Source organism: Thermogemmatispora tikiterensis, from assembly GCF_003268475.1.
GTDB classification, from domain to species: Bacteria; Chloroflexota; Ktedonobacteria; order Ktedonobacterales; family Ktedonobacteraceae; genus Thermogemmatispora; species Thermogemmatispora tikiterensis.
In genome coordinates this window covers 2,835,053-2,892,723 of the sequence record NZ_MCIF01000002.1, presented here as the reverse complement: position 1 = coordinate 2,892,723, position 57,671 = coordinate 2,835,053, and the positions used below count along the sequence as shown (strand labels likewise).

Here is a 57,671-nt window from a genome sequence, read left to right as displayed (position 1 = left end):
TGCAGGCTGACGACGCCGCCGTAGAGGCTCACATCCCCATTCACTGTACCCTCGATAATAACGTTACCGCCGAACGCCACTACATTGCCATTCACTGTGCCATTAATGGCGACCGTGCCACCAAAAGAGATAAGATCACTGCAGAGCACCTGATTGCTGGCAACCACGAGATTACCACCGATGAACGGCCCATGTCTGGTGCACTGATCACCCCCTCCTGGGAACTCTTGCTGGGGAGTCGCAGGGGAGGCGGCGAACGTCTCCTTCGGGAAGAGCGCTCCTGTGGGAAGGAGCAATAGAAGGCAGAACATCACCAACCCCATGCAGCTAGCTCCCGCGAGCAAGAGCCACAGCTGTCGTTTCCGCGTAGGCTTAAGCATCGGCTCCCGATCCCCTCGCTCTCGATATGGGCAACCGGCCAGGCTCAGGGGCTGGCTGTATCCCGCTCATGCTCCAGCCACCCGGTGAACCAGCCAGGCCTGCGGCAGCAAGTCTGGCCAGGGCTGTCCGCTTTGCCCCAGGGCCTTTTCTATCCTTTCTTCCTTCTGTCACTGGTCGTTGGTCAGGCCTCTTGCGGAGCGCGCATGAGACGCAGCCATACCGCAGCGAGCAGCAGAAGGAGGAAGGCCAGAGCGGCCAATAGCAGATTGTCTTGCGAGACAAAGCTCAGACCAAGGCGCAGATAGGTGAGCGCCACCAGGAAGGCGTCAACAGCATCGCTCAGCAGCAGCAGCGTTCTGACCAGTAGCTCAGGCTGATTGAAAAAGAGCAGGAATAACAATACAGGAATACTAGCGGTCAGAATAAACAGCGAGACCATAAACAAAGAGCTTAAGGTCTGGAGTCGTGCCAGGCGAGTGCGTTGCTGTTGATGTAGCTCCTCAAGCTGGCGAGTTGTACGCTGGCGCAGGTAGACCGCCTGCATGATCTGTTCGGTGGAGATGCGACAAGAGACGGACGAGAAATTCCCGTACAGAAGCCGTTTCAGACGCTGCTGCTGCTGCTCATAGTGCCGACAGGCAGGGCAATGAGCCAGATGAGCAAGCACCTCGGAGCGCTGGCGGGCTGTCTCGGCTTCGTTGTCGCTGTGCTCCTCAGCCAGCCATGCTCTAGCGTCGCGGCAGCGCATCGACCTCTCCCTCCTTTGCATCTTCCTGCTGCATATAGCGTGCGAGCAGCTCACGTGCTCGGTGCAGGCGCGCTTTCACCAGGGCGGGTGTCAGCTTGAGCGCGCTGGCAATCTCCTCATAAGACAGATCGTACCAGTAGCGCAGGACAATCACCGCGCGGTACTTAGCGGGGAGACGCTGCAGGTAGCGCTGAATTTCGTCGTGCTGCTCGCCCTCAAGAGCAGACTGCTCGGGGCTGCTGCCGTGGTCGATGATCCATTCAAGAAAAGGCACTTCCTCCAGCGACCTGGCCAGGAAGCGCCGCCGCCTGAACTGGTCGATGGCCAGATGCGAGGCGATCGAGAGGAGCCAGGTGCTGAATTTATGGGCAGGCTTGTAGCTGGCCAGTTGCATATAGGCGCGGACAAAGGCTTCCTGCGTGACATCCTCTGCCTCGGTTACATTGCCCAACATGCGATAGGCCAGGTTGTAGACTGCATCTTTGTAGCGCTCGACGAGCACGCTGTAGGCATCTTGCTCGCCTGCCAGCACAAGCTCGACCAGAGCTGTATCGCTGATCGCCTCCACAGCTGCCCCTTGCACCTGCCCGCGCAGGAGCTGCTCTCCCATGATAGTCCCTTGTCCACTCTGGCTACGACTCCGGCTGGAAATAGCCTCTGCGCTTTCCTCGAACCGGCTACCTCGCTTGCGACGTATATGACGCGCTGGTTGGGCCACTGGTCCCAGACCAAGCGTTCCTGATGCGCGTAGTGTCGAATCCATCTTTGACTATCCGCTCGTTTCCGTTTCGACCGCTTTATCTATATATAGAAATGGATTGGAAGACCCTTCTATAGCGAGATACGAGCGGTGACTAAAAAAGTTGTAATCTTTTGGCAAGTGTAGCACGAGGGGGGAAGCTCTGGCAAGAGGCGGCTCTGCTCTGGGAGATTTGGCTTGCAGGACAAGCTTCGAGGGAGCTACAAGGGCTGCGCCGGCGCTGGAAAAACCATCTGGAGGCCGAGAGAAAGTCCGTCAAAAAGTGATCAAGGGCGGCTGTATGCTCTTCAAGAGGAGGGTAAGACGGACGTCCTGTAGAAAGGACGAGGAGGCTACAGGACGTCCGTGACTTTCCCTTGATATGTGCCACCTGGGCAGGTGAAGCAAAGGGAAGGGGTGAGTGAGAGCGCTAGATGGTGATATCCCAGATGGTTTGGCCGCTCTCCAGGAGGTCGCTGACGAAGGCCAGGGTGTAGTGATGCTCTGAGAGGGGTACCTCGTAGGCCAACGTGCCGCGGATCTGTCCCCCGGCCTCAACCTTGCCATCGGGTGTCTTGGGGGCCGAGGTGACGATGGTGAAATCCATCTCCTGGCCGCTGCTGTCTCTCAGGGTAAAGTTCGCGGCGGAAGAGACGATCTGTTCGCTGCTGCTGAGGTTCTTGAGCGAGACGTCGATGAGCAGGTAGGTATTGCCGGTTTTAGGATGGCTGAACTCATCGCCGTCGCTGGTTTTGACCCCGAGTACGGTCACCTGCCAGATGTCCCCTACCTTGACGGTCTGGCCGACTTTGAAATGCTGTGTCGCGGGGCTGCTTGTGGCTCCGCTCGCCTTGTTGGTAGTGCTCGAAGAGGACGGGGTAACCGCTGTCCCCGTGTTGCTGCTCGTGCTCCCATCGCAGGCCAGCAGGGCCATGATGAGGAGACCCACTCCTATCACCAGACTCAACGCACGCTTCATCTTTCGATCAACCTCCATTCTTTCAGATGGGCTAGTAGATCCTGGGAACCGTCTTCCCAATCGCTCAACGTTCGTCGCTGTGATTTTTATCGCTCAGATTTCCTGAACAAAATGGCTCAGTGTGCGGTTGGAAGCCTTCTTTAACATGAAAATGCGCATCTATTAGGAAAGAAAAAGCGAATTTTTCTACTTAATTCGCTGGCTTTTTTAAGCAAAGGTGCCGGGCCTGGAGAGACAAAGCAGCGAAGGAGCAACCGCCGCTCGCGACTGGTCTGGCATGAGGCAGGACTGGACCTTCCCTGCCTTGCTCAGGCTCGGAGGGGGCATGAGAGATATTCTCCTGTGGAGCAGATACGGAAGTTTTTGCCCTCGCTTCGTCGGGAGAGAGGGAGAGGTGGGAAGGTAAAGGAGTGACGAGATTGTTAGCTGGCCCAGGGGAGTGGTGCAGCTGATGTGGAAAAAGGTGTTAGCTGGCCCAGGGGATTGTGTTAGCTTTGGGTTGTGGGAGGGCCGTGTAGCCCAGGGGATCAGGGGCAAAAAGGCCCGAAAAAGGGGGTGAAGCGCCCTGGGGCGAGCTGGTGGGGAAAGAGGCTGAGGGGGCCTGTGGAGCCTCAAGAGGGAACAGGTGGGGCGAGTGGGACTCGAACCCACACGGGGGTTTCACCCCAGGGGATTTTAAGTCCCCTGCGTCTACCATTTCGCCATCGCCCCGTCGTCTGCTGGTTTACCAGGTTGCACCTGTTGCACCTGTTGCACCTGTGCTCCTGGGGATGCTCTTCGCTTCGGCCTGCCGTCGTGTCCTACCAGCGGACCTGACCGTTCCTCCCCCTCGTCAGAGTTAACTCTGCAATAATACAGATCCCAGTGCAATTCTAGCAGATCTGAGAGAGGAGGACAAGTCAACTCCTACCCACTTAGGTAGACATGCGGTTCCCCTGCCCCCCAGCTGCTGCGCCTGAGCCTGGGGCTGGTGGCCCTAACCGTCCACATCGCCCGCATGTCGCCTGTCTGGCCTTTCTTCAGCGCCTCTCCTCTCCTCGGCTCGGGTCGGGTCAGGCCAGCCCAGCCCTCAATCATGGTGCTGGTACGCTCCAGTCAATGGGCAAGGAGGGGGTATGTTTCCCTGGACCAGTCCTCTAGAGTGTGGAGGCTGTGCTGATGCGCTTCTAGCGAGCAGCTTGAGGAGCAATTTGTCAAAGGCGGCGGTGGCTGTATTGACGTGCCTTTTTATCTGCGGCATAATACCAGAGTGATCGTTATACATGTACATGACATGTAAGTAGGCGGAACGCAACAAATGACAAACGAAGCAGGCACTCACAGTCTTTCTGGCGAAGGGCAGCGGCGAGGCACCTATGAGGTGATCGTGGTCGGGGCAGGCCATGCTGGCTGCGAGGCCGCTCTGGCCAGCGCGCGCATGGGCCGTAAGACGCTCCTACTGACCATGAACCTGGATAGTATAGCGCTCATGCCCTGCAATCCCTCGATGGGTGGACCAGCGAAAGGGCACCTGATCAAGGAAATCGATGCCCTGGGCGGCGAAGTCGGGCGCAATACTGATCGCACCTTCATTCAAATCCGTTTGCTCAACACCGGCAAGGGGCCAGCGGTCCAGGCCCTGCGTGCTCAGTGTGACAAGCAGGCCTATCGCCTGGCGATGAAATTTGCCCTGGAAGCTCAGCCTCATCTTGATCTGAAGCAGGCGACGATCACGCACTTTCTCTACGAGCAGGGCCAGGATGGATGTCCGGCTATTCGTGGTGTCGTGACCAGTACTGGCTGGCAGTATGAGGCGAAGGCGGTGGTACTCACAACGGGCACCTTCCTCAACGGGCGCCTCGTGGTAGGCGAGAAGACGCAGCCAGGCGGGCGCGCTGGTGAAGGCCCCTCGCTGGGCGTCGCCGACTCGCTACGCGCCTTTGGCCTGGAGGTGCGCCGCTTCAAAACCGGAACCCCGCCACGCATCGATGCGCGCACCATCGATTTCAGTAAGACAGAGCCGCAGCCAGGCAGCCGTGTGCCCCTCTATTTCTCCTGGGACGAAACGGCGCGGGCCGATGTGCAGCTGCCAGGTGGGCGTCCCAACCCGGTCTACCCGGTTACCGATGAGGACCTGCACGGCTGGCGCCCGCAGTTGCCCTGCTACCTGGTGCGTACCAATGAGCGCACCCATGAGGTGATTCGCTCTAATCTCCATCGCTCTCCCCTCTTCAATGGTCTCATCGAAGGCATCGGTCCCCGCTATTGCCCTTCGATCGAGGATAAGGTGGTGCGTTTCGCTGAAAAGGCCTCCCATCAAGTCTTTTTGGAGCCGGAGGGCTGGCGCACAGGCGAGGTCTATGTACAAGGAATGAACACCAGTCTCCCCGAAGATGTGCAGCTGGCAATGCTGCGCTCTATTCCAGCTCTGGAGCATGTGGAGATTGTCCGCTTTGGGTATGCTGTCGAATATGATTATGTCCCCCCCTATCAACTCATGCCGACCCTACAAACACGGGCCGTAGCCGGCCTCTTTCTGGCCGGTCAGATTAACGGCACCTCCGGCTATGAGGAGGCGGCAGCTCAAGGGATAATGGCCGGCATCAATGCTGCCCTCTACGCCCGCGGTGAGCCGGGCTTTGTGCTGGGTCGGCACGAAGCCTATATCGGCGTACTGATCGACGACCTGGTTACTCGCCCCCTCAGCGAGCCTTATCGCCTGCATACTTCTCAGGCCGAGTATCGCCTCCTCCTGCGCGCCGATAGCGCCGATTTGCGTCTAAGCGACTACGCCTATCGCTTCGGCCTCATCGATGAGCAGCGCTATGCACGGGTGCTACGCAAGCGCGAACAGGTTGAGCAAACCCTGGGGCGCCTGAGCAAGCTGATCTTTACTTCCTCTCGCAGTGTGGAATCTGCCGCGCGCGAGGTTGGGATAGCTCCGCTGGGACAAATGACCTCAGCTCGCGATTTGTTGCGTCGTCCCGAGACGCACTATATGCAGATTGCAGAGCTGGCCCGCCGCGTCTACCAGAACGAGGAAGGTGCGGACGCTGAGCCGCCATTACCCGCACTCTCCCCCGAGGTCGCGCAGGAGGTTGAATTACAGGTCAAATATGAATATTATGTTCAAAAACAGCAACAATTAGTTCGGCAGGCCCAGCGTCTTGAGGGACTACTGATTCCCGAGGGCCTTGATTATCAGAGCATTCCCCATTTACGGACGGAAGCGCGGCAGAAGCTGGCCCGCTTGCGCCCACGTACGGTTGGACAGGCCTCACGCATTGAGGGAGTCACGCCGGCGGATATCGCTATTCTGATGGTCTATGTGGAGAAGCTACGCGCGGCGGCGAAGGCCGTCTCGTAGTATTTTGCCCCCGGTCAGCCAAGCAAGGGGCAGAGGCAAAGCACAGAGGGAGGAGAACGGTGATCAACCTCTGGCGCGTTGTTGATGGGCCGTGGTAAGTAGAGACGACCGTCGGTTGTCCTGGCCTGGAGAGGGATGCAAGGAGGCATGGCATGCGGCTACCGCTTAGGCTACTACGCTCCTTTGCTTCTATAGCGATGTGTCCGAACAGCATGCTCATCCTGCCGGGCCGAGAGGCAGAACGCAGCCCCAAGCTGGATGGACTGCGGACCTTCCCCATTCCCGGCGGCTGAGCACTACGTGCTGAAGAGGGGAAGAACTGTGTATATCCTTGTGGTTGATGATAGCCAGTTTACAACTGCGCTGGTGCAGTTTGCCTTGAAACAGGAAGGCTACGAAGTTGAAGTCACGGACAACCCTCGCGGGGCCATGCAGATGATCCAGAAGCGCGAGCCTGACCTGTTGATTCTCGACATTGCCATGCCCTATCAAAGCGGTTTCGAGTTTACAGCCAGGTTGCGGGCTGAGGGCTACGATATCCCTCTGATCTTCATGACCGCCCAGGATAGCATGGAGTCTAAGCTCAAAGGCTTTCATATTGGGGCTGACGACTATATTTGTAAGCCTTTCGATCATCAGGAGCTGGTCGCGCGCGTCCAGGCTGTGCTCCGCCGTATCAAGCGTAGCAAGCGCAGTGAGAGTCAAAGTATCCGCGTTGGCTCGATCGAGCTATTCCCGGCTGAGCTGCAGGTCGTCATCAATGGGTGCGTTAAGGTACCCTTGACCCGTACCGAGATGCAGGTCCTGCGCATCCTGATGAGTTGCCCCGATCAAGTGGTCAGCCGCGATCAGCTTCTCTCTTCAGTCTGGAACGATAATGAGAATAATAGTAATATTGTTGATGTTTACATTGGCCGTTTGCGCAAAAAATTAGAGCCGGATGCTGCTCATCCACGGCATATTATTTCTGTGCGTCGTATCGGATATAAGTTCGTCAGTAAGTAAAAGGGGGGAACGTGGTGAAATCGGTCTCTCGCCGCTCTCGGGTGAAGGAGCGTGCTCCTGTCGTGGCTGAGGCTCAGCCGCTGAACAGTACCGACGGCATTGATCAGTCGTCATCTGGGGATCGAGCGCGCACGCGGGGAGAAGCAGAAGGTAGGAAGAAGGTAGTGCGTGAGCGGCATCCACCGGAGCGGGATGTCCGGGCAAATATGGAGCTGCTAGCGGACTGTGCCGGGAAGGCACTGGCTGCCACTACTGATGTGGCCTTCCTGCTAGACAGCTGCTTTCGCCTCCGGGCCTTTAATCCCGCAGCGGCGGCTATCTTAAAGTGGGAGGCGGCTACGACCATTGGTCAGGGCTGTGCCCAGGTACTCAGGTGTCGCAACCTGGACCATATGCAGCTCTGTGGGACCTCCAGCTGTCCACTGGTGCGCGTTTTACAAGGAGGGCAGGCGCTGGCCAACGAGGAGATCATACTCGGTCCCGAGGCTATCCAGGGTTGGGAAGCCTCGGTCAGTGTCACCCCTGTCGATACTGCCGAAGAACCCTATGTCTTCTTCCTTGCGCGTGATGTCTCTGCTCTCAAAATGGCCAATCGCATGCGAGAGCACTTTGTATCGATGGTCTCGCATGAGTTACGCACGCCGCTCAACTCTGTGCATGGCTTTATTGAGCTACTCTTGCGCGGTCAAATGGGGCCTTTGAACGATACCCAGCGCGAGTACCTGGGCTATGCCAGCGAGGCTTTGCAGCAACTGCTCTCGCTAGCTGAGGATGTCCTCTTCATGGCACGCTCCGATGCTGGACACTTTGAGATCCGGCTCCAGCAGGTTAACGTGGAAGTCCTGGCGCAGCAGGTTCTGGAGAGCTTGTTACCGCTGGCACGCAAGGCCGAGATCGTCATGAGCAAGGAAATTGAACTGCCCGCTCCGCTGCTGCGCGCTGATCCGCAGCGGATTAAGCAGGTGCTTGCTAACCTCTTGGGGAACGCCATTAAGTTTACCCCGCCGGGTGGGACCGTAATCTTACGGGCCTGTCCCGATCCTGATGATCCTCAGATGGCGTTGCTCTCCGTGAAGGACACCGGCTTTGGTATTGCGCCCGAGGATCAGCCTCATGTTTTTGAGCGCTTCTATCAAGCCACCCATAGTATGCAGTCCCGCATGGGTGGCTATGGCCTGGGGCTGACCATTGCTCGTCTCATCATTGAACAGCATGGAGGTCGCATCTGGTTTGAGACAGTCCCTAATCGGGGCACAACCTTCTATTTCACTCTTCCTCTCTATCGCGAACCGGTGCTAGGAGAAGAGAGAGGCGAAGGCGGCTAACCGGGCCAGGAGGCCCACCGCCCTGCTCGCTTCTCTAGATGAGACGGGGAGTGGTGCAGGTGGCAGACCAGAGTGCACTTACTGCCAGAGCGAATCCTGGACGGCTTCGTTGGGTGTATCCTGTCCCTCCTTGGGTCTGCTGACTGGCTCTCGGTAGGCGTTATTCTTTGAGAGCCGGTCGGCCAGGCGCGTCGGCTCGGGTAGGCGATAACCGCGACAGCAGGAGAGAACGTAGCGGATGCTTGTCTCCAGGCTGATCCGATGGCCGATAGAGATGATCATTGGCTTGACGTGCTCGCGCGTACGCACGGCGGCACCGATGATCTCTCCGTGATCGAGCAGAGGGAGCCAGGAACCGACTGTTTCGCCTAGCTCCTGCTCGTTGTAGTGGCCACGCAGGACCGATTTGGCGCATCCAATTGTAGGGAGATCCAGCCAGAGGCCCAGGTGCGAAGCGATGCCCAGCCGACGCGGGTGAGCGATCCCCTGACCGTCGACCATGATCAGGTCCGGCTCCTGCCGCAGCAGATTGAGTGCCCCCAGCACGCAAGGCAGCTCGCGAAATGAGAGCAGGCCCGGGATATACTCCATGCGTACTGGCTCTTCGTAGACATGTTGCTCCTCCAGCTGCAGGGAGGGATAAGAAAGGAGAACGGCGGCGGCGCGTGCCAGGCCATTATTTTCATTAATCGCCAGATCGACGCCAGCAATGTGCTGAACCTGGGGCGGCAGGCGATCCTCGCGAATCACTCGGCTGGCTAGCTCTTTCTGCAGAGCGACAGCCTGCTCGGGCGGCAGATTCCACTCATGCAGGGGGCGTACTGCTCTCATAGGCTTATCGTGCCTCCGCAATGAAGATCATGCGCGGGCTTTGCAGCTCGTAGGGGGCCATCTCATAATTGCCGTAGACATCCTTGACGACAAAACCCGCCTGCTCTAGCATCAATTCCAGCTCACTGCGCTCAAAGAGATAAAAAGTGGTGCGCGTCACCGTGCGGCGCACCGTTTCCCCCTGACAGTACTGATCATAGAAATGGACTAGCTCCAGCATGTGGCGGGTGTTGGAGGCGGCAGGAGAAACGAAATGGGTCAAAAGACTGCCATCCTCGCATGTCCAGGTCCCCTGATGCAGAAGCTGCCCGCTCAGATTTTCCATCGCGCGAGCATCGGCGTTGCTGAGATCGAGGATGAGCGTGGCGCCGGTCACCAGGTGAGCGCGTAACAGGGCCAGCGCTTGCTGCTGGTCTTTACGCGTGGTCAAGTGGGCGAAGGAGCCGAGCGCGATAAATGCCAGCCGAAAGCGCTGCTCCAGATGTAAAGCCCGCATATCCTGCTGTACCAGCGTCACTCGTGACAGCAGGCCCTCCTGAGCCAGCCGCTGGCGTGCGCGTTCCAGCATATGCGCCGAGATATCGACCCCGGTCAGCTCATAGCCTTCGCGGGCCAGTGGTAGCAGAAGACGACCACTGCCACAGGCCACCTCCAGCAAAGGACCGTAAGGGCCGCATAGCTCGGCGAAGTCCCGATAGAGGTCCAGGTCTTCCAGGAAATGTGCGTGTTCGATGTCGTAAAAGGCTGCTATGGTATCGTAATCGTTTACTCTCTCTCGTTGCATAGAAAGATCCGCTCCGCGTGGCTCGGCGATGGGCGCTTTCTTATGGAATACTCTCCCGATGATAGCACGGTGGCAAAAGAGCCGCAAGAGGGGAAAAAGAGGAGGGGAAACAAGCTCTGGCCGGGGCGAGGTGACCACAAGCACAAGGAAGGAGCCGTCATGACCTCTCTGCTGGCCTGCCGGCAGCAGGCCAGTAAACCATCCTGATGAGGTCCTCTACAACGAGCGGCTCCGGAACGGGGAAAGGTTAAATCCCATCCACCGAGGTGATGCGATCGAGGGTGGGCAGGGCCTGAGTGGCAAAAGTCAGATGAACCTCATAGATTGCCAGGTCGCGCCAGACCGTGACAGTGAAATGGTAGGGGTCCAGCTCATTCACTGAGAATTCAGAGACCTTGCCGAAGCGCTGATCTTGCGCGCGCGCGAGCTGAAGATAGCCATTCAGATCCAGATGCTGCCCTTTCACTGTGGCGTCGCTTGCCAGCTCGATATAGGCTGATTGATACTGCTGCTGCTGGATAGCCGTGTAATAATCCTGCACGACCGTCTGGTGGGCCGTTTCAAGGGCGGCTGGCGAGACGCTCTGGCTGAGGCTCTGGCTGGCCTGCTGGAAAGCCAGGAAGGCAGTAAGGCCGCAACTGGCCAGACTGGCTACTATGAAGAAGGTGATGGCCAGCGGCAGCCACCAGGGTTGCTGAAGTGTCGGGGGCGGAGCGGGAGCAGCTGTTAGAGGCGCAGGACCGCTGTAGGGTGGAAACGGCCCCATACCCATGCCAGAAGGAAAAGCCGTTGATGGTGGCGAAGGAAACCATGTTGGAGGTACCATGTTCGGTGCAGCGGGCCAAGGCTGCGGGCCTGATGCTGCAGGAGACCACGATGAAACCAGTGGCGGCTGCTCAGGTTGATTCTGTTGCTGAGGATCTGATTGCATCAAGCCTTATCCTTCTGCTCCAGATGAGCCAGCGAGCTGATAGCAAAACTTCGATCAAACTCCTCCTTGCAGAGCAAGATAAGTATAATAAACCAGAGCACGTTTGGCAAGGCTGTAACAGCCCATGTGTGAGCCGCGAGAGTTGGCCCTGGCCTACAAGAGCACCTGCTTCGCCTTGGAGGAAAGGTAAACTTTCCCAGCAGCCAGCGCCGCTCTGGCAGACCAAGCAATGCGGGCAAATCCCCTTACCCTGTTACGGGGAGGATTTGCCCGCAGCCTGAAGCTTCGCGCGCTCAAAAGCAGCCCGCGGGCCAGCGTCACAGTGCTAATTGACTGACCCGCGTCTGCTGTATTTACTTATCCTTCTCGGACTTGCTCAAAGCGGCCTGGGCGGCGGCCAGGCGAGCCACTGGTACGCGGAAAGGCGAGCAGCTCACGTAATCGAGACCAACCTCATGGAAGAACTCGATGCTGCTCGGATCGCCTCCGTGCTCGCCGCAGATCCCCAGCTCAATCTGTGGATTCGCAGCGCGTCCCTTCTCAGCCGCCATGCGTACCAGCTGACCCACGCCGTCGCGGTCGATCGTCTGGAAGGGGTTCACTGGCAGGATCTTCACCTTTTCGGGCAAGCCCGGGGCATCCAGACCGTCGACGTACTTCATCAGGAACTTGCCTTCGGCATCGTCACGGCTGAAGCCAAAGGTTGTCTGCGTCAGATCGTTGGTGCCGAAACTGAAGAAGTCGGCCACTGTTGCAATCTGATCGGCGGTCAGTGCGGCGCGCGGCAGCTCGATCATCGTGCCAAACTTATACTCGACTGCAGAGCCGGCCTCTGCCGTGACCTCCTTGGCCACAGCCTCAAGCTGGCGGCGCACCTCGCGCAGCTCGTTCACGTGCCCGACCAGCGGGATCATGATCTTCACCTGTGGCTTCTTCCCTGTCTTTTGCGCCACCTCCAGAGCAGCCTCCAGGATCGCGCGTGTCTGCATAATGGTGATCTCCGGGAAGAGCAAGCCCAGGCGGCAGCCGCGCAGGCCAAGCATCGGGTTCATCTCGCGCATCGCGGCCACGGCATCGAGCAGGGCCTTCTTCTCCTTGAGAGCCTCTGGATCGGCGCCGGTGGCCTCCAGGCGTGTCACCTCGACCAGCAGCTCCTCGTAGTTCGGCAAGAACTCATGGAGTGGCGGATCGATCAAGCGGATCACCACCGGGTAACACTCCCCGGTGCGCGGATTGACCATTGTCTCAAAGATCCCGATGAAGTCGCTGCGCTGGAACGGCAACAGCTGGTCGAGAGCGGCCTGGCGCTCCTCGGGGGTCTTCGCCAGGATCATCTTCTGCACGATGGGCAGGCGCTCCTGCTCCATGAACATATGCTCGGTGCGGCAGAGGCCGATGCCCTCGGCGCCGAACGTGACTGCGCGCTGAGCATCGCGCGGGTAGTCTGCGTTGGCCCATACACCTAGCTTGCGGATGCGATCCGCCCAGCTCAGCAGCTTCTGCAGCTCTGTCTCCTTCTCGAAGTTTGGTTCCACCGTTGGGATCACGCCCGCAAAGACCTCGCCGGTGTCACCATCGATGGAGATCTCATCGCCTTCGCGGATCACCACGTCGCTACCGACCACGCGGAAAAGCTTCTCCTCTTCGTAGACGCGGATGCCCTCGCAGCCGGCTACGCACGGGAGGCCCAGACCGCGGGCCACCACCGCGGCATGGCTGGTAGCGCCGCCGCGGGCCGTCAAGATACCCTTAGAAACGAGCATTCCGTGGACATCATCGGGGCTGGTTTCTGGGCGGACCAGGACCACGGGCACGCCGGCCTTCCCCAGCTCCTCAGCGCGGTCGGCATCGAAGACCGCCTTACCTGCGGCGGCACCGGGCGAAGCATTCAAGCCGCGAGCCAGGAAACGCCCCTCCTTATGAGCGCGCGCCTTCGCCTCCTCATCAAAGCGTGGCAGCAGCAGCTGATAGATCTGCGTTGGATCGGAACGGCGGATCGCCTCCTCCTCGCTGATCAGTCCCTCCTCAACCATGTCGACAGCGACCTTCACGGCTGCCCTGGCCGAGCGCTTGCCCGAGCGCGTCTGCAGCATATAGAGCCGGCCACGCTCCACCGTAAACTCCATATCCTGCATATCGCGATAGTGTCGCTCCAGACGGCGGGCGATCTCCTGGAGCTGCTCGTAGACCTGGGGCAGCTCCTCCTTCAGGCGGCTAATCTTCGAAGGAGTGCGGATGCCAGCCACCACATCCTCACCCTGGGCGTTGAGCAGGTACTCACCGTACAGCTCCTTCTCGCCGGTGCTGGGGTTGCGTGTAAAGGCTACGCCAGTCCCGCTGTCATTGCCCATATTGCCAAAGACCATGCTCTGCACGTTGACAGCGGTACCCAGATTGTGGGGGATCTTATTAAAGTTGCGGTAGTCGATGGCGCGCTTGTTATTCCAGGAGGCGAAGACCGCCTCGATAGCACGTTTGAGCTGCTCGTAGACATCGGTGGGGAAAGGCTGGCCGGACTGGCGCTCAGCGATCTGCTTAAACTCGGCTACCAGCTCCTTGAGAGCTGAAGCCGGCAGCTCTGCGTCGCTGCTGGCTCCGGTACGCTCCTTGTACTCATCAAGCTTCTGCTCAAACTCGCGGGGATCGGCGTCGAGCACAATCTTACTGAACATCTGGATGAAGCGCCGATAGGCATCGTAGGCGAAGCGCTCATCGCCGGTCTGCTCTACCAGCCCCTGGACCGTCTCATCGTTGAGGCCCAGGTTCAGCACCGTATCCATCATGCCCGGCATGGAGAACTTCGCCCCCGAGCGCACAGAGACGAGCAAGGGATTGTGGCGATCGCCAAAAGTCTTCCCGGTCTGCTGCTCGACGATGCGCAGAGCGGCCAGGGCCTGCTCCCACATACCCGGCGGGAACTGCTTGCCTGCCTCGTAGTAGGCATTACAGGCTTCAGTCGTGATGGTGAAGCCTGGAGGAACCGGCAAGCCAGCCTTCGTCATCTCGGCGACGCCTGCCCCCTTGCCGCCGAGCAAATCGCGCATGCTGGCACTGCCTTCAGTGAACAAATAGACCCACTTGCGCGGCGATTGCTTGACCACCTCTTCAAAGGGCGTTCCCTGGGGCTGCCCTCCTGTGATTGCTTGCGTCACGAAATACTCCTCCCAGTTGATAGAATACTCAGGATCTATAGAAGCCGATTCACGACGCCAGGGGAATCCTCCTCATAGAGGATGGGTAGGACGTAGCGCTGCAAGCAACCGGGTCGGCGCTGACCCGCGCCGCTGGATTGCGCTGGAGAAGGCGCGTGCTCAGTCGGTCAATCAATCAGGCGCTGGTAAAGATCCTTCCCCTGGCCCAGCGCAAGACACGGCGGGCACGCTGCACATGGTCGTTGGCCTCGGAGGCACTAATGACCTCATCGGCCTCCTCGGGGGGCGTATCAGCGTAAAAGGTTTCGGGATGGAAAGGAGTGAGAGCCTCCATATCGTGCAGGATCTCAGCCGGTGCGCCGACACGCTCGCCCAAGGCTCGCAGATCATGATTATAGGGGGAACGACGTCCGAAAAGGAGCAGGCTCACCGCCTGGGCGGCCTTCTCGGCCACCTGGTTACAGTAATCGACGCAGGCGAAATGCCGACCGAGGTTCAGCTCCAAGCCTGCCGTGGCCATGTCCTGGGCGGCCTCGGCGAACAAGGCCAGCGCCCCCTGCAAGTCGCCTTCTCCAGGCTGAGTGGTCTCTGTCTCCTCCTCGTCCTCTGCCTCCGCTCCATCTCTTTCGCTCGTACGCCCCGTTTCTCCGCCAGCTGACGTTGAGCTGCCCTCTTCCCTGGGGTAGGAGGGAGGAGCCTGCTCCGGCTGCTGCGAGCTGACGCCTTCCAGCAGCAGCCGCTCCAGATCCTCCTCGTGCTCATGTGGTTGAGGGGCGTCACCCGCTGTGTGGCGCTCTGACATCTGAGTAAGCTCTCCCCAGTGCCCGCCCAGGGGCCAGCTACAGCCAGCTGGCTAGTGCCCTGGGCGGCTATTCTCTTGGCTCAAACGACCTGTCCCCTGCCCGTAACGTACCAGGCTTTCCGCTTATTGATACCTCTGTGTGTTTCTCCTCTATATTAGTCCTGTCAGCGCGTGGTGTCAATGCAGGTTCTCCGATCATTGATCGGAGAACGGCGAGGGTGGCCTCTGCAGGGCCACTGCCGCTGGATGGATGGGTAGGCCTGAGGAAACTGCCTGAAAAAGCTGGCCTGTTGGCTCGTGAGAGGGAGAGGGAGGGAGCAAGGCAGTGGCCTCCTGGTGAGCGCTGAGGCAAGGTTATTGGCCTTGTAAGCGGAGAGCATCTCCTCAGTACCCACTGGCATGTTCTATTCACCGGGCGTTCCTGCTATACTAGGTATGCATATGCATGCTTTTAGCAAGGTCGGTGAAGATGGCGAGGGTGCAGGTAACTGCTGGCTGGTAACGCCAGTAACGCTGGTGCCGCCGCTGTCGCAGAGGCCCGGAGAGAAAGAGTACATGTCAGCATGACAGAGAAAACGCCTGCGCATTCGCAGAGAGCCGGCTCTGAATCTTTTGCTGATTCCGAGAGTGCCCTGGCCTTAAGCAGGCTCTATGAGCGGTTCAGTCGGCCAATTCACTCCTATATTTATCATCTGCTGGGGAACCGTGAGGACGCCGATGATATGACGCAGGAGGTCTTTATCCGTGCCTGCCTGGCCTGGGATCATCTGCGTGACCGAGAGAATCTCGGCGCCTGGCTCTATCGTATTGCAACCAATCTCTGCGTAGATCTCTTGCGCAGGCGGAAGCGTATTGCCTGGTGGCCTCTCTCCCTGGGTAGTCATCAGGGCGAACACGATGAAGGCTCGATCTCCGAGGAGTTTGCTCTGTTACTGGCTGATAGCGGAGGCATTCCCGAAATCGTGGAGCGTGAACATATCCGTGCCGCGCTGGCGGCAATGCCCCTGGATTACGCTATCGTGCTCCTGTTGAGCGCCGTTCAGGGCCTGCCCTATCAGGAGATTGCTACCATCATCGGAATCTCCCCCAACGCTGCCGCAACACGCATATCTCGGGCGAAGAAGATGTTTATCGAACGCTATATACGCATCGAGCGAGAGCATCTGAAGGGGGAGGAGCGCCGGCGATGAGTGAGGCGATGCATGAGCCTGGTTTGCCGCCACTGCCATCAGCTCGTGAGCGCGGGCTGCAGGTCTGCGAGACCATCCAGCTCTACCTGGCTATTCTCGATGACTTGAGCTTTGAGCAGGCGCAGGCGGTGCTGGAGCATGTCTACGATTGTCCTGCCTGTCTGCAGACCTATCGTCTCTTGAGCCAGGTTACTCAGCTGCTGCGTAAGCTAGAGCAAACAGGTCCCTCGTCACGTGTGGACCGGGCTGTCTATCAGGCGATCGCGGCCCGCTGGGGACCACCGGTCACTACCACCCGGGAGATGAAGGAGGGAGGGTTCCGCGAGCAAGCCGACGTGTCTCGCGCCCAGCCGCGCTTGATGGCTCCACCTCCTCCAGTCCGCCGCTCTACCGTTCGCCGTCGCCTCTTTCTCTTGCCAGCGGTGGCAGCTCTGGTTCTGCTTGTCCTCGGGGCCTCCATAGGGCTGAGCACTGTCTGGCATCCCTCGCAGGCGTTCGCCTTGCCGACTGGACTCTCCTGGAGTGGCTATGTACTCTACCATCGTCAGACCAGGATGAGTGATGAGGGGCTGCCTTATCGCGTCGAAACCTATCACAACCTGGGAACCGGCGAGCTGCATGTGGAGGCCACTATGCCAGGTCAGCTGGATGTGGTGCTGATCAGCGATGGAAAAACCGTACTTGGACTGGACATGATGCATCACGTGATGCAGTGGAATCCTGCCCAGTGGAATGTCCAGGACACAGCCTTTGATCTTGGGCTGTTGCGTCGCGATCTTCAGCAGGGTAGTGCCCACTATCTTGGGCGAGGCCGCTTTCAAGGGCAAACAGTCTACCGGATCTGGTTGCCCAGCAACTACATTTTGCTACTGGATCAGCGTTACCGTCCGGTTAACCTCCTGTATGCTGAAGGTGCTCAGCAGGGTCAGCCGGTGTACGATAGTCTGCGTCTGCTGGCGGAAGACCAGGTCTCTGAGCGTCTCTGGGACATGCGCCCACCCGCGGACTTTCTGCCGGGCCGGCTTCCCGCCGCGCCGTAGCAGCGCGCTGATTCTCGCTTGCTTGCATTGGTTAGGAACTGGAGGCTACAATGGGAGGACGAAGGAGCAGCAGGGCCTGGCGAAGGGCAGCTGTTCCGGCGATGAAGCAATCTGAGAGGCTGCACTGGCAGCAGGAGCACCCATCATGACAACAGAACCAGTGCCTGTGATTGTTGGCGCGGCGCGCACCCCGACGGGGAAATTCTTAGGGACGCTTGCGAGCTTTACGGCCCCGCAGCTGGGGGCTATTGCGATCAAGGAGGCGGTGCGCCGTTCGGGCATTGCTGTCGAAACCATCGATGAAGTGATTATGGGTAATGTAGTCTCGGCGGGCCTGGGGCAGGCTCCAGCACGTCAGGCGGCGATCGGGGCTGGCTTGCCCGTCGAGATTCCGGCTTTCACCGTTAACAAAGTTTGTGGGTCGGGCCTCAAGGCCGTGATGCTAGCAGCTCAGGCCATTCGGGCGGGCGACGGGCACGCCTTTGTCGCCGGCGGCATGGAGAGCATGTCGAATGCCCCTTATCTCTTACCGAAGGCGCGCACTGGCTACCGCATGGGCCACGCTGAGCTGGTGGACGGGGTGATTCATGATGGCCTCTGGTGTGCCTTCGAGCATGTGCATATGGGGAACGAGGCAGAAATTATTGCCGAGGCCTTTGGAATCTCCCGCGAGGAGCAGGATCGGTTCGCTCTCGCCAGCCATCAGAAGGCTGCAGCGGCGACAGCCGCTGGCCGCTTTAAGGAAGAGATCGTCCCGATCGAGGTCAAGCAGAAGGGGGCCAGTGTCTTCGTTGAAAGTGATGAACCGATTCGCTCTGATACTTCACTGGAGGCCCTGGCCAAGCTCAAGCCAGCTTTCCAGGAACAGGGAACGGTCACGGCGGGTAATGCTCCTGGACTCAGCGATGGGGCCTCGGCGACGGTGGTCGTGGAGCAAACACTTGCTCGTGAGCAGGGGTTGCCGGTGCTCGCCCGTATTATCGGCTATGCTTCGGCTGCCATTACACCCCGCTATATCTTCGCGGCCCCAACACGTGCTGTCAAGCGGCTGCTGGAGCTGACTGGTTTGCAGCTGAGCGACTTCGATTTGATCGAGGTGAACGAGGCTTTTGCCACTCAGACGCTGGCTAACGGGAAAGAGCTGGGTTGGGACTGGAGCCGGGTCAATGTGAACGGAGGCGCGATTGCCCTCGGCCATCCTATTGGCTCCAGCGGTTCGCGTATCTTGATTACCCTCATCTATGAGCTACGACGCCGCGGCGGCGGGCGAGGTTTGGCGACGCTCTGTTTGGGCGGCGGCGGTGCCGTGGCCCTGGCCGTTGAGGTCTCGTGAACAGCACTAGCCTGTCTGCATTGACTTGCTCTCCCCTCCTCGTCTGGCCTGTCCGCTGCTGAGACCAGGACCGGCGAGGAGCGGGAGCAGCCGGCATCCTTAATCCTGCTTCCGCTCCTCGCCGGAAGCGGCGGTCTCTGCCAGTCTGAGAGGACCCCCCCTTTTTGCTCTCCCCTTTTCGTCACCATAATGCTTAATTTCTTATTACGCTATTCCCTTTCCTTTAGGATTTCATTTTCCGATAATTGTGTTGGCTATTCATTTAAAATGATCAATTTAAATAAATCTCAGAGAAGGAGTTACCTCCGTCAAAATGAATCGTTGAAACATATGCACGGGGAAATCAAGAAAGCTGGAAGGTTGTATGATATAAACATGGTTAAACAAGCTACCTCTTTATCAGTGGTTATTCCTGTGTACAATGAGCTAGGGAATCTGTCGCTTTTACATCAAAGAGTGAGCGATGTCATGTCTAGTATGAATATTGAGTATGAGATCGTTTATGTCGATGATGGTAGTACTGACGGTAGTTTCCCCTTGTTAGAGCAATTGGCGGCGACGGATCTCCATGTGAAGGTGGTGGGGTTAAGCCGCAATTTTGGGCAGACGGCTGCTCTGGCAGCTGGAGTGGCTCACAGCAGTGGCGAGATACTGATCCTGCTCGATGCCGATCTGCAGAACGATCCGGCGGATATCCCGCGGCTGCTGGCCAGGCTAGAGGAGGGGTATGATCTGGTCAGTGGCTGGCGGCGAAGGCGGAGGGGAGACGGCTGGCTACGTTGTCTGCTCTCGCGTCTGGCTAATCTCCTCGTCTCCAGAATCGCTGGTATTGCCATCCATGATCTCGGTTGCACGCTGAAGGTCTATCGACGCGCGGTTTTTGCCCATGTCCCCCTTTATGGAGAAATGCATCGCTTGCTAGCAGCCTATGCAGCTCTGGCTGGTGCACGGATTGCTGAGGTTGAGGTGACTCACCATCCACGTTATGCCGGGCGCTCGCACTATGGCCTGAGTCGGACACTGAAAGTACTTCTCGATCTCTTGATCTTGAAGTTCTATAGGAGCTTTGCTACTCGTCCTCAGCAGCTATTGGGCCTGCCTGGGCTGCTGGCGCTCGCTCTTGGCATGGCCTTTCTGCCGCTTGCTCTGGTTCTTCCCTTGCTGGCTCGCAGGCCGCGAGTAGGTTCCTGGTCTGGGCCTGTGCTCTTGGGTGGGGCTGGCTGTTGCTGCTTCAGTCTCCTCTCGCTCCAGCTCAGCGTGTTGGCGGAGATGCTGATGCGCACCTACCACGAGTCTCAAAACAAACGACCTTATGTTGTGCGCTGCCTCGTCTCGGGCGCCGAACGCTGTGAGTGTTGGTAGAATCTGGAATGTCTTGATCGCTGAGAATCTCCTCCACCTAATGCTTGTGGAAACGTTGTTTGAGGGAAGAAGTAGGTAGCATGAGATGAAAATATTGGTAATGGCTCCTCAACCCTTTTTTGCCCCCCGTGGAGTGCCGTTCAGTATTTATGCCCAGCTACGCGCTCTGAGCGAGCTGGGCTATCAAGCGGACCTGGTGACCTATCCCCTTGGAGAGCCAGTAGCGTTGGCCGGGGTGCGCATCTGGCGCATTCCTGGCCTGCCCCTCATCCGTGAGGTGCCTGTTGGCCCCTCTCCCGCCAAACTACTCTTTGATCTGCTGCTCTTTCTTTGGACCTGCTGGCGGCTGTGTTGTCAGCGCTATGACTGCCTCTGCACGCATGAAGAGGCCGGGGCCTTTGGCGTCCTGCTCGCGGCCCTCTTCCGCTGTCGGCATGTCTATTATATGCATTCTCATCTTGCTCAGCAGGCGGCTTGTCTGGGCTATGAGCATCAGCGCTGGCTGCTCTGGGGGCTGCATCGCCTGCAAGCCTGGATACTTCGCCATGCCAATGCAGTGGTGGCGATTTGCCCGGCTCTGGAGCGGGAGGCCTGGCAGATGGGTGCTCGCAAGACCTATGTCATAGAGAACGTAGCCTTGCCAGAGGGGCTGCTGCCAGCCGCCGAAGATGGCGGCAAAGGAGCTGAGCAGCAGCCGGTTGCTGCCGCTGCAACAGCGACTGAGTCGAGTGATCCTCCGGCTGCTCTCACCCTGGTGCAGAGGAAGGCCGGGATGGCCGTAGATCGACCGGGCTTTGGGTCTGCCTCCCAGGGGATGGGACCCTTGCTACTCTACACTGGCACCCTGGAGCGCTACCAGGGGATCGAGCTGCTGCTGGAGAGCGCTGTCATGGTACGACAACGCTGCCCTGCCGTCCGTTACCAGATCATTGGTGGACGACAGGATCAGGTCGCCGCTTTGCGGGCGCTCTGTTGTCGCCTGGGGATCGAGGAGTGTGTGGAGATCCTTGGTCAGCGTCCACCCTCTGAGGTGGCTGCATATATGAAGCAAGCTACCATCCTGGTTAGCCCACGTTGTGCAGGGACAAATATGCCGCTGAAGCTGGCGAGCTACTTGCACTCTGGCAAGCCCGTGCTGGCAACCTCGATAGCTGCTCACACTCAAGTCCTTAATCCCGAGGTGGCCCTGTTGGTACCGCCAACGTCACAGGGCCTGGCCGCCGGTACGCTCCTCCTCCTGGAGAATGCGACATACGCACGTGCTCTGGCCTGTGCTGCTAAGCGTTTCGCGGCCCGACGCTGGAGCTGGTCCGCCTTTGTAAGGCAGCAACAGCGCCTCTATGCTGACGTAGTGGCTGCAGAGATGAGGAGGTTCCCCAGATGAAGCGCTATTTGCGCGATCTTTTCGCGGAGGCGGCGAAGGAGGAGTTGCGGCTACCTCGTTGGTTGTTGCATCTCTACCTGATTCTACTGGAGCCGCCGTTGGGGAAGACGATCCGCCTCGATCTGCTGCGCTCGGTGCTGCGTGGCTATAGCGTGTGCGGAGAGCGCTGGCTGGATATCGGCTGTGGCATCGGCGATCTGACGCTGCGCCTGGCTGCCTGCGGCGCCAAGGTGGTGGGGATCGAGCGTGATGTAAGGCGCGTAGAACGCGCTGCAGCCGTAGCGACTCGTGCTGGTTTGCATCAGGCGCGCTTTCTGGCGGCTGATGCCTGCCAGCTGACGGAGCTAGAGCTTGGCTCATTCGACGGAGTCTGTTGCCTGGCGGTGCTGGAGCATATTGTCGATGACCTCGCTTTGCTCCGGCAGATCGCCGCTGTGCTGCGCCCTGGGGGCCTCCTGGTGCTCCAGGTCCCTTCTGCACGTCGCAAGGTACTTCCAGCTGCTGAACGAGAGGATGGTCATGTCCGGCCTGGCTATGCTCTCTCTGAAATCTATGCGCTCCTCGAAGCCAGTGGCTTCCGTGTAGTGAGGAACGACTCGCGCGATCCCCTCGATCTGATGTACTGCTGGTCTCTCTGCGCCTGGCTGCTAGCAGGGTTATGCGCCGGCTGTCGGTTGCGCGGCCCCTGCTTCGCTTTGTTAGGCCCGCTCTTTCTTCCCCTGATTCGTCTCTCTTCTCGTTGCGTTCGGCGGGTTGGAAGCGAGTTGGCTTTCCTGGCGGTGAGGTGCTGATGGCAAGGCAATAACTGTTAAACGATTAATAAATGTCCGAGTGTGATTAAAAGTGATTTCGTCAACCAGATTAAATGTTGTTTTGTCGATTGCTTGCTGCTCATTCTCTAGAGCAAAGCTATGTGGTGGAGGTGAACCGATGCGCTGCCTTATTACAGGTGCAGCTGGCTTTATTGGGTCCCATCTAGCTGAACGCCTGCTGGCTGAAGGACATGAGGTCTGTGGTATCGATGCTTTTACCGATTGCTATCCGCGTCAAATCAAGGAGCGGAATATCGAAGGGATCTCTGCATCCAATCGTTTTGACTTTATCGAGGGCGACCTGCTCCGGCTGCCCCTGGTCGCGCTCCTTGATGGTGTGGACTGGGTGTTTCATCTCGCTGCTCAGGCTGGTGTGCGCCAGGGCTGGGGGAATGAGTTTGTACGCTATATTGACGCCAATGTGCTGGCTACCCAGCGCTTGCTGGAGGCTGCCGTCCGCGCAGGGAATGTGCGACGTTTCATCTGTGCTTCTTCTTCATCGGTCTACGGCGAGGCGGCCTGCTTGCCAGTGAACGAAGCGGCTCCGTTGCGACCTGTCTCGCCCTATGGAGTGACCAAGGTTGCCACCGAGCAGTTGTGTATGCTCTATCACCGTAACTGTGGCCTGCCTGTGGTCATTCTCCGCTACTTTACTGTCTATGGTCCTCGCCAGCGACCCGACATGGCCTTCTACCGCTTCTGCTCTGCGCTGATCAACCAGCAGCCAGCTCTTGTTTACGGCGACGGTCTACAGACACGAGATGTGACCTATGTGGATGATGTGGTAGAGGCAAATTTGCTGGCGGCAACTGTCCCGGCGGCGGTGGGTCGGGCCTTTAATATTGCGGGGGGCGCTCAGGTCAGCATTCGTGACGTCCTCGGCCTGCTGGAGGAGATGAGCGGGACGCCTCTGCCTGTGAAGTTCCTCGATGAGCAGCGGGGCGAGGCCCGTAATACCTTCGCTGACATTTCACAAGCCAACTATGTCTTGGGCTTCTCTCCACGAGTAGGGCTACGCGAGGGATTGCAGCGTGAGCTAGACTATGTGATCTCTTACGCTCGCAGCTTAACTTCTCGCCCTTACCTTGGTTGGCCTTATGGCTCGATAAGCCAGCTGCTGGGGGAGAGAGGCGATGATAGATAAACCATCTCCTGTTCTAGCCTCTCGTAAAGAGGTGGGGACAGTGGCGCCTATGCCGCCACTGCCCTCACCTGTGAGGAGGTTGGTACGTATCAGGCTATGCCCCCTGGAGAAGGGGTCTCTCCTGTCTTCTCCTGCTGAGCATGCTGGCGCTGCAGATTGTTCCTCAGCCGCTACTCCGCCTGCAGGCCAGCTCTCCCAGGGTGAGGTGGCTGGAAAGAGCGCTTGCTTTGCGGGTGCTGCCATATGGAGGGGATCTGTTTGGCGGATATTGGGAGTGCAGGTTTTGGGCGCCATCTCTCTAGCTTCTGCCTGTTTGCTCGCTTGGAGAACTCTCGCAGCCCCTGTGAGGTGGATGGGCCTGGCACGCGGCCAGGTAAGCTGTGCCTGTCTACTTCTGGGAGGGTCGAGCGGGCTGCTCTGCGTGGTCATCAGCGCCTACCAGTGGCGGGCCTTATTACTTGCTCAGGGCAGGCGCCTCGATTTGGCGGAGCTGATCCGGCTCTATCTGATAGGTCTCGCTTTCAGTCACTGCCTCCCGCTGGGGATAGGGAGCGATGCTGTCAAGACGCTCTACTCAGGTCGAGTGCTTGGCTCCTATCCGCTGGCAGCAGCCACTCTGGCCCTGGCCCGTTTGCTGGGTTTGCTGGCCCTGAGTCTGCTGCTGGGGGGTGTGCTCTGTATCTGGAGGCAGCTCCTACCTGCCCCTTTGGGGGCTGTGGCTGCTACCGCCAGCCTGATGGTCACACTCGCTCTGGCTTGCCTGTTAGGAATCACCAGGCTGACCAGCAAGCGGCAATGGCCTGCCTGGCTCGCTAAAGCGGGCGGTTGGTCTTGCTCTCTCTATGGTAAGGGAGTGGCTGCTGTGCAGGCTGCTCTGACTACACTGGTGGCCAGACCGTCCTCTTTCTTGGCTGCGCTGGGCTTCAGCCTCTGTTTCTGGGTCATGGCCGCACTGAACTACTATAGCTACGGTCTGGCTCTCGATATCCATCTGCCGTTGCCTTGTTATCTTGTTGCCATTCCGCTGGTGGCGCTTGCTGCAGCCCTTCCACTGTCTTTGTGCAATGGTCTTGGAATACGTGAAGGAACTCTGGTTGCTATCCTGGCTCTTTATCACGTACCCGTGAGCAAAGCTCTGTTCCTGGCGGCCTGCGTGGATGCTCAAGGGGTGCTTCTGGCATTGGGTGGCTGGCTAGCCTATGTCTGGCAAAGAAGGGAGGGAAAGTGAGCAATGGCTCAGCAGCCTGCCAAGCGGCGCCAGTTTAAGCCCGGCGTCGGAGTGCCTTCGTCTCAGGTGCGTTTTTACTTCGACGATGAGGATGCCACTCTTGTTCTGCCTCTCCCTCCGAGATCAGCAGCAGAGGCAGCAACTGACGAGCACGCTAGAGCTGAGGGGAACGCTGCCCTGGCCCCACGGAGGGCTTTCGTTCCGCAATCTTTGCCGACGTTGGATGCTAGTGAGTCGTCGAAGACACCGCTCTGGCTGGTCCCGACCCTGCGTTTGCGGGTCCTTCCAGGCACCTGGCGGCATCGAGCTGGTCCCCGCTTACGATTGGTTCTCATGAGCGGCGGCCTGCTCGTCTTACTCTTGCTTGGCCTGTTGTTCTCTCTACGCTCGTCTGTACCAGCAGTGGTGCTTTATCAGGCTCAGAGTCAGGATTACGATCAGAGCCTGGGAGGTGAAGGACTGGTCTATCCCCAAAGGCAGCTTGTGCTCTCTCTGCCCTTTGCGGGCAAAGTTGATACCGTACTGGTCAAAGTGGGCGACTCTGTCCGCACTGGTCAGGCTGTATTGCGCCTTGATCCGCTTGAGTTGTCTCTACAGCTGAAGTTGGCCTGGGACGAGCTGACAGCAGCGGAGAGTTACTTGCAAGCAGTGATGACCAGCGGCAATTCGGCTGCTGTGGCTCAAGCGCGTCAGCGCTATGCGCTGGCCAGAAGCAGATATGAAACCCTGCAGGCTCGTTCCTCTTCCTTCCTCTCAGGGAATTGTCTTTTGGCTCCGCTAAGTGGCGTTGTGACAGCGGTCAATATCGTGGCAGGCCAGTCCTTCTCGGCCAATGCCTCCTTGCTCACGATCAGTGATCAATCCAGAGTGGTAGTTCACGCCAAACTGCCATTGAAGGCTCTTGGACTGATCCATGCCGGGCAGCCCGCGGAGGTCTTTGCCCTGGCAGGGCCAGCCCCGACCCTCAGAGGTGTGGTGCTAACCATTGTGCCGCGTGCTGATCCGCAGACAGATACCTTCGAGGTGTGGGTAGTGCTGGATAACCAGAGTGGGGTTCTTTTGCCCGGCATGAGTGTCTTTGTGCGCATTGCTGTAAAGGGGAGCATGCTGGGATTGCCACGCCTGGCGGTGCTCGATCTGGATCTGGTTCCAGCCGTCTTTGTTGTGCAGCGGCAGCGAGCTTATCTGCGCTCAGTGCATGTGATTGCTCGCTCATCTGCCAGGGTCTTTATTGACGTTGGCCTGCACAGCGGAGATCTGGTCGTTCTGGTGGGTCTCGCTGATCTCCGCAATGGACAAGAGGTACGCGTAGTGAGAATTGAGAAATATTGATGGTTTAACTGATATATAAGTATTATAAGTAATAAATACGGCAAAATGATGCAGAAGATCGCGGCTTTGCTGAGGGAGTTGAGGCAATGGCCCTGGCGGGAGTGGGAGGATACTCGTGGTAGATTGTTGCTGGCCTGTGTTTTGATGCTAGGAGCGAGTGGCTTGCCGTGGCTAGCGGACCCTTTGCGAGGTGGCTGCTCTCCCTGGCAAACGCCGCTGGTGCCAGCCTGGTCGTTGACGGCCCCCGGCACGGTTGGGGCTGCGCTGACAAGTGTTGGGGCAGGCTCTTGCATGGCGGCTTTGCTCTGCCTCGGCTGCACCTTGAGACCCTTCGTCGATCGCTGTCTATGGCGCTATCGTCTGGCTGGTGCCAGCTGTTTAGTGCCACTCTGCCTATTCTTGCTGCACTTTACTGCGGTCGATACTCAGCAGGGCGATCTGCTGGCTTATCATAAGCTGGAAGCCCAGCTTATCCTGCGTCACTTGGGCTACAATCTCCCTCGAGACTGGCTCCCCGTGACAGCTCCTTTTGCTTTGGATATGGCAGCACTCCATTGGCGCGTCGTCTTGCTGGTAGACCAGCTTCGTCCAGGGGCTGCCCTGCCTTTGATTGGCCTGAGCCTGTGGTTCCGACAACCAGGCCGCAGACAACCGAACCCCAGGGTAAGACCCTGGTTGCTTGGGCCGGCGCTCTCCTGGCGTCCGCTCTGTTTGTCGGTGTTGCTAGGAGCAAGCCTGCTGCCTGCTCTGATCGCGCCGCTCTGGTCTCTGCTGGCTACATGGCAAACAGACCTGGCTATCGCTGCCGGGGAGTATCAGCAGGCTCTCGGATGGCTGGAGACTACCCGCTGGCTGGTCCCTGCCGTTGTCGGCTCTGCGACCTATGAGGAGCAGCTCGGCCAGACTCTCTTTGGACTAGAGGCGCACTCACAAGCGGAGGTGGTGAGCTTTGCGGCGGCTCACTCTTTGCTGCAGCAACGGGCCTACCTGCGTGCCTATCAACTGCTTTTCCCGTACTGGTTGACACATACGCAGCAGCAGAAGAAAGACCTTCCTGAGCCGTGGCTGACCACAGCTCTCAGCGAGGCGTTAGAAGGGCTGGTAGAGGCTGCCTGGCCCTCCAGCACGCTCTCAGGGGATGCCCCAGAGCGGAACCACAGGTTGATCATGGCTCAGGCCTGGCTGAGGCAGCTCGCGCAGGTCAATCCAGATAGTCTCTATGCTCACTACCTGCTTGGAAGAGCCGATTACGAGCTGCATAACTATCAGGGCTGCCTGGCTGAGATGGGGATAGGGCTGAGGCTCTCCTCCGATAATGACCTTCGTTCCTCTGCCTATACCTATATAGGTCTGGCTGAGATTGCTTTAGGACGCTCCACTGAGGGGAGAGAGGCTTTGCAGATAGCGCTTGCGCTTGATCCTGAATATCACAATAACACGGCTCGTGAGGCCCTCTCTGGCTTGCACTAAAGGGTATTGAGTGGTGGAACAGCATAAATGAGTATTGTCATCCATTAATAAAGGGGCAAATCAAAAGAAAGGGATGGTCGTAGGGTTTTATGTTCGATCGTTGCTACTTGGGGCGCGTACTGGTCAGGCGGATAGCGTTATCGCGTACTGAGCCGCTGGCCAGACAAAGACCTCTTCGCTTCTCTGGCTGGTCTCGTCGCCAGCTCCTTCCCAGCCTTGATACTCTCTGCTTACTACTGCTGGCCATGTTAGGGGCAGTGTGGTTTACCTGGCAAGTCGCTCTGGTCCCCCAGCCTGGAGACTTTGATCCTGGTTGGGGAGATGCTCGGTGGATTGCAGCGGCTGATAGTAGCGCACCGGTTGCCTACTTTCGTTACACTCTACAGCTCAATAGCTGGCCAGAGGAAGCGATTCTGACGGTAGCGGCGCGGCAGACTTTTGCTCTGGCTGTCAATGGCGTGCCACTGGGCAACACTAACGGCCAGTTCGCCTCGCACGCCTTGCTTTATGATATACGTCGCGCCCTGCGCATCGGCGTGAATACCATCGCGGTGCGCGTGGCCAATGCTGACCTGCAGCTACCGGCTCTGAAAGCTTTGCTGGAGATCAGGAATGGGATAAGGACCTACCGCTATAACTCGGGAGGGAGCTGGCGTGCCACCGCTCAGAGTGGTCTGGCCCATCGCCGTAATGCAGTTACGGTCAATGCCTGGAGCCTACCCGACTTCGACGCGACCGACTGGCAGCGGGCGAGAGTTCTGCCAGCAGAAGCTGGCCCTTCGCCTTCCCTTGCATTTGATCCCCATCCCTATCAGCAGCCCCTGCCTCACCTCTGGCTTAGAGCTGACAGCTCGGACGTGTGCTTTGCCAGGCTTCTCGACATACCAGAGGAAGCGACCAGGACCTGGTTACGTCTTGGAAGTCCTGTCCAGACGAGTATCTATCTCAATGGGAAGTTGCTGACGACCCTCGCTGGGGGGATCCAGTCTCTGCCTTTCAAACAGTTTCCTCGTTCAGGGGGCTATCAGGCCGGGCTTGCGGTCACGCTGTATGACATCTCGTCCTGGCTGCATGCCGGGCACAATACGCTCTCTATCCATGCAGTTCTTCAAGTACCGCCAGCCGAAGGGCAGATGGAGCAGCTCTTCAGGAAGGTGGCGGTGCTGACCGATGTCGTCGTTGAGAAAAGCGGGGGTCAACCACTGTGGCTGGAGCCATCAGGGGCCTGGCGCCTGGCCGACCATCAAGCTTGTGAACGGCTGGACGCCGAACAGGCGCCGCATCGCTGGCCCCCAGCCTCTCTCGAAATTCCTTCAGCTCCCTCGTTCCTCCCATACCTGACCACCATCGCTGTCGTCTCGCCTTCTCTACTCTCCATGCCTGCCAACGGCTGGATGGTCCTCTGTGGGGCGGTAGCCGGTGTTTGGCTGCCCTGGGTTGGGCTGGGTCCGTGGCTCGCGATCGGGTGCTCTGCCGCTCCTCAAGTGCTCTGGAGACGATTAAGCCTGGCCGTACTCCCACCGCTGACGCTGGCAGGGCTATTGACAGTGCTGGCCTACACTCCAGCGCTTCCACACCTCCGGCCATATACCTGGCCCTGGCTCTGGTCGCTGGGCACACTCCTCCTCCTGGGCTACGCTGTGCTTGCCTGGGCAATCTGGTGGGACAGTCGTAGATCTCAGGCTCGCCCCCAGGCAGGTGCCTGGCAGGCCAGCGAGAGCAGCGAGAGCAGCGCCAGTGAGTCCGGCGAGGAGGTGAGTATTGGTGTAGGTTCAGAAGGGAGGAGCCAGCCGCAGAGATGGGGTCGACGCTTGTCGCTGTGTTGGCGGTCGATCTCTCGCTCCTCCTGGCGATCCTGGCGCTTCTGGGTAACCATCCTCCCACTCATGGTCATGGCTGTGCCCCTATCAAGCTACCAGCTCTCTTACGAGCCTTACTGGCAGGATGAGCTTTCTAGCTACTATGCCGCACATGGTATCTTGGCCACTGGCTGGCCACTCTTCCCCTCGGGTTTCCTCTACACCAAAGCTGAGCTCTATTCTTATCTGCTGGCCGCCTGGAGTCTGCTCTTCGGCGATCGCCCAGAGATAACGCGCGCAATCAGCGTTGGGGAGTATCTTCTCTGCCTGCCTTTGCTCTACCTGGCAGGCTGTTACTTCTTCTCTCGCCGCGTGGCCTGGCTCGCCACGGCTATGCTGGTCTGCTCACCGCTGGCCTGGGTCTGGTCACGTCAGATGCGTATGTATCAGCAAGCGCAACTCTTTACTCTTTTAACCTTGTTGCTTTTTTATATCTGTCTACAGCACCAGGCACGCTCGCGCCTCATCTACGGAGCGGCACTCAGCCTGTTGGCAACCTATCTAAGCCATGAGGAAACCTTCATCATACTACCAGCGCTGCTGCTTTGCACTCTCTGCTGCAGAGACCGGACCAAGCTCAGCCTGGCAGCCCTTTGTCGCTCGCCTTCCTGGCAACGAGCGGCTCTGCTCTGTGGAGTCGGTATCGGCTTCCAGCTCCTGCTCGCTCATGGTAGCCATCCGCCTGTTCTTGGAACAGATGCTTCGCAGCGTCCCCTCGTCCATTTCACCTTAGACAACGTCATCTTCTATGCAGAAATGCTGTTTTCGCCTGTCACAAGTGGACGGACGCCCTGGCTCCTCCTCAGTTCCGTGAGCATGGTGCTAGGCTGCCTCCAGGCCGTGCGCAGAAAAGAGCCGCGTGCTTGCTACTGCCTCTTGTTTTTGCTGGCCTCCTGGCTCACGTTGATCTATGGCTTCACGCTTCAGGCTGATCGCTACCTCTATCCATTGCTGCCTTGCTATTACCTGCTGAGCGCCTACGGAGCAAGCGAGCTAATGCAGGCTCTTGGAAGGCTAACAATGACTTTGGTAAAGACAAGCTCTGGAACGTCTGACCGGAGCTGGAAGCGCGCCACAGAAGTGCAGCGCCTGTTCCTGGTAGGAAGCTCGGGCCTGCTATGTGCCCTCCTCTTGATTGCGCCGTTGATAGCCATGAACACAAGCAATCTGTTCCTGAGCCGGCTGCTGGGCCTGCCCTATCATCGTCACTATGCTGACTACGATATTGCAGGAGCTTATCTAAGGCAACACCTACGCCGAGGGGACGTGGTAATTGCGGTAGCTCCTGCCAACTGTGTACGCTACTATGTAGGGCAGGTCGATTACTTTTTCTCCATTGATCGTGCCCTCTATCTCATGGAACAGCGGGGGCATATTATCGAAACCGCCTCTGCGGCGGAGGCACTTCTCAACCAGGAAGATTTCACAGCGGTGCTGGCTGAGCACCCGCGGGTCTGGATTGTCTCAGATGGCGGGCCATATGAGTCTGCTGTCAGAAAGCGCTTTGTCTTTCCGCCCGATGTGCACCTGGTCTTTGAGGGGTATGCATCGGCTCTTTATCTGCGCGGCGGTTAGCTATTTCGGAGGGTCTAATTCTATGCGAAAGAAACTGTACAGGTTATTGCGAACTATTGTATGGATTGTGATTGTGCTCTGGGTAATCCTGACCGCGGCTGGCTATATTGTGAGCTGTGCCCCGCTCTGGGAGCAGTTTCCCCATCCACCCCTGCTCTTAGGAGCCAGCCCTACCCCCAGTCCGGGTCGGGGCCTCGTCGCAGCTGCGACCTCCCTGGCTTTGTTGCCTGGGTGGCGCGAGCAGGCTAAGGCAGTGATCGAACAGGTGCTGGAGAGTATGCATGAACATGCCTGGAATCCACTGGCCAGGACGCATGGCCGGCGCACTGGCGGCCTTTTCATCAACTGGAAGATGATCGATCCAAAGCGTGTCAATGCCGTTCGCCCCGGTCCGCAAGGGGAGACGCTGGAAAAGCATGATCCCCAGGTCGATCTGCTCTATCTGAATGCTTTGAGCAGCTATCAGCATCTCAACCCTGGCAGAGCGAGCTATCAGGCTGACCTCCAGCGAATACTGGCCGTGGTCAGACGCGATTTTCAAGATTATAATCTGCCCAAGGGCTGGATCTACTTCTCTCTCCTCTCAGTGGCGCTCTCCTTGCATGACGCCTCTCTGTTGGGGGAAGCGCGGGCCTTGGTCGAGCGTTTCTATCGCTTCTGGTATGATCCGCTGGTCGGAACCGTCTATGATCGGCGCCATCAACCGTTTGGCTATAACACTGTCCATGCGCTAGAGTGCGGCGCCGCTCTCATTGATGCAGGAAAACGCTGGCAAGTGCCAGCCTGGAGAGAAGCCGGTGAGCGGACGCTGGAACACGTCATCAGCGTGGCCTTTGATCCCCAGAGGCACTTGCTCTATGAGAACATGGTGGCCGGACCCGCAGGCTCTGATCGACCCCAAAGCGATGAAGTCAGAGCAGCTTCCGCTGGAGAGGCAGTCTCAGCGCTGGCCCTGGCCTATCAGCTCACCGGTCAACACCAGTACCTTTCTCTCGCAGGCACATTGCTCCAGAGCCTCTTCGTCACCAGCGGTCTCTGGGACCGACAGCATGGCGGTTTGTACTTCGCTCTCCACCTGAGAGACGGGAGCGTTATCCGCGATTATAAAGAGACACGTGCTCAGTGCCTAACGCTGAGCGGCCTTCGACTCTATGATGCCCAGGTTGCGCTCCCATTCCTCAACGAGGAACATGCTCTTATTGCCTTGCTGCTAGGGCCGTTTTACGAGCACACCTATCATGGCTACTTCTATCGTTTGACAGCTGATTTTCAGGTCTACGTGAGCAAGCCCGGAGCCGGCATCGGCAAAGAAGACTATTTCACCTCGGAGGCGATGGGATGTGCGCTGAATGCCCTGCTGGCGGTAATCCAACCTGTATGACGGCTCTGCTCTTCCCCTAAGAGGGAGCCTCCCAGCTCTGCTTCGGAGACAGAGGAAGGCGAGCAGCAGAACTGTTCAGCGCTCGCTGGTTGTTGGCTGCTGACGGATCAAAGTCAGCAGGCTCCCGGCCAGGAGGTAGGAAATGGCCATCACGATAAAGGCGAGCTGAAAGCCAAACTGATCAATGAGCCAGCCGATGATGCCTCCCCAGGCAGAGCCAACGCCAAAGGCGAGGGCGAAATACAGGCTGAAGGCATTGTCGCGCAGATCGCGGCTGGCCGAATCGGCCAGGTATGCCTGGAGCAAAGGAGCCTCGGCATAGACAGCCAGGCCCATCAGCAACAAAGCCGGTGGGATGAGCCAGAAGGGCATACCTGGCCGAGCAAGCTCGATAAAGAGGAACGTCATGACAGCTGAGGCACCGTAGAATAGATAGAGCATAGGACGGCGCCCCAGGCGATCCGAAAGCCGTCCACCTAATAGTGGCCCGATCACGCTGCCGAGGAGCAGCAAGGTCAGGAGAACACCCTGAAGACGACTGTCAATATGGCGAACATTCTGCAAATAAAGGGGGACATAGGTTGTAACATTGCCCAGGCCACGGCCGCCGGCGGCGATAATGGAAACAGCCATGATGATGAGCAACGTGCGATCACGCAGCGGAAGCAGCAGACTTTTGCCCGTCTGGATCAGAGCGCGCCCGCGCAGGGCAAGGCTACGAGCTGGCTGCTGCCGGAGACGACTACGCCGGTCGAGCGGTCCGCCCTCTTCAAGCAGAATCAGAATGGCGATGCCAATCAGGATGCCTGGCAAAGCGGCCACATAGAGCAAAGGACGCCAACCCCAAAGTCCCAGGAGAGGACCGGCGATAAAGGGGACAGCCAGCGTGCCTATATTGCCGCCGGCGATATGCCAGGCCAAAGCATAGCCATGCCGGCGCTGGCCATAGCGATCGGTCAGATAGGAGCTACCGACGGGATGTTGAGGAGCAGTAGCCAGACGAAAAGCTGTGCTCCAGGCCATCAAAGGCCAGAAACCGTTGATTGTGCCCGTCAGAAAGGTGCTCAAGCCACCAAGGATGGCGCCGACTCCAAGCAGCACCTTGCGCAGGATGTAGCGACTCACCAGGCCGAAGACCACCTGGAGCAGGCCTCCCAGGGCGTTGGGAAGAGCGACTACCAGGCCAATTTGGGTATAGCTGAGATGATACTCCTCCTGGATAAGGGGATAAATAAGAGGCATCAATACTGTAATGGCATGAATAAAAGCATGAGCTGTGCTAACTAGGAAGAGATCACGGCCTGCTGCGGGCAAAGCAGCAATCTGCTCTTCCGGTAACATAGCTGCCTGGCTTGGACCAGCGGTTGATTTCTGCTCTGCTTGTTTCATAAGATCCCTCCAAACTAAGTGTAGCACGGGAGGATGAGAGAGAGATAGGGAGGAAAAGGGCGCTGGCCGGAGAGAAAAGGGGCGTTGAGAGACCGCGCCTATGGTACAATACAACTGTGGAAATCGTCCCAGGGGACGGCAATGTCAATGGCTCAGGCCGTCTCGCAGGGTTCTCGACGAAGAGGAGTGAGCGGCATGCTAGACCAGGAATCTGTGGATATTGGTAAGGAACCCCGTCTAGTGCAGGGGACTCTCTTTGATAAGGCTGAGCTGGACCGGCTGGCAGCCGAGCAACGGCGCTGGGAAGAGACTACGCTCCAACAGTCGCTTGAGCGCATGCCCGAGCGAGAGCACCTTATGACCACCTCCAGCGTGCCTGTCAAACGCCTCTATACTCCGCTGGATATTTCCCACCTGGATTATATGCGTGATATCGGCCTGCCGGGCGAGTATCCTTTTACTCGTGGCGTCCAGCCGACGATGTATCGCGCCAAGCCTTGGACCATGCGCATGTTTGCCGGCTTCGGCACGGCTGAAGATACAAACGCGCGCTTTAAATATCTCTTGCAGCAAGGGCAGACAGGCCTATCGACAGCCTTTGACATGCCCACGCTCTACGGCTATGATACCGATCATCCGATGGCCGCCGGCGAGTTCGGCAAATGTGGCGTAGCGGTCTCCTCGCTGGCCGACATGGAAATCCTCTTTAAGGATCTGCCGCTTGATCGCATCACCACCTCCATGACCATCAACAGCCCGGCGGCGGTCATCTGGGCCATGTATATCGTCAACGCCGAGAAGCAGGGCTACCCGCGTGAGAAGCTGGGCGGCACCCTGCAGAACGATATTCTCAAAGAATACATAGCTCAGAAAGAGTTTCTCTTTCCGCCAGAGCCTTCCCTCCGCCTTGTTGTCGACACTATCGAGTTTGGAGCGCGCCACATGCCGCGCTGGAACACGGTCAGCATCAGTGGCTACCACATCCGCGAGGCGGGCGCAACTGCTGTCCAGGAGCTGGCTTTCACCATTGCCAACGGCATGACCTATGTAGAAGCAGCGCTCCAGCGTGGCCTCAAGATCGATGAATTCGCGCCACGACTCTCGTTCTTCTTCGATGTCCATAATGACTTCTTCGAGGAGATCGCCAAATTCCGCGCGGCACGTCGCATCTGGGCAAAACTCATGCGCGAGCGCTACGGGGCCAAAAATCCGCGTTCCTGGCTGTTGCGCTGTCATGCTCAGACGGCGGGCGTTTCCCTCACAGCTCAGCAGCCTGAGAATAATATCGTACGTACCACTATCCAGGCGCTAGCCGCAGTCCTTGGCGGCACACAATCGCTCCATACCAATGCCCTCGACGAGGCGCTGGCGCTTCCTACCGAAAAGGCGGCCCTGATCGCCCTGCGCACTCAACAGATTATTGCCTACGAGAGTGGAGTCGCCAACACTGTTGATCCGCTGGGAGGTTCCTACTTCGTAGAGAAGCTGACCGATGAGACTGAGCAGGCGGCGTGGGACTATATCAGGCGGATCGAAGAGCTAGGGGGAGTGCTGGCATGTATCCAGAATGGCTTCTTCCAGCGAGAGATTGCTGAATCGGCCTACCGCTATCAGCAAGAGATCGAGCAACGTAAACGTATCATTGTTGGCGTGAATGAATACGTAATGGAAGAAGACATGAAAGTGCCCACGCTTTACATCGATCGTGAGGGGGAGCGTGTGCACCTGGAGCGCCTGAACCGTGTGCGCAGAGAGCGAGATCAGGCAGCAGTAAGGAAAGCTCTCGACAATCTGCGTCGCGTGGCCGAGGGAACAGAGAATACGATGCCCGCCATTATTGAAGCTGTGAAAGCCTATGCGACCCTGGGCGAGATCATGGATGTCTTCCGGGCGGTCTTTGGTGAGTATACAGAGCCGGCGGTCTTTTAGCCAGGAGAGCGCGTTGCCAACGCGCCCGGCGCTGCCTGCTGGCTGAGGGAACCAGCCAGCAGGGGCAGGGGGAAGAAGACTCGCTGTGAGCTGGCTGATCCCTTGGAGGCCAAGCCCAAGGGATAGGTGGATCAGGCCGGGCAGCAGCGGCCCTCACAGACCTCCTGATCTGCCCCGGGTGGGGAAGCGCGTTGCGTGCGCGCTCTCCTGATGGCATAATAGAATATCGCGCGACCCTTGGGATAAGAGTGAAAGGGCATTACCTGATTTAAGGTGAGGATCGAGATGCGATGCAGTGGATAGAATTAACGGTGCAGGCGCACCCCGAGGCGGTTGAATCCGTCAGTGAACTCCTCATGCGCTATACGCATGGTGGTGTGGCCATCGAAGAGCCGATCGAATTGCTCGATGACGGACAGGAGTATCGCATTCTCCCTGGCCATCCTGTTAAGATTCATGCCTATCTGGCGGTCGATGGCAGAGAGGAGGAGGCCCAGCAGCGCATTGCTGAGGGACTGTGGCATCTTGCCAGTATCGGAGCTGGCCTTGTTGGAGAGCTAGAGACGCGCCTGATCCGTGAAGAGGACTGGGCCTCAGCCTGGAAGGAATCCTATCATGTGACGCACATTGGCCGTCGTCTGGTCATCTGCCCTTCGTGGCGCGAGTACACGCCAGCTGAGGGCGAGGTTGTGATGACGCTCGATCCCGGCATGGCCTTTGGCACGGGTCTGCATCCAACCACGAGAATGTGTCTGGAGGAGCTGGAGAGGCGTGTCCAACCCGGTATGCGCGTCCTCGACCTGGGGACTGGCTCGGGTATCCTGGCCCTGGCCGCCGCCCTCTTGGGGGCGGACGAGGTCGATGCCTACGATATTAGCGATGTTGCTGTGGCTAGTGCCCGCGAAAATGCGGAGCGCAATCATCTCAGCGAGCGCATTCGAGTGATTCACGGAACCCTCGATGAAGAGCGCAGCCTGGCTCTGACCGGTCGCTATCATTTGCTCGTAGTGAACATTCTGGCTGGCGTGATTTGCTCTCTGGCCCCCTTTATGGCTACCGTCCTGGCTCCTGGCGGACTGCTGCTCGCCAGCGGTGTGCTGCAGGAACATCGAGAGAAGGTCGAGCAGGCTCTCAAAGCAGCTGGGCTTTGTCCAATGGCTACTGTGCAAACCGATGACTGGCTGCTCTTCGTCATGCGCAAACCAGCCTAGCCTGATGAGCGACCATGCACCGTTTCTTTATCTCGCCTGAGTTATTAGCCCAGACCAGTCGATCCTCGTTACACAGGGTGATGTTGCCCGCAGCCGTAGCGCATCAGGTTCGTGATGTCTTGCGACTCACCCCCGGTGAGCATGTGGTCTTGCTTGATAACAGCGGCGACGAAATCGAAGCGAGGATTGTGCACACTGGGCGCTCCGGCGTCGAAGTGGAAATCGTCGAGCGGCGTAAGGGCCGCAACGAGGGCTGCCTCCGGTTGGTGCTCTATCAGGGACTGCTGAAGTCAGCCCGCTTCGAGTGGATTCTGGAGAAAGGGACAGAGCTGGGTATCAGCGCTTTTGTACCATTGCGCTGCCAGCGATCGCAGATTGGACAGGAGGAGCCAGGAGCGACGAAAGCCCAGCGCTGGCAACGTATTCTACAGGAGGCAGCAGAACAATGTGGCAGGACCCGCCTCCCCGCATTGCTCCCCGTGCGCAGTCTCTCCCAGGCTTTGGCCGAGCTACCTGCTGACGCTTTGATTGTGATGCCGTGGGAGCAGGAGAAAAGGCTCAGTCTGCGCACTGCCCTGCGCGCTCGTCGGCGACAGCTACACGAGACTCTAGCCATGGGGGGGCCGTTAACCGTGGCCCTCTTTATCGGACCCGAAGGCGGACTGGCCCCCGAGGAAGTAGCCCTGGCTCGTGAGTGTGGCGCTCTCGTTGTCTCACTTGGCCCCCGCATTCTCCGCGCAGAAACAGCGGCTCTGGTGGCCGCTGCCAGTATACTGTACGAGTACGAGGATGAAGAGGAGCAGACCGGCGAGACTGGCTAAAACTAGCTCACGCCAGTGGACAGGCCTATTCCTCTCTTCTTCTTCTATTTCCTCCTCTTAATCCCTCGCCAGAGCTTATACGCTAGCGTCGCTCGGTCTTTGCCAGTGGCAGTGGTGGCGGACCCGTCATGATGCTGCCCTCTCCGCTCTCTCTGCTGACCCGTGCATTGGAGCCACCTCGCGCGCAGCTCTGGCTTGGCTCCAGAGACAAATTAGCCTCCTCTCCGGCGACGGCTGAGAAATTTCTGGAATCCGGGCCAAAACCCGTTGACAAATCGCCAGAGATGTGCTATCTTAATGGCACAAGGTTAGAGAACTTCCTCTAACCCGATATGCGGGAGTGGCTCAGTGGTAGAGCGCTTCCTTGCCAAGGAAGATGTCGCGGGTTCGAATCCCGTCTCCCGCTCCAGGTGCGGCGACGTGGCCAAGTGGTAAGGCAGGGCTCTGCAAAAGCCCGATCAGCGGTTCGAATCCGCTCGTCGCCTCCTCCTCTTCTCTCATGGAAAGGCGTGATGCTAGATAATCACGTCTTTTTTATTGCTAAGGACTCCAGCGCATGCGGCAGCAGCGTAGCTACTCCACAAGAGCGATTATCCTCAAGCGGATCAACCTCGGTGAGGCAGACCGCATTGTGACTCTCCTGACTCCAACTCATGGTAAAATCCAGGTGGTGGCCAAGGGAGTGCGTCGCCCGACCAGTAAGCTTGCTGGCCATCTAGAGCTCCTCTGCCATAGTCAGTTGCAACTGGCTCTCGGGCGTGATCTGGATATTGTGACTCAGGCAGAGGGCCGCGAAAGCTTCCTCGATCTGCGCATGAGTCAGTGGCACATGACCTGCGGTTTCTACCTGGCTGAGCTTGTAGACCGTTTTCTTGAAGAGCAGACGCAGCATAGTGGGGTCTACTTTCTCATGCTAGAGATGCTGCGTGCGCTCGACGCCGATGCGGCTCGCTCTCCGCAAGGGGAGTCGATTGACCAGGCGAATGATCCTTTGCATACGCTTTCGCAATTGCTGTTGCGCTATTTCGAGATCCATCTCTTAAGCCAGGTGGGCTACGAGCCTGCTTTTCGCGCCTGTGCCCATTGCGCTGCTGAGTTGCGTCCCGAGCCAAATGGCTTCTCTCCTTCGCTGGGTGGCGCTCTTTGTCCTCGCTGCTCACGTTTCTGGAGTCGTCCCCTCTCCGTTAAAGCGCTGCACGTGTTGCGCGTCTTGCAGCGCAGCGAGTGGCAGGCCGTTCCTCATTGGCGTCTCAGTGCTTCGCTGCTGTTGGAGATTGAGCGGGTGATGCATGATCTCCTCCGCTTTCATCTGGAACGCGACTTGAAAACCTGGAGTTTTCTTGAAATGCTGCGCCTGGAGCGAAATCTTGATAGTCCCGCCCTTCCCTCCGCCCAGAATCTGTGATAGAGTGGTGCTCAGGTCAGTCCCTTTGCGGTTATCGTTCGGCTTCTCTGCCTATCTCCCTGCGAGGAGGTTTTCCATGAAACTATTTGCTCCCTCAGTCAGTGCCGACCTGGGAGCCTCCAGAGGGCGTACCTCGGGCTATGCGACCTATGTCTTCGCGATCATGTTCTCCATTAATTTCCTCAATTATATGGATCGTTATGTCTTCACAGGAGCCTCCCCTATCATTGGCCAGGAGTTGGGACTAGGCCTTGACCAGCTTGGCTACATTGCCTCGGCCTTTCTTATCGTCTACTCACTGGGGACGCTGCCTTTCGGTGTCTGGGCTGATCGCACGCGGCGTAAGAATGTGGTGGCGCTCTGCGTGACTATTTGGAGTCTTGCCACGGCCTTTACTGCCCTGGCCAGTAACTTTATTGCCCTCTTCCTGTCTCGCATGGTCCTGGGCGTCGGCGAGGCCGGCTACTATCCAGCGGGCACAGCTTTGCTGAGCGACTACTATAGTCGTAAGAAGCGAGCACAGATCATGAGTCGCTGGGGGGCAGGCACGCTGATTGGATTGATGGTAGGTTTCATCCTCGGTGGCTTCATTGCCGGATTGGGGAAAGGGAGCTGGCGGTTGGCTTTTCTTATTTCGGGAGTTCCAGGCCTCGTGCTGGCCTTACTGACTTGGCGCCTGCGCGAGCCGCGCCGCAACGAGGCTGATGAGCAGGAAGAGATGGAGGAGGGGCAAGTCGGCGCACACCAAGAGCTGAAGGAAGGAAGATCAAGCACTGATCTTGTGCGGGCGCATCTGAAGTCGGTGATCAGCGCGCTGGTCTCTCTGTTAGGAGGCTTCATCGTAGGGGGGGCAGTCTGCGGCCTGGTACTTAAGAACTGGGACGTGACCCTGGTCTTTATCGCCATCGGGCTTGTGCTGGTGGGGGTGATTGCCTTGCTGGCCATTGGCGGCCTCTTGCTGGTGAGGCGCTGGCAGGCCAGGATTGTCCAAACCCAGGAGACAGACGCTGAAATCGGAGAGCAAGAAATCAAGCCTCTTGCAGAGGGGGCGCTCACTGCTCCCTCATCTCCTGCTGATGAAGGGCAGCGACTGTCTTTTTCCTGGCGGCAGCTCCGGCAGGACTTCACTGCGCTCACTTCTCTGCTGCGTATTCGCAGTCTGGTCGTTCTGACGCTTGTCCAGATCTTTGCTTTCTATGCTCAGGGAGCAAGCGTCACCTTTTTGCCAGTCTATCTGCATCAGAAGGATGCCCTGGGGCTAACAGTGGGGCAGGCGGCGACGCTCTCGGGCGTAGTGGTAGTCGTCGCCGGAATTGCGGGGATGATCATCGGTGGCTATCTGGCAGATATTCTGAATACCTTCCATCCGGGGGCGCGCATTCTTGTCTGCGGGATTGGCTTTTTGCTCTGTGCTCCGAGCTTCGCCCTGGCGGTAACGGTTCATAGTACTACCGCCTTTATGATCTTTTTCTTTATCACGGCTATGCTCATCTTGCTTTATAATGGACCCTGCACGGCAGCCATTCAGGACACTGTGCCCTCGGCGCTGCGCGCTTCAGCGGTTGCTCTGACGTTGCTTCTGGCTCACTTGCTGGGCGACGCCTTTGCGCCGTCGCTGATTGGAGTTCTGGCTCAGCATTTCGACCCGACGCATGGCGGCCATTTTGCCCACGATCTGGCCGGTCAGGACCTGCGCCTGGCGTTGTTGGTGACTTGTGTGCCAATGTTGGTGCTGGCTGGGCTGGTTGGGATCTTCGGCGCACGCTGGATGAAGAGCGATGTTGCTGCCGCGCAGCGCGCCGACGCTCTTGCTCAGGTGCGAAGGTCGGGGGCGGCGATGGCTTGAACCGACGGGGGCTTGTCAATCAAGCAAAGGACGAATGTCGTGAGGAGATCAACAGCAAACAGAAAACGGAATCTTTTCGTGGGAGTCTGGTAGGTAATGGTGCATTTTTATGAGCTGGCGACAATGGATGCAGCCCAGCGCCGGCGTCTATTGCGCCGGGCCGAGCTGCGCATAGAAGAAGTAATGGAACGCGTGCGCCCCATCGTAGAGGACGTGCGTACGCGTGGCGATGCCGCTCTTCTGGAGTATACAGCGCGCTTTGATGGTGTCGAGCTGAGCGCGGAGCGCCTGCGTGTGGGCGCCGAGGAGATTGAGCGTGCTCATCGTCAACTCGATAGCCGTATGCGCGCGGCGCTTGAACAGGCCATTCGCAATGTCAAGGTCTTTCATCAGCGGCAATTGCCCCATGAGCAGTGGTATACCCAGGTGATGCCGGGGGTCATGGCCGGCGAGCTGGTGACGCCGATCAGCAGTGTGGGCCTCTATGTGCCGCGCGGCAAAGGGGCTTTCCCTTCCGTCATGTACATGCTGGCCGCCCCTGCCAGCATTGCCGGCGTCGCGCGGATCGTTGTCTGTACGCCGCCTGGTCCGAGTGGGGAGATCGATGCAGCCTCTCTGGTGGCCGCCGATCTCTGCGGTGTCCACGAGATCTATCGCGTTGGTGGAGCACAGGCCATTGCAGCACTCGCTTATGGCACCGAGACCATCCCGCGGGTGCATAAGATTACAGGGCCTGGCAGTGGTTATGTCGCAGCCGCTAAGCGGCTGCTCTACGGTGTTGTCGACGTTGGGCTACCTGCTGGACCAAGTGAAGCCATTCTCCTGGCTGACGACAGTGCCGATCCAGAGCTGGTCGCCCGCGATCTTTTGATTGAGGCTGAGCATGGCCCCGATTCCTCCAGCCTGCTGGTCACACCCGCTCGGACCCTGGCAGAGGCAGTCAGGCAGCTTTTGCCGGCCAAAATCGCTGCTCTGCCTGAGTGGCGGCGGGCCTTTTGCCGCGCTGTCCTGGAGGAAGAGAAAGGAACAGGGGGGATCATCCTGACGCGCGATATGGAAGAAGCTGTGGCCTTTGTCAACGAGTATGCCCCCGAGCATCTGGAGGTTCAGGTACGTGAGCCATTCGCCCTGCTAACACAGCTGCGCAATGCCGGCGAGATTCTCTTAGGGCCTGCTACTCCTATCTGTCTCGGCAACTATTGCATAGGAACCAACGCCATTCTGCCAACCGGCGGTTTCGCTCACACCTTCTCGGCAACCTCGGTTCACGATTTTCTAAAGCGCACCGGCGTGGCCTATGTGACAACAACGGGGTATCATGCGTTAGAAGAGACAACACGGACGCTGGCAGAGTTTGAGGGATTTCCTGCCCATGCGGCAGCTGTGAGCGAGCGTCCGCTGGCGACGTGGCCAGAAGCGGGGGAGTAAGGTGCAGTCTCCAGAGCGGCGGATAGCTCAGCCTGCCTCGTGTGGGGGGACCTGGGGGCCTGCCGTGCCATGGAGAGGCTGAATTGCGCTGGGTTCATTTCGAGATAGTACAATAGCTCACTTCCTGTTCAATGAAAATGTGCTATAATGCGCCCAGCACCATGAGCAACGAGCGAGCGTTTTTCCTGGAAAACCAGGAAGCCAGAGCTGGCAGGCTAAGGAGAGAGAAGCGGGTCCAGGGAGGGAGCAAGCCCGGAAGATAAGATAGCAGGCATCACAAAGGTGGGAGAACGGTGCGGTAAGTGGGAGAGCGGGTATGAGGACGCATGAGGACGTCGCTGTGAAAGAGAAAGGGCCAGGGACGAGCCTCTGAGGAGAATTCAGGGCTGCATCAAGAAGCGGTGTAAGGAAAGATGGCTAGCAATCACTCTGATCCCAGAGAAGTCGTGTCTGCCGGGAATGCAGCAACACCTTCAAGTTGGCAAGGCGAGAGCGGGCCCCGGTTGCCTCCGCCGCCGGAGGCTCCAGCGGCGGTTGGAGCGGGTAGTGTGACGCCGGCGAGTGTCGGATCACAGGCAGCGGGGGCTGGGGTCATGCGCCTCAGCCCTGGGGTCTTGCTGTCGAATGGACGCTATAAAATTGAGCACCTGGTGGCGGCGGGCGGTATGGGAGCTGTGTATCGCGCGATCGATCTGCGCTTTGAACGTCCCTGTGCAGTCAAAGAAATGCTGGACGATTTTCAGAGCGAGGTGGAGCGGAGCCAGGCGGTCGAGTGGTTCAAACGAGAGGCAACCCTGTTGCTTGATTTGAATCATCCCTGTATCCCGCGCGTACGCGACTTCTTTGTGGAAGAGGGGCGCCATTATCTGGTGATGGACTTCATCGAGGGGCGCACGCTGGCCAAAGTGCTGGAGGAGGAGGGGAATGTCGTAGGAGTCAACGGGGCGCGGGGTGTGCCCGAGGCGCGTGCCAGGAGCTGGGCGCAGCAGATCTGCAATGTTTTGAGCTACCTGCATCGCCAAAATCCGCCGATTATCTTCCGTGACCTGAAGCCTTCGAACGTCATGGTCACGGACCGCGATGAGATCAAGCTGATAGACTTTGGGATTGCGCGTACCTTCCAGTCGCAGCGCCAGGCCACGATCATTATGACCATTGGCTATGCGCCGCCGGAGCAGCTGCATGGGATGCCAGAACCACGCAGCGACATTTATGCGTTGGGGGCAACGTTGCATCGTCTCCTGACGCATCACGATGCGGCCAACAATAGGCCGACGATCTTCTCGTTCCCACCGCTGAGAAGCTTGCGTCCCGATGTCTCGCCCGAGTTCGAGCAAGTCATCATGAAGGCGCTTTCGCCTAATGTAGAGCAGCGCTGGTCGAGCGCTGCGGAGATGGAACGGGCGATTTTGAGCCTGCCGCCGATCAAGGTTGTGCCTCCGTTGGCGAGCAGCGTGCCGCCAACAGTAGCAGCCTCGCCTGCAACGCCGCGGCAGGTAGCTCTGCCAGTCGGTGGTACCACCGGCCCAGCCGGGCAATTCATTCTCACGGCGCAAGCCCAGCTGCAGGCCGGGCGCATCGAGGCAGCTTATGCTGCTGTCCAGCAGGCTTATGCTCTGGAGCCAGACAATGCCCTGGTCCATAAGATCTTTGGGCAGGTTTTCGCGCGTCGCCAGCCGCCTGATCCCCAGCGGGCCATTCAAGCCTACAACCGTTCTGTCCAGCTCAATCCCAATGATGCTGAGACGCATAAGCTAGTGGGCGATGTCTACCATTTTATTCTCATGCGCCCTGGCGATGCCATTACGGCCTACACTCAGTCTCTGCGTCTGAATCCCAACGATTTCGAAGCCCATCAGCGCCTTGCGCAGTGCTACGAACGACTGAATCAGCTGGAGCCCGCCCTACGAGAGTTTCAAGAGGCTCTGCGACTGACACCCAAAGTTCCAACTCTGCTCGCTGCTTTGCACTATGAGATTGGCCAGCTGGCCTGGCGACTCAATCAGCTATCGCTAGCGGAGCGGAGCTTTGTGCAGGTCCTGATTATTAATCCCGCTGATCATCAGACGCGCTTTCTCCTGAGCCAGGTCTATGAGCGGGAGAACAAGCTCGGTGATGCCCTGCGTGAGTGCCGCTATGTTGTTGGGGCTATGCCCACCAATCAGGCGGCTCAGGCCATGTTACAGCGCCTGCAAGCCAGGTTAGGACGATGAGAAACTATTTGCTCCTTCGGCGCATTTCGTCAGCTTTGGATGTAAGGGAGAAAGTGCCGATGAGTACGTATCAGCTGTGTTCCGCGGAAAGGAAAAACATCGGCCTGCTGTCAACCGTGCTTGGTCCCTTGCTTGGCGCGCTTCTCATCGCCTTACAGCTCCTGTGGCCTGTTGCTGCAGTCGCTGCTCCTGGAGGCGGGGGTGTCGACGTCGGGAAAAGTCAGGTGCTTGACCTTGTAGGGGCAGCAGTGGTACGTTTGCTAGTGACCTATAGTCCCGGCCACGCGAGCAGCGGTCAACTGCCCCTCATGTCTACCTCGGAGGGCAGTGTATCCGATGAGCCGGTGCCGCTGAGTCTACCGGGCACTCAGTGCACAGGCTTGGGAATACTTGTCAGAAGCTGGCAGCCGCGGGGAGCAGATGACCTGAACGCGTGGGTCTTAACCGACGGAGACCTGGTGAGCAGGCAGCGCCTCTGTGGCAATAGCGGCAGCACCGGCAGCCTCCCAGATCAATTGACCTCGATTGATATCTATAGCAGCTCGACCGGGCTGGGGGCCCTGTTAACCCACATTACCTGCGCTGGCTCTCCGCTGAGCTGCTCCAATCGTGGCCAGTTGCTCCCCAACGGGGGCAGTAGTTGCCCGATAGAACTGAGCAATTGTGCCCATGCTCTGGTGCTGGTCCCTTTCCATAGCGCCTATGTTCTACCTTATGCAGACCTGGCATCGCTCTCCTCGGTGGGGCAGACGACGACCTTTGGACTGGAGCTGACTGATGCCAGCGGTACCCCGCCGACTCAAGCCAACCAGGCGCCGAACTTTCTCATCCCCGAGCTGGTCGGGGGGCAGGAGCAACCTGTAAACACCGCCACCTCGACACCTGGTGAGCTACAGGAGGCGGGTATGCCAATCATCAACCAGGCCGGCCAGGTAGTCGGCTTGCAACTTCTCAGCGGCGAGGCCAGTGACGCCAGTCAAGTGGATGTTCTGCTACGTGGCTTCAACCTGCTAGCGGCGCCGGCTAATCCGCTCCTCGCTCACTGGCGAAGCGGCATCCAGGACTATTATCGTGGCCAGTATCAGCAGGCCAAAGGGGAGTTTCAGCAAGTCCTCACCCTCAGCCAAAACCAGCTGCGAGGGGCCCAACAATTCCTGCAGCTGATTAATCAGCGTCTGCAGGCTCCAACAAGCGCTCAGGCTCAGCCCCAGGGGGCAGGCAGCGAGGGCGCTTTCGCAGGTCTCCCGCTCCTTGTCTGGGGGGGCTTAGTTGGTTTACTGCTTCTGGTACTGATTCTGCTCTTCATCACCCTCACGGTGGGGCGCGTTAGGAGGCGCAGGGAGCTGGAGCGCTTCCGCAAAGAAGAGGAGGAAGCCAAGCGCCAGGCCGATCTAGAAGCGGAGCGTCAGCGTCAACGAGCCAGGACCTTCCAGGCGCAGCCGCCAGTGGCGGCCCCTGCTGCGAGGCTACAGCAAAGCCCGGTGGAGAGAGATGAAAGAGCGGCGGCAGCGACGACAACAGCTGGACCTGGGACTGTGCTGCACTGTCCGCGTTGTAAACAACAGGTCAGTCGAGGAGTTGAGTATTGTCCCTCATGTGGGGTTTTGCTGTCACCTTCGACCTCGGGCCTGCGTCTCCGCGCGCTCGTGCCACCGGAGGCAGCAGCTCCTCAGTCGGTGCCGCCGGTGCCAGGACCAGATATGCCGGCGGCGAACGAGGTGCAAACGGCAGCTTTCTCTGCGTCTCCGCCGTCTGCTCAATCCGCCCCATCGCCCTCGCTCAGCGATCAACCCACATTTGTCTTGCCGCCGCTCAGCGAGCAACCGACGCAAGCGATCATTGCCCCCGCCGCAGCGAGATCGGAGGGCAAAACCCAGGTCATAAGAGGAAGACAGCGGATGAAGAGCCTTCAGCTGGTGGTTGGTCATCGCACTGATCCGGGTATCAAGCGACGTCATAAGCCGAATGAGGACAATTTGCTTGCCATTCTAGGAGGGAGGCAACTCGGGGGACAGCTGCAGCCCTGGGGCCTCTTTGTCGTGGCCGATGGTATGGGAGGCCATGCCAATGGGCAGGATGCCAGCCGCCTGGCCATTCAAACCATTGTCGACTATGTGCTGCCTTCGCTGCTACGCGAGCACGAGCTGAGCAACAACGACTACCAGCGTCTCCTGGTAGAGGGGGTGCAGTCGGCCAATCAGACCCTCCATGAGCAGAACCTGCGCGAGCATGCTGATATGGGAACCACCATGACCACGGCACTGGTTATCGGCTCTGTTGCCTATGTTGCCAATGTGGGTGATAGTCGCACCTATCTCTATCGCGAGGGCAGGGGCCTCAAGAAGGTGACGCAGGATCATTCGGTCGTTGCCAGCCTGGTGGAAGCGGGCATTATCAAGCCCGAGGACATCTATACCCATCCGAAGCGCAACCAGATCTATCGGAGCCTGGGAGAGAAGCCAATCGTCGAGGTTGACCCTTTCCGGGAAGAATTGCTGCCCGGCGATAAACTCTTGCTCTGCTCCGATGGCCTCTGGGATATGACTCGTGATCCTCACATCGAGGCCGTGCTGCGCAAGCCCGCTGATCCTCAGCAGCTCGTTGACGATCTGGTGCAGCTCGCGCTCGATGGGGGTGGCGAGGATAACATTTCCGTCATCGTGGTACAGCTCGTCGAAGGCACGCGGGCAAAGAGCGTGTCCAGCCTGCAGGTCCTTGCTCAACCTGATCAGTTTGCTCTCCCTACCTTGCCGCAGAGCTGACAGCATAGTAGCAGAGGCGATCGATTGCAGCAGAGGCGCGCCAGGAGAGAGAAGCCTGCTCCTGGCGCTTACTTTCTGCTGTTGGCCCTCCTGGGTCGGAGAGGGTCAAGTCAGTCAGCCTGTTTGTCGCCTGTTCAACCCTGTGCTATAATCTTTGCAGCATCTTCTGACCCTCTTTTCCTTCGTAAAGAAGGGTCCGACAGCTGGAGGAAGGCGTGTGTCACTAACTACCAGTACTGGGTATCTTTATGCCGCGATTCTGCTGGCCGCTGGTTTCACTTTTGTCTTGGTCACAATGACGGTCGCGAATCTGCTGGCTCCCAGACGCAGGACCCCGGAGAAGCTGCAGACCTATGAGTCAGGCGAGGTGCCGATCGGCTCGGCCTGGGTCCAGTATCCGCTGGGATTCTATATCTTTGCCTTGCTCTTCGTTGCCTTCGATGTCGATATTGTCTTTATTATCACCTGGGCTGTCCTCTTCAAAAGCCTGAGTATCTTTGGCTTTTTTGAGATACTCTTCTTTATTATTGTGCTCGCGCTCGGTCTGGTCTATGCCTGGCGCAAGGGAGTGATCCGATGGATATAGTACCGCGAGTTTCGCCGATTCCGAGCGCCGCTGACTACAGTGACGAGCTAGCCGAGCTTACGCGTGACCTGGCGCCGCTGGCGCAGATCACCGGTCAGCCGGTGGTGCCGCGGGTGATGAAAGGCAATTATCTGGGCATCGAGGTTGATCGTGCCCATCTGGTTGCCGTCTGTCGCTTTCTCCGCGATCAGCTTGGCTTTGACCTGCTCAGCTGCATCTCCGGGGTTGACATGCTTGACCACCTAGAAACGGTCTATCATGTGCGTTCGACCACACGCGGCTCGCTCTTGCAAGTCAAAGTGCGCCTGGATGCCGAGAACCCGGAGGTGGAGAGCGTCGTTTCGGTCTGGCCAACGGCCAACTGGCTGGAGCGAGAGACCTATGATCTGTTCGGTATCCGTTTTACGGGACATCCCGACCTACGACGCATGCTGCTCGATGACGACTTCGAGGGGTACCCACTACGCAAGAGCTTCCATCAGGTGCCTCTGACGGTCAAGCCGCCGGCGACAACCCAGGTTGATCCCAATATGGCGGTCGCTGGCCAGTATCAGCAGCGTGGGGTCGAGCATGTAGTGCAGAAGAAGTTTGGTCAGGGCAAGCTAGAGCGACTGCATCCAGGGACGCCGACCTTTGGCCATGCTTCCCATGCTCACGAGCACGAAGAGGAAGAAGGAGAGGCGCGTTCAGGTTCGACGGAGGGCCAGGCTCGCTGATGGCCAGCAGCAGGGGGAGCAGCAAAGGAACCAGAGCCAGAGCCTCAGCGAAGGCTGGCAGGCGCACTGAGCGCGCTGAGCTACCACAAGGGCAGGGGCCAGAACAAAAGGGGCGACCACTTGCTGCCCGCTCAGCATTCGAGTTACGTAGCTTGCTCTGGTCTCTCTTTCTGGCGCTGGCCTTCTGGGGTCTGGCAATCATCTTTTATGTGAGCTTGCAGCGAGATCCGAACCGCGTACTCTACGCTGCGATGGCGGCGTTTCTGGCGCTGCTCTGGACCGTCAACTTCAGTTTCCGCCTCTCCAGGAGGCGACGGCGCTGAGATGCTTGCCCAGTGGCTGCCTGGACCAGGATGCGCCTCGCCTGCCATTCTGGTCAGGTTGCTGCCCTACCTGTCAATCGGTCAGCCAGCTAGCCAGCTAGCAGCGAGAAGAGAAGACTGAAGTTCATCCTGCCTCAGCGGCTGGAGAGCCGTGCCGAGGTACTACAGCACAGTCAGTGGTATGTCACGCATGCCTGCCCGCTGCGCACACTGAACACTGACTACCTCTACTACCTGCTGAGCGAGACCAAAGAGCTGCGAGGAAGCTATGGCGACCAATCAAGGTGTAAATAGACCTCCCCTCGAAGGGGTAGCGCCCGGTGAGCTGCGCTCCGAGGAGATGATCCTCAACATGGGGCCGCAGCATCCAAGTACTCACGGAGTTCTACGCCTCGTTCTCACCCTAGAGGGTGAGACAGTGGTGGATTGTACGCCGGTTATTGGCTACCTCCATCGTGGCATTGAAAAGATTCTGGAGAATCGCACGGTGATGGCCGGCATTCGCTATATGGACAATGCCGACTATCTCTCACCGATGCTCAACGAGACCGCCTATGTGGGGGCGGTCGAGCAGTTAATGGGCATTGAGCCACCACGCCGTGCCCAATATATTCGCCTGATCACCAATGAGCTGCAGCGCATCGCCAGCCATCTGGTGGCCATCGGCACCTATCTGCTCGACCTGGGCGCCTTTACGCCAATTCTATGGACCTTCCGCGATCGCGAGGGCATTCTCTCGCTCTTCGAAGCCCTGGGAGGGAGCCGCTTTAATGTCAACTATATGCGCGTGGGCGGCGTCCTGCATGATTTTCCCAAGGGCTGGCTCCAGCAATGTGAAGCCTGGTGCAATCAGTTTGAGAAGAATCTGCAAGAGCTAGAGACCCTGATCACGGGAAACGAGATTTTCGAAGCGCGCACGCAGGGCGTCGGTTATGTTGATTCACAGCAAGCCATTGCCTATGGACTGACCGGTCCGATGCTGCGCGCCAGTGGCGTGAATTGGGACCTGCGAGTCAATCGTCCCTATATGGCCTATCGGGAAATCAAGGTCAATCCCCAGGTGCGCCAGGAGGGCGACTGCTATGCGCGCTATCGGGTGCGGATGCAGGAGATGGCTGAAAGCCTGCGCCTGGTGCGGGTTGCAATGGATCAGCTTCCGGGTGGCCCGATTTCAACGCGGACGCCGATTGCGCTCCGTCCGCCGCGCGGAGAGACCTACTTCGCCATTGAGAGCAGCAAGGGCGAGCTGGGCATCTACTTTATCAGCGATGGCAGTGAGTACCCGTGGCGGGCCAAGATTCGTGGGCCTTCCTTTGTGAACCTGCAGATCCTGCCCGAATTGCTGCGCGGCCATAAGATGAGCGATGTCGTGGCCATTCTGGGAAGCCTGGATATTGTGCTGGGAGAGGTCGATCGTTAACGCTCTCAGGCAAGGCAACCAGCTGCGCCTCCCGCCAGAACAGGGCCACTGGCCCTGTCAATACTTGCAGGCTCCGGGCCGGGCAACCGCTCCTTTCTATCAGCGGTGACCACGGCTGGCAGCCTGCTATGAAAAGCAAAAGAGTAGACGGATGGAGCTGTCAAGCAGAGAGGCGGGGGCGCATGACTTGCCCGTGGGCGCTCTGATGCAAGGTAAGAGAGTGGAGTGTATCCTATGTCCGGTGGAGTTGTATTAGCCGAAGTCTGGTGGGAGCAGCTCCTCCACGGCATCCTTTCCTGGGAGTTTCTCGAGTTCGTGGTGGTGTTTGTTTCCATCTTTGGCTTCGTGATGACAAGTGCAGTGATTCTGATCCTGGCCGAGCGCAAAGTCATGGCCTGGATGCAGGATCGCTATGGCCCGCTGCACACGGGGCCGTGGGGCCTGTTACAAACAGTGGCTGACGTGGGCAAATTGCTACTCAAAGAAGATATTCATGCTGGTAAAATCGATAAGGCTATTTTTATCCTGGCCCCTTCGGTTTTCCTTGCCCCAGTGATTGCCTCGTTTGCCGTGCTGCCGTTCTCGCCCTATATCAGCCTGCCAGGAGCGCCGTTGGCGACAGGTATTGTCTACTTGATCGCTATGAGTTCGCTGGATGTAGTGGGCGTGATCATGGCGGGCTGGGGCTCCAACAATAAGTATGCCCTCATCGGAGGCCTGCGCTCCGCAGCTCAGATGATCTCTTACGAGTTGCCGCTCGTTCTCTCGTTGGTCAGCATTGTGATGCTGACCAGCATCCTGCGCGACAATGGGCTCGGCACCATTGCTATCAAGGACATTATGAATTTCCAGATGGCGCAGAGCTGGCCGGGCAAGGGCAACCCAGTCTGGGACTTCATCTTCGAGGGCTTCACTCCCTGGGCCTGGTTTATTCTGGTGCAGCCGTTGCTCGTTTTGATCTACTATACCTGTGGACTTGCCGAGACGAACCGCTCACCTTTTGATCTGCCAGAGGCTGAGTCAGAGCTGGTGGCGGGCTACCTCACTGAGTACAGTGGCATGCGCTGGGCCCTCTTCTTCCTGGGTGAGTATGGCAATATGACGATTGTCTCGGCGATCACTGCCATGCTCTTCCTCGGTGGCTGGTCAGGTCCAGGGGTGGCCTTCCTGACAGCGCCTGGTATGGCCATTGGCTGGCAAGTCCTGGGCAACCTGCTTGCGCTCTTCTACTTTATCCTCAAGATCTACCTGCTCTGCGGAGTGTTCATTTGGGTGCGGACCACCCTGCCGCGCCTGCGTGCTGATCAGCTAATGCAGTTTGCCTGGCTGATCCTGATCCCCACGACCCTGGTCAACATTGTCCTTACAGGAGCGCTCTATCTGCTCCTGAACGCCCTTGGGGTCTCGAACGTGGTCTTCCTGGTGGTCCTGGGGGTCGTCAACTGGCTGATGCTCTTTGGCTTCTTCTGGGTGGTAAGCCGGGCGACGACAGCCTCGACGCGACGTGCGGTGGCTCCGGCTGTTCGGGCCCGCCAGCGCCTGGTGGCCCTTGCACCGTCTCCCGCTGCCCCACGTCTACCTGAGCCAGAGCGAGCTGGTGTAACTGGTGCCGGCGCCAGCAGCGGCAGGTAAAGGTGATAGGGAGTGGGATACCGGCTAGATGGAGGAGGCGGGAGCCAGCGGGTAGAGCGATGGCTCATCAATGGCGGCCATTGCTCTGCTCTATCGTTGTCGCCGCCGTAGGCCGGTATCTCCCTCCAGGCGAGCATACTGATGAAGAGGGGGCAGGAAGCTGTCAGAGCCAGCAGCGGCTGGACAGATTTCCTGCCTCGCTCATTGCGGTCCCTGTCCTTGCTGGTTTCTTCCGTCCCTGTTGGCTTTTTCCCCTTCCGTCCCCGTGCTGATGAAGAGAGAGCCGCTCAGCACAGGCCGAGAGGCTGCCCGCGAGCGGCTGGTGTCTAGAGTCCCCGCAGCTTGAGAATGAGAGTGGTGAGCAGGATACTCAGGAGAGCGCCGAACGTTACCTGGGCCACCGTATGCCGGCGCAGAACTACTCTTGACCAGCTTACCAGGATGAGGAGCAGGAAGAGCGGCAGCATCACTGAGCCATACATGGCGGTCAGCAGAGTTGCGGCGCTGGCCATTGAGGAGGCGTGGACGCTGATTTTCCACCAGAGCGTGATGAAAAGCATCACGATACCGCTGGCGATTGTAATGATCAGCAGCGTCATCAAATTATAAGGTCCGTGGAGGGTCTGCAAGACAAAGAGACCGACGGTGGCCGAGGAGATAGAGAACAGATAAGGACCCATGCGCTCAGAGCGGCGTGTGATTTCCAGATCGGAGAGCCGACCAGTGTGGACGCCGATGGCGATATAGAGCAGGGGGCCCAGACTCAGGAAAAAGAGAGTGATAAAGGCGCAGGCCAGAGCATAGCGCGGATCTGCGCTATGGTAAAGCGCTACCAGTGTTACCAGCGGCAAAGAGATTGAAAAAGGCGCAAGAACGTTGGAAACGTGTCGTGCGATCCGTAGGCGTAAAGACTCACTATCAGTCATATCAAATTCACCAAGTTGAAGGCCGGCGGCATCTTCTTTGGGCATCTGAGTCAGACGGCGGCTGTTCATCGCAATCACTCTTTCTCTTCCTCGTGAGCGGCGCTAGTAGTTGACTGGGCGAGCTGGCTGGCCTGTTGTACCACGACAGGATAGCCCAGAATTCTGGAAGCGATCTGGCGGAAAGAGGCGGGTTCACCGCTGCACCATACTTCCAGTCTGCCGTTGGGGTCCTGGCCTCCTTGATTGGTCGAGGGCTTCAGCAGCGCGGCGGCTTCCAGCACGGAGCGTGTCCGGCGAGCAATAGCCGCTCCGCTGTCGATGACCTGGACGTTGCTGCCGGCCACGCGCTCGATCACCGGGCGTAAAGCCGGGAAATGCGTGCATCCCAACACCAGCACATCGATATCCTTGCTGAGTACGGGCCTCAGAGCCTGGCGCACGACCTCCTCCGCCGTTGGCGTATCCAGCTCACCGCGCTCGACGAGGGTCACCAGCTCAGAGCAGCCGTGGCTATAGGTCTCAATCTCGCGAGCAAAGTTGGCAATTAACTGTTGCAGGTAGGGCGAGCGTGCTGCTTGATTCGTAGCGATGATACCAATGCGCCCCTTGCGTGTCAGGCGTGCTGCTGGCTTCACGGCGGGCACTACCCCGACGAACGGTACGGGAAAGGTAGCGCGCAGGGTGGCAAGGGCCGCTTGTGAGGCGGCGTTGCAGGCGACAACGATCAGTTTCACCCCACGTTCTACCAGGAAGCGACTGATCTCCAGCACCAGCCGGGTGATCTCCGCCTCACTGCGCAGGCCATAAGGGCAGTGAGCGGTATCGCCGACGTAGATGTAGTCCTCGCCGGGTAGCTCTTGCCGCAGGGCACTGAGAATAGTCAATCCACCAGCCCCCGAGTCAAAGACCCCAATGGGGGCACTGACCTGGCCGGCTCCAGGGGCCTGCAGGGTCGGCAGCTGTGATAGCTGGGACTCGACCGCCTGCTGGAGATGGGCGCTTTGGAACCTACTACTCGATGGAGCATCATATAATTGTTTCGAATCACTATTGTGCATAACACTACTGCAGAACCATCATCATAGTGATAACATAGAAAAGCGCGGGCCCTGATGGTGATCGCCTGGCATAATCCTGGAGGCGAGCGGAGTGCTTGCTGACGAGCAGGCGCTGGCAGGCAGGGTGCTGACCAGGAGAGCCAAGCTCCTCAACCGTAAGGTCAGGCGAGCGGCCCAGATAGAGGCGGGCAAAGAGGCACCAGGGCCTTTTCGTTAGGATACTCCACTGTCCCAGGACATGCAACCCATCCGTCGGCATTGCTGCTGCGCAACTTCGGAGCGGCTGAAGGCCGCCTTCGCCTGCTCCTTGCCTTGCTCTCACTCAGCCAGGTTGGCCTGGCCAACGATACCGGGTATTGCTGACGGGGATGAGCCTGAAAGCCAGGAGTAGCTTGTCCATCTTGCTGATTGCCCATTCCCTGTCTTCGCTCTCCTCACAATAGTCAGATAGGCTCAACAAAAGACGACCTTCGCTTCTGCAGAGTAGGCCAGCGTGTGGCGTCAGCGCCAGGCGGAGGTGCCTTGCTCATAATGAGCGGAGCGCAGGGTTGCAACTGCAGTCGGAAGTATGCACGTTGCATACTGCCACCAGCCTGGTCGCTACGGTACTGGTCTCAGGCGACTCCCGCAGAGGCTGCAGATCCCGATCGTATCAGTCAGGTACTCTATATAGAACGATCCAGACAAGAGATCAACCACACTGGCCCCACCTGTCCCACTCCTGAAAAAAGTCTGATGGCTAAAGGCTCAGCTACAGCAGGGGAAGCGGAGGTCGGGCACAGGCATGCCCAAGGATGCTTGCCGGGCAGGCCGGATTCTAACGCTTCTCTAACACTCTTCCTACGCTCCTCTAATGCTTTTCCTACGCAGCTCTAATGAGGGGTGTGGCATACTCAAAGCAGGCTCAGGTGTTGCTTGGACAGCAAGGAGAGGCGAGGACCCATGTACGCAGCGAGCAATCGGTCACAAGGGAACGCTGGTCAGAGTGCTCAGCGGGCGCCACAACCGCAGCCGCTGCGCTGTGCGAACTGCGACATCGAGATTCGCTGGTCTCCAACGATCGTGCAGGGCAAAGCTTATTGCTGTAGCGGGTGTGCCGCAGGGGGCCCTTGCAACTGTGACTACTCACAGTATCGCTCAGTCAATATCTCTGGTGTAATCCACTACATGCCTGAGCACGAGGAGGATTCTGCCCAGCCGCACGGGATGGAAACAAGCCCGTCCTGAGCTGCTAGAAGGGTGCTCGTGAGAGGCTCGTCGGCTCCGGTGGCCCCCCGGTTCTGCTGTCTCCCCATCATGCAGCTGCCGATCGAACGCGCAGATAGTGGGACTGGAGTATTCATTACGCCAGGCCCAATCTGAGGTCATGTGCAGCGATGAGTGGCAAGCGGCCTGGCCTGTGACGAGGCGAGGTGGCAGGCGAGGAGAAGCGAGGCTCTCCTATTAGCGTGAAGGCCCGCCTGATAGCCCCTTTGTTCGCTTGTGTACGTGCGCGAGATACGCGAGAGTCCTGCATAGAGAGAAGCGGTAAAAAACTAGCGGAAGAAAGGGAGAAGACGTTCGTGGCGAAGATCCGTCCTGTTGGCGACCGCGTGGTGGTGAAGCCCGCGGCCAAAGAAGAAGTCACTAAGAGTGGTATCGTTATTCCTGATACAGCCAAGGAGAAGCCCCAGGAAGGGACCGTCGTCGCCGTAGGGAGCGGTCGGCTGCTGGATAATGGTGAGCGGGCGGCGTTGGAGGTGCGCGAGGGCGATCGTGTGCTCTTTGCCAAGTACAGTGGCACCGAGTTCAAGCTCGATGGTGAGGAGTACCTGGTCCTGAAAGAGAGCGATATTCTCGCCGTTCTGAGCTGATCCCCGCCGTGAAGCCTCCCAGATGTTGGGTGCTCCCATCTCTCAATGAGAGGAGAGCGTGGTAATCGACCAACCGATCGCTTAGCCAAGATAGAGAGGAAGGAACAATCGATACATGGCGAAACAGCTAGTATTTGACAGTGAGGCGCGTCGTTCTCTGAAGCGAGGGATCGACATTCTCGCGGCTGCGGTCAAGGTGACCCTCGGCCCCAAGGGGAGGAACGTCGCCCTCGATAAGAAGTTTGGCGCTCCTTCCATTACACACGACGGCGTCACGGTGGCCAAGGAGATCGAACTGGAAGACCCCTTTGAGAATATGGGGGCCCAGCTCCTGAAGGAAGCGGCCACCAAGACCAACGACGTCGCCGGTGATGGCACGACGACCGCCACCGTCCTGGCGCAGGCCATCGTCACGGAAGGCTTGAAGAATCTGGCCGCTGGCGCCAATCCGATGCAGCTCAAGTATGGTATCGATCGCGCCACCGAGGCGGTTGTCGACTACATTCGTTCGGTTGCTGTCCCGGTGCAGACGCGTGAGGACATTGCTCATATTGCGACGAACTCCGCGGCAGATGAGACGATTGGCAGGCTGATCGCCGATGTGATGGACAAGGTCGGCAAGGATGGCGTGATCACCGTTGAGGCCTCGCGCGGTACCAGCTTCGAGACGGAGTTTGTCGAGGGTATGCAGCTTGATAAGGGCTTCGTCTCGGCTTACTTCGTGACCAATAGCGAGAAGCAGGAAGCCGCCATTGAGAATCCCTATCTCCTGATTACCGATCGCAAGATCAGCGCCGTGGCCGACATTCTACCGGTGCTGGAGAAGATCACGCAGCAGGGTCGACGCGAGCTGGTGATCATTGCCGAGGATGTTGATGGGGATGCCCTGGCGACGCTGGTGGTTAACAAGGTGCGTGGGGTGCTGAATGTGCTGGCCGTGAAGGCCCCAGGCTTCGGCGATCGTCGTAAGGAGATGCTGCGCGATATCGCAGCGCTGACCGGCGGCCAGGTGATCAGTGAGGAGATGGGCCGCCGCCTCGATTCGGTGACGCTGGCCGATCTGGGTCAGGCTCGCCGTGTGGTGGCGACCAGAGATACGACGACCATCGTCGAGGGCCGTGGCAATCCCGCTGATATCCAGGCCCGCATCCGTCAGATCAAGGCTCAGATCGAGGAGACGACCAGCGACTACGATCGTGAGAAGCTGCAGGAGCGCCTGGCGAAGCTGGCCGGCGGCGTGGCCCTGATCAAGGTTGGGGCCGGCTCAGAGGTGGAGCAGAAGTATCGCCAGACGCGCGTGGAGGACGCCCTGTCGGCGGCCCGGGCCGCCGTTGAGGAAGGTATCGTTCCCGGCGGTGGTGTGGCCCTGCTCAATGCGATCGAGGCTTTGGACAAGCTGGAACTGACCGGCGACGCCGCGACCGGGGTAAAGATCCTGCGCCGCGCCCTGGAGGAGCCGGTGCGCCAGCTCGCCATCAACGGTGGCAAGGATGGCTCGGTCGTGGTCGAGGGCATTCTGCGTGCCCAGCGCGAGCATAACAACCGCAACTATGGCTACAATGTCCTGCTCGATCGCTATGAGGACATGATTGCCGCCGGCATCACTGATCCGGCCAAGGTGACCCGCTCAGCCCTGCAGAATGCGGCCAGCATCGCGGCCATGATCCTGACGACAGAGGCCCTCATCACCGACGTGCCTGAGAAAGAGAAAGCGGCTGCTGCTCCTTCTATGCCTGAGTACTAGCACTCAGCGAACCGCTTCACCCTGGTGCTCTGGGACGGGAACAGGGTTAGACTGTACGAGGCCCTCTTCCCCCTGTCTTTGGGAGAAGATGAGGGCCTCGTTGGCTGTTAGTGAGCTGGCTGCCTCTCCTGCCCAGCCCTCGCTCAGGCGGTGAAGTGCAGCGAGTCGAGCATCGGGTTATAGTACTTTTGCATCGCCTCGTCAAAGACGTCGTTGCTGGCATAAAACTGAAGGCTGTAGTAATGTTGCTTGTACATGACGCTCAAGGTGACGAGG

General features: G+C 58.6%; 44 protein-coding genes and 3 tRNA genes (2 of these 47 running past the window's edge). 33 read left to right on the top strand and 14 right to left on the bottom strand.

Features of this window, described 5'->3' with window-relative positions; all coding sequences use genetic code 11:
- From A4R35_RS11680 to A4R35_RS11660, 5 genes are all read right to left on the bottom strand, one after another.
- Window positions 1-323: the 5' end (the start) of a bactofilin family protein gene (locus A4R35_RS11680; RefSeq protein ID WP_189361698.1), read on the bottom strand. Its footprint begins 616 nt before the window's first position; only the first 323 of its 939 coding nucleotides appear in the window; its start codon is at window positions 321-323; the stop codon falls past the left edge of the window.
- Window positions 324-562: 239 nt separating this feature from the next.
- Complete coding sequence (locus A4R35_RS11675) at window positions 563-1,129, bottom strand: anti-sigma factor (RefSeq protein WP_112429539.1); 567 nt, start codon at window positions 1,127-1,129, stop codon at window positions 563-565.
- The gene (locus A4R35_RS11670) at window positions 1,110-1,892 is read right to left on the bottom strand and encodes a sigma-70 family RNA polymerase sigma factor (RefSeq protein WP_223258304.1); all 783 of its coding nucleotides are present in this window, start codon (window positions 1,890-1,892) and stop codon (window positions 1,110-1,112) included. The genes A4R35_RS11675 and A4R35_RS11670 overlap by 20 nt, the downstream gene beginning before the upstream one ends.
- A 406-nt stretch (window positions 1,893-2,298) precedes the next feature.
- Window positions 2,299-2,847: a DUF4352 domain-containing protein gene (locus tag A4R35_RS11665; protein ID WP_189361696.1), complete on the bottom strand. Its 549-nt coding sequence runs from the start codon at window positions 2,845-2,847 to the stop codon at window positions 2,299-2,301.
- A gap of 626 nt (window positions 2,848-3,473) precedes the next feature.
- A tRNA-Leu gene (locus tag A4R35_RS11660) sits at window positions 3,474-3,558 on the bottom strand.
- 586 nt (window positions 3,559-4,144) lie between these two features.
- Here A4R35_RS11660 and mnmG point away from each other — a divergent pair.
- The 4 genes from mnmG (at window position 4,145) to A4R35_RS11645 (ending at window position 8,523) form a co-directional block, all read left to right on the top strand.
- On the top strand, window positions 4,145-6,193 hold the full coding sequence (gene mnmG / locus A4R35_RS11655) for a tRNA uridine-5-carboxymethylaminomethyl(34) synthesis enzyme MnmG (protein WP_112429533.1): 2,049 nt from the start codon (window positions 4,145-4,147) through the stop codon (window positions 6,191-6,193).
- Window positions 6,194-6,345: 152 nt separating this feature from the next.
- The gene (locus tag A4R35_RS24310) at window positions 6,346-6,486 is read left to right on the top strand and encodes a hypothetical protein (RefSeq protein WP_189361694.1); all 141 of its coding nucleotides are present in this window, start codon (window positions 6,346-6,348) and stop codon (window positions 6,484-6,486) included.
- Between the two features lie 28 nt (window positions 6,487-6,514).
- Window positions 6,515-7,198: a response regulator transcription factor gene (locus tag A4R35_RS11650; RefSeq protein WP_189361692.1), complete on the top strand. Its 684-nt coding sequence runs from the start codon at window positions 6,515-6,517 to the stop codon at window positions 7,196-7,198.
- A 62-nt stretch (window positions 7,199-7,260) separates the two neighbouring features.
- A complete protein-coding gene (locus A4R35_RS11645; protein WP_112429528.1) occupies window positions 7,261-8,523 on the top strand; it encodes an ATP-binding protein in 1,263 nt (420 codons plus the stop codon).
- A gap of 78 nt (window positions 8,524-8,601) precedes the next feature.
- Here the strand turns inward: A4R35_RS11645 and nfi are convergent, their stop codons facing one another.
- The 5 genes from nfi to A4R35_RS11615 form a co-directional block, all read right to left on the bottom strand.
- A complete protein-coding gene (gene nfi / locus A4R35_RS11640; RefSeq protein WP_112429526.1) occupies window positions 8,602-9,354 on the bottom strand; it encodes a deoxyribonuclease V in 753 nt (250 codons plus the stop codon).
- Window positions 9,355-9,358: 4 nt separating this feature from the next.
- The gene (locus A4R35_RS11635; RefSeq protein ID WP_112429524.1) at window positions 9,359-10,138 is read right to left on the bottom strand and encodes a class I SAM-dependent methyltransferase; all 780 of its coding nucleotides are present in this window, start codon (window positions 10,136-10,138) and stop codon (window positions 9,359-9,361) included.
- A gap of 247 nt (window positions 10,139-10,385) precedes the next feature.
- Window positions 10,386-11,069 carry a hypothetical protein gene (locus A4R35_RS11630; RefSeq protein ID WP_146747194.1) on the bottom strand — a complete coding sequence of 228 codons (684 nt, stop codon included), beginning with the start codon at window positions 11,067-11,069 and terminating at the stop codon, window positions 10,386-10,388.
- Between the two features lie 353 nt (window positions 11,070-11,422).
- Window positions 11,423-14,170 (bottom strand): pyruvate, phosphate dikinase, encoded by a 2,748-nt coding sequence (ppdK, locus tag A4R35_RS11620; RefSeq protein ID WP_189362296.1) that lies wholly within the window; start codon window positions 14,168-14,170, stop codon window positions 11,423-11,425.
- Between the two features lie 226 nt (window positions 14,171-14,396).
- Entirely contained in the window at window positions 14,397-15,023 is a 627-nt protein-coding gene (locus A4R35_RS11615) for a HEPN domain-containing protein (RefSeq protein WP_112429518.1), read from the bottom strand.
- 563 nt (window positions 15,024-15,586) lie between these two features.
- Here A4R35_RS11615 and A4R35_RS11610 point away from each other — a divergent pair.
- From A4R35_RS11610 to A4R35_RS11555, 12 genes are all read left to right on the top strand, one after another.
- Window positions 15,587-16,213: an RNA polymerase sigma factor gene (locus A4R35_RS11610; RefSeq protein WP_112429516.1), complete on the top strand. Its 627-nt coding sequence runs from the start codon at window positions 15,587-15,589 to the stop codon at window positions 16,211-16,213.
- Window positions 16,210-17,253 (top strand): anti-sigma factor, encoded by a 1,044-nt coding sequence (locus A4R35_RS11605; RefSeq protein WP_112429514.1) that lies wholly within the window; start codon window positions 16,210-16,212, stop codon window positions 17,251-17,253. The genes A4R35_RS11610 and A4R35_RS11605 overlap by 4 nt, the downstream gene beginning before the upstream one ends.
- A gap of 145 nt (window positions 17,254-17,398) precedes the next feature.
- Window positions 17,399-18,586 carry an acetyl-CoA C-acetyltransferase gene (locus tag A4R35_RS11600; protein ID WP_112429512.1) on the top strand — a complete coding sequence of 396 codons (1,188 nt, stop codon included), beginning with the start codon at window positions 17,399-17,401 and terminating at the stop codon, window positions 18,584-18,586.
- A 189-nt stretch (window positions 18,587-18,775) separates the two neighbouring features.
- Window positions 18,776-19,948 carry a glycosyltransferase family 2 protein gene (locus tag A4R35_RS11595; protein ID WP_112429510.1) on the top strand — a complete coding sequence of 391 codons (1,173 nt, stop codon included), beginning with the start codon at window positions 18,776-18,778 and terminating at the stop codon, window positions 19,946-19,948.
- An 85-nt stretch (window positions 19,949-20,033) separates the two neighbouring features.
- Complete coding sequence (locus A4R35_RS11590) at window positions 20,034-21,332, top strand: glycosyltransferase (RefSeq protein ID WP_112429508.1); 1,299 nt, start codon at window positions 20,034-20,036, stop codon at window positions 21,330-21,332.
- Window positions 21,329-22,123: a class I SAM-dependent methyltransferase gene (locus A4R35_RS11585; RefSeq protein WP_112429506.1), complete on the top strand. Its 795-nt coding sequence runs from the start codon at window positions 21,329-21,331 to the stop codon at window positions 22,121-22,123. The genes A4R35_RS11590 and A4R35_RS11585 overlap by 4 nt, the downstream gene beginning before the upstream one ends.
- A 139-nt stretch (window positions 22,124-22,262) precedes the next feature.
- On the top strand, window positions 22,263-23,288 hold the full coding sequence (locus A4R35_RS11580; RefSeq protein WP_112429504.1) for an NAD-dependent epimerase/dehydratase family protein: 1,026 nt from the start codon (window positions 22,263-22,265) through the stop codon (window positions 23,286-23,288).
- 352 nt (window positions 23,289-23,640) lie between these two features.
- Window positions 23,641-24,516 carry a lysylphosphatidylglycerol synthase domain-containing protein gene (locus A4R35_RS11575; protein WP_223258302.1) on the top strand — a complete coding sequence of 292 codons (876 nt, stop codon included), beginning with the start codon at window positions 23,641-23,643 and terminating at the stop codon, window positions 24,514-24,516.
- Between the two features lie 3 nt (window positions 24,517-24,519).
- On the top strand, window positions 24,520-25,848 hold the full coding sequence (locus A4R35_RS11570; protein ID WP_112429499.1) for an efflux RND transporter periplasmic adaptor subunit: 1,329 nt from the start codon (window positions 24,520-24,522) through the stop codon (window positions 25,846-25,848).
- A 45-nt stretch (window positions 25,849-25,893) separates the two neighbouring features.
- The gene (locus tag A4R35_RS11565) at window positions 25,894-27,318 is read left to right on the top strand and encodes a tetratricopeptide repeat protein (protein ID WP_146747193.1); all 1,425 of its coding nucleotides are present in this window, start codon (window positions 25,894-25,896) and stop codon (window positions 27,316-27,318) included.
- Between the two features lie 89 nt (window positions 27,319-27,407).
- Window positions 27,408-30,752, top strand: coding sequence for a glycosyltransferase family 39 protein (locus A4R35_RS11560; RefSeq protein ID WP_112429495.1), 3,345 nt, complete (start codon window positions 27,408-27,410; stop codon window positions 30,750-30,752).
- Window positions 30,753-30,798: 46 nt separating this feature from the next.
- Window positions 30,799-32,133: an AGE family epimerase/isomerase gene (locus tag A4R35_RS11555; protein WP_146747192.1), complete on the top strand. Its 1,335-nt coding sequence runs from the start codon at window positions 30,799-30,801 to the stop codon at window positions 32,131-32,133.
- Between the two features lie 75 nt (window positions 32,134-32,208).
- Here the strand turns inward: A4R35_RS11555 and A4R35_RS11550 are convergent, their stop codons facing one another.
- The gene (locus tag A4R35_RS11550) at window positions 32,209-33,522 is read right to left on the bottom strand and encodes an MFS transporter (protein ID WP_112429490.1); all 1,314 of its coding nucleotides are present in this window, start codon (window positions 33,520-33,522) and stop codon (window positions 32,209-32,211) included.
- A gap of 195 nt (window positions 33,523-33,717) precedes the next feature.
- On the opposite strand from A4R35_RS11550, the gene A4R35_RS11545 reads away from it, so the two are divergent.
- The 15 genes from A4R35_RS11545 (at window position 33,718) to nuoH (ending at window position 51,814) form a co-directional block, all read left to right on the top strand.
- On the top strand, window positions 33,718-35,451 hold the full coding sequence (locus A4R35_RS11545) for an acyl-CoA mutase large subunit family protein (RefSeq protein ID WP_112429488.1): 1,734 nt from the start codon (window positions 33,718-33,720) through the stop codon (window positions 35,449-35,451).
- 290 nt (window positions 35,452-35,741) lie between these two features.
- Entirely contained in the window at window positions 35,742-36,662 is a 921-nt protein-coding gene (gene prmA / locus A4R35_RS11540) for a 50S ribosomal protein L11 methyltransferase (protein ID WP_112429486.1), read from the top strand.
- 14 nt (window positions 36,663-36,676) lie between these two features.
- Window positions 36,677-37,483: a 16S rRNA (uracil(1498)-N(3))-methyltransferase gene (locus A4R35_RS11535; RefSeq protein ID WP_112429484.1), complete on the top strand. Its 807-nt coding sequence runs from the start codon at window positions 36,677-36,679 to the stop codon at window positions 37,481-37,483.
- Window positions 37,484-37,817: 334 nt separating this feature from the next.
- A tRNA-Gly gene (locus A4R35_RS11530) sits at window positions 37,818-37,892 on the top strand.
- A gap of 5 nt (window positions 37,893-37,897) precedes the next feature.
- Window positions 37,898-37,968, top strand: a tRNA-Cys gene (locus A4R35_RS11525).
- A 71-nt stretch (window positions 37,969-38,039) separates the two neighbouring features.
- A complete protein-coding gene (recO, locus tag A4R35_RS11520; RefSeq protein WP_112429482.1) occupies window positions 38,040-38,888 on the top strand; it encodes a DNA repair protein RecO in 849 nt (282 codons plus the stop codon).
- A 76-nt stretch (window positions 38,889-38,964) separates the two neighbouring features.
- Window positions 38,965-40,734: an MFS transporter gene (locus A4R35_RS11515; protein WP_112429480.1), complete on the top strand. Its 1,770-nt coding sequence runs from the start codon at window positions 38,965-38,967 to the stop codon at window positions 40,732-40,734.
- A 96-nt stretch (window positions 40,735-40,830) separates the two neighbouring features.
- Window positions 40,831-42,162, top strand: a complete 1,332-nt coding sequence (gene hisD, locus A4R35_RS11510; RefSeq protein ID WP_112429478.1) for a histidinol dehydrogenase — start codon at window positions 40,831-40,833, stop codon at window positions 42,160-42,162.
- Between the two features lie 548 nt (window positions 42,163-42,710).
- Complete coding sequence (locus A4R35_RS11505) at window positions 42,711-44,375, top strand: protein kinase domain-containing protein (RefSeq protein ID WP_189361686.1); 1,665 nt, start codon at window positions 42,711-42,713, stop codon at window positions 44,373-44,375.
- A gap of 59 nt (window positions 44,376-44,434) precedes the next feature.
- The gene (locus A4R35_RS11500) at window positions 44,435-47,137 is read left to right on the top strand and encodes a PP2C family serine/threonine-protein phosphatase (RefSeq protein WP_189361685.1); all 2,703 of its coding nucleotides are present in this window, start codon (window positions 44,435-44,437) and stop codon (window positions 47,135-47,137) included.
- A 217-nt stretch (window positions 47,138-47,354) separates the two neighbouring features.
- Entirely contained in the window at window positions 47,355-47,723 is a 369-nt protein-coding gene (locus A4R35_RS11495; protein ID WP_223258301.1) for an NADH-quinone oxidoreductase subunit A, read from the top strand.
- On the top strand, window positions 47,714-48,439 hold the full coding sequence (locus A4R35_RS11490; protein ID WP_112429472.1) for an NADH-quinone oxidoreductase subunit C: 726 nt from the start codon (window positions 47,714-47,716) through the stop codon (window positions 48,437-48,439). The genes A4R35_RS11495 and A4R35_RS11490 overlap by 10 nt, the downstream gene beginning before the upstream one ends.
- 152 nt (window positions 48,440-48,591) lie before the next feature.
- Window positions 48,592-48,762, top strand: a complete 171-nt coding sequence (locus A4R35_RS24305) for a hypothetical protein (RefSeq protein ID WP_189361684.1) — start codon at window positions 48,592-48,594, stop codon at window positions 48,760-48,762.
- A gap of 268 nt (window positions 48,763-49,030) precedes the next feature.
- On the top strand, window positions 49,031-50,182 hold the full coding sequence (locus A4R35_RS11480) for an NADH-quinone oxidoreductase subunit D (protein WP_112429468.1): 1,152 nt from the start codon (window positions 49,031-49,033) through the stop codon (window positions 50,180-50,182).
- A 234-nt stretch (window positions 50,183-50,416) separates the two neighbouring features.
- On the top strand, window positions 50,417-51,814 hold the full coding sequence (gene nuoH / locus A4R35_RS11475) for an NADH-quinone oxidoreductase subunit NuoH (protein ID WP_112429466.1): 1,398 nt from the start codon (window positions 50,417-50,419) through the stop codon (window positions 51,812-51,814).
- A 326-nt stretch (window positions 51,815-52,140) separates the two neighbouring features.
- Here the strand turns inward: nuoH and A4R35_RS11470 are convergent, their stop codons facing one another.
- A complete protein-coding gene (locus tag A4R35_RS11470) occupies window positions 52,141-52,809 on the bottom strand; it encodes a phosphatase PAP2 family protein (RefSeq protein WP_112429464.1) in 669 nt (222 codons plus the stop codon).
- Window positions 52,810-52,814: 5 nt separating this feature from the next.
- On the bottom strand, window positions 52,815-53,798 hold the full coding sequence (gene murI, locus A4R35_RS11465; RefSeq protein WP_112429462.1) for a glutamate racemase: 984 nt from the start codon (window positions 53,796-53,798) through the stop codon (window positions 52,815-52,817).
- A 1,562-nt stretch (window positions 53,799-55,360) separates the two neighbouring features.
- Between murI and groES the strand changes: the two genes are divergently transcribed.
- Window positions 55,361-55,651 (top strand): co-chaperone GroES, encoded by a 291-nt coding sequence (gene groES / locus A4R35_RS11455; RefSeq protein ID WP_052887780.1) that lies wholly within the window; start codon window positions 55,361-55,363, stop codon window positions 55,649-55,651.
- A gap of 115 nt (window positions 55,652-55,766) precedes the next feature.
- The gene (gene groL / locus A4R35_RS11450) at window positions 55,767-57,395 is read left to right on the top strand and encodes a chaperonin GroEL (RefSeq protein WP_112429457.1); all 1,629 of its coding nucleotides are present in this window, start codon (window positions 55,767-55,769) and stop codon (window positions 57,393-57,395) included.
- Window positions 57,396-57,538: 143 nt separating this feature from the next.
- Here the strand turns inward: groL and A4R35_RS11445 are convergent, their stop codons facing one another.
- A protein-coding gene (locus A4R35_RS11445; RefSeq protein ID WP_112429455.1) for a hypothetical protein crosses the window boundary here: on the bottom strand, window positions 57,539-57,671 show its 3' end. Its footprint extends 797 nt past the window's final position; the window shows 133 of its 930 coding nt (coding positions 798-930); its start codon lies off the right edge, out of view; its stop codon occupies window positions 57,539-57,541.

Bases quoted from the DNA above. Each gene is read 5' to 3' on its own strand.
- nuoH (WP_112429466.1), top strand. From the start codon at position 50,417: ATGTCCGGTGGAGTTGTATTAGCCGAAGTCTGGTGGGAGCAGCTCCTC.
- A4R35_RS11550 (WP_112429490.1), bottom strand. From the start codon at position 33,522: ATGAAACAAGCAGAGCAGAAATCAACCGCTGGTCCAAGCCAGGCAGCT.
- recO (WP_112429482.1), top strand. From the start codon at position 38,040: ATGCGGCAGCAGCGTAGCTACTCCACAAGAGCGATTATCCTCAAGCGG.
- A4R35_RS11670 (WP_223258304.1), bottom strand. From the start codon at position 1,892: ATGGATTCGACACTACGCGCATCAGGAACGCTTGGTCTGGGACCAGTG.
- A4R35_RS11580 (WP_112429504.1), top strand. From the start codon at position 22,263: ATGCGCTGCCTTATTACAGGTGCAGCTGGCTTTATTGGGTCCCATCTA.
- prmA (WP_112429486.1), top strand. From the start codon at position 35,742: ATGCAGTGGATAGAATTAACGGTGCAGGCGCACCCCGAGGCGGTTGAA.
- A4R35_RS11630 (WP_146747194.1), bottom strand. From the start codon at position 11,069: ATGCAATCAGATCCTCAGCAACAGAATCAACCTGAGCAGCCGCCACTG.
- A4R35_RS11480 (WP_112429468.1), top strand. From the start codon at position 49,031: ATGGCGACCAATCAAGGTGTAAATAGACCTCCCCTCGAAGGGGTAGCG.
- A4R35_RS11605 (WP_112429514.1), top strand. From the start codon at position 16,210: ATGAGTGAGGCGATGCATGAGCCTGGTTTGCCGCCACTGCCATCAGCT.
- murI (WP_112429462.1), bottom strand. From the start codon at position 53,798: ATGCACAATAGTGATTCGAAACAATTATATGATGCTCCATCGAGTAGT.
- hisD (WP_112429478.1), top strand. From the start codon at position 40,831: ATGGTGCATTTTTATGAGCTGGCGACAATGGATGCAGCCCAGCGCCGG.
- A4R35_RS11600 (WP_112429512.1), top strand. From the start codon at position 17,399: ATGACAACAGAACCAGTGCCTGTGATTGTTGGCGCGGCGCGCACCCCG.
- A4R35_RS11565 (WP_146747193.1), top strand. From the start codon at position 25,894: ATGATGCAGAAGATCGCGGCTTTGCTGAGGGAGTTGAGGCAATGGCCC.
- A4R35_RS11535 (WP_112429484.1), top strand. From the start codon at position 36,677: ATGCACCGTTTCTTTATCTCGCCTGAGTTATTAGCCCAGACCAGTCGA.
- A4R35_RS11470 (WP_112429464.1), bottom strand. From the start codon at position 52,809: ATGAACAGCCGCCGTCTGACTCAGATGCCCAAAGAAGATGCCGCCGGC.
- A4R35_RS11560 (WP_112429495.1), top strand. From the start codon at position 27,408: ATGTTCGATCGTTGCTACTTGGGGCGCGTACTGGTCAGGCGGATAGCG.
- A4R35_RS11675 (WP_112429539.1), bottom strand. From the start codon at position 1,129: ATGCGCTGCCGCGACGCTAGAGCATGGCTGGCTGAGGAGCACAGCGAC.
- A4R35_RS11545 (WP_112429488.1), top strand. From the start codon at position 33,718: ATGCTAGACCAGGAATCTGTGGATATTGGTAAGGAACCCCGTCTAGTG.
- A4R35_RS11635 (WP_112429524.1), bottom strand. From the start codon at position 10,138: ATGCAACGAGAGAGAGTAAACGATTACGATACCATAGCAGCCTTTTAC.
- groL (WP_112429457.1), top strand. From the start codon at position 55,767: ATGGCGAAACAGCTAGTATTTGACAGTGAGGCGCGTCGTTCTCTGAAG.
- A4R35_RS11665 (WP_189361696.1), bottom strand. From the start codon at position 2,847: ATGAAGCGTGCGTTGAGTCTGGTGATAGGAGTGGGTCTCCTCATCATG.
- A4R35_RS11500 (WP_189361685.1), top strand. From the start codon at position 44,435: ATGAGTACGTATCAGCTGTGTTCCGCGGAAAGGAAAAACATCGGCCTG.
- mnmG (WP_112429533.1), top strand. From the start codon at position 4,145: ATGACAAACGAAGCAGGCACTCACAGTCTTTCTGGCGAAGGGCAGCGG.
- A4R35_RS11610 (WP_112429516.1), top strand. From the start codon at position 15,587: ATGACAGAGAAAACGCCTGCGCATTCGCAGAGAGCCGGCTCTGAATCT.
- nfi (WP_112429526.1), bottom strand. From the start codon at position 9,354: ATGAGAGCAGTACGCCCCCTGCATGAGTGGAATCTGCCGCCCGAGCAG.
- A4R35_RS11590 (WP_112429508.1), top strand. From the start codon at position 20,034: ATGAAAATATTGGTAATGGCTCCTCAACCCTTTTTTGCCCCCCGTGGA.
- A4R35_RS11595 (WP_112429510.1), top strand. From the start codon at position 18,776: ATGCTTAATTTCTTATTACGCTATTCCCTTTCCTTTAGGATTTCATTT.
- A4R35_RS11570 (WP_112429499.1), top strand. From the start codon at position 24,520: ATGGCTCAGCAGCCTGCCAAGCGGCGCCAGTTTAAGCCCGGCGTCGGA.
- A4R35_RS11575 (WP_223258302.1), top strand. From the start codon at position 23,641: ATGGGCCTGGCACGCGGCCAGGTAAGCTGTGCCTGTCTACTTCTGGGA.
- A4R35_RS11615 (WP_112429518.1), bottom strand. From the start codon at position 15,023: ATGTCAGAGCGCCACACAGCGGGTGACGCCCCTCAACCACATGAGCAC.
- A4R35_RS11515 (WP_112429480.1), top strand. From the start codon at position 38,965: ATGAAACTATTTGCTCCCTCAGTCAGTGCCGACCTGGGAGCCTCCAGA.
- A4R35_RS11585 (WP_112429506.1), top strand. From the start codon at position 21,329: ATGAAGCGCTATTTGCGCGATCTTTTCGCGGAGGCGGCGAAGGAGGAG.
- A4R35_RS11490 (WP_112429472.1), top strand. From the start codon at position 47,714: ATGGATATAGTACCGCGAGTTTCGCCGATTCCGAGCGCCGCTGACTAC.
- A4R35_RS24310 (WP_189361694.1), top strand. From the start codon at position 6,346: ATGCGGCTACCGCTTAGGCTACTACGCTCCTTTGCTTCTATAGCGATG.